General features: G+C 58.2%; 50 protein-coding genes (2 of these 50 running past the window's edge). 14 read left to right on the top strand and 36 right to left on the bottom strand.

Features of this window, described 5'->3' with window-relative positions; translation table 11 throughout:
* The 3 genes from FZF01_RS03995 to FZF01_RS03985 all read left to right on the top strand — a co-directional run.
* Positions 1 to 355: the end of a M14 family zinc carboxypeptidase gene (locus FZF01_RS03995; protein ID WP_150276856.1), read on the top strand. The gene continues 698 nt to the left of window position 1, outside the view; 355 of the gene's 1,053 nt are visible here — the last part of the coding sequence; the start codon falls outside the window, past its left edge; it ends in the stop codon at positions 353 to 355.
* Between the two features lie 93 nt (positions 356 to 448).
* The gene (locus tag FZF01_RS03990; RefSeq protein ID WP_223825378.1) at positions 449 to 2,194 is read left to right on the top strand and encodes an alkaline phosphatase D family protein; all 1,746 of its coding nucleotides are present in this window, start codon (positions 449 to 451) and stop codon (positions 2,192 to 2,194) included.
* 88 nt (positions 2,195 to 2,282) lie between these two features.
* Positions 2,283 to 3,140 (top strand): PA4780 family RIO1-like protein kinase, encoded by an 858-nt coding sequence (locus FZF01_RS03985; protein ID WP_150276853.1) that lies wholly within the window; start codon positions 2,283 to 2,285, stop codon positions 3,138 to 3,140.
* A 21-nt stretch (positions 3,141 to 3,161) separates the two neighbouring features.
* Here FZF01_RS03985 and arfB read toward each other — a convergent pair whose 3' ends face one another.
* From arfB to FZF01_RS03940, 9 genes are all read right to left on the bottom strand, one after another.
* Positions 3,162 to 3,575, bottom strand: coding sequence for an alternative ribosome rescue aminoacyl-tRNA hydrolase ArfB (gene arfB / locus FZF01_RS03980; protein WP_150276851.1), 414 nt, complete (start codon positions 3,573 to 3,575; stop codon positions 3,162 to 3,164).
* Between the two features lie 40 nt (positions 3,576 to 3,615).
* Positions 3,616 to 4,347 carry a glutamine amidotransferase-related protein gene (locus FZF01_RS03975; protein WP_150276849.1) on the bottom strand — a complete coding sequence of 244 codons (732 nt, stop codon included), beginning with the start codon at positions 4,345 to 4,347 and terminating at the stop codon, positions 3,616 to 3,618.
* Positions 4,348 to 4,351: 4 nt separating this feature from the next.
* Complete coding sequence (locus tag FZF01_RS03970; RefSeq protein ID WP_150276847.1) at positions 4,352 to 5,521, bottom strand: iron-containing alcohol dehydrogenase; 1,170 nt, start codon at positions 5,519 to 5,521, stop codon at positions 4,352 to 4,354.
* Between the two features lie 8 nt (positions 5,522 to 5,529).
* The gene (locus FZF01_RS03965; protein ID WP_150276845.1) at positions 5,530 to 6,921 is read right to left on the bottom strand and encodes an aldehyde dehydrogenase family protein; all 1,392 of its coding nucleotides are present in this window, start codon (positions 6,919 to 6,921) and stop codon (positions 5,530 to 5,532) included.
* Between the two features lie 9 nt (positions 6,922 to 6,930).
* Complete coding sequence (locus tag FZF01_RS03960) at positions 6,931 to 8,304, bottom strand: glutamine synthetase family protein (protein ID WP_150276843.1); 1,374 nt, start codon at positions 8,302 to 8,304, stop codon at positions 6,931 to 6,933.
* 107 nt (positions 8,305 to 8,411) lie between these two features.
* Positions 8,412 to 9,464 carry a TRAP transporter substrate-binding protein gene (locus tag FZF01_RS03955; protein ID WP_150276841.1) on the bottom strand — a complete coding sequence of 351 codons (1,053 nt, stop codon included), beginning with the start codon at positions 9,462 to 9,464 and terminating at the stop codon, positions 8,412 to 8,414.
* A gap of 167 nt (positions 9,465 to 9,631) precedes the next feature.
* Complete coding sequence (locus tag FZF01_RS03950; RefSeq protein ID WP_150276839.1) at positions 9,632 to 10,957, bottom strand: TRAP transporter large permease; 1,326 nt, start codon at positions 10,955 to 10,957, stop codon at positions 9,632 to 9,634.
* On the bottom strand, positions 10,954 to 11,394 hold the full coding sequence (locus FZF01_RS03945; protein WP_150277107.1) for a TRAP transporter small permease subunit: 441 nt from the start codon (positions 11,392 to 11,394) through the stop codon (positions 10,954 to 10,956). Before FZF01_RS03945 ends, FZF01_RS03950 begins: the two co-directional genes overlap by 4 nt.
* 141 nt (positions 11,395 to 11,535) lie before the next feature.
* Positions 11,536 to 11,982 (bottom strand): nucleoside deaminase, encoded by a 447-nt coding sequence (locus FZF01_RS03940; protein WP_150277106.1) that lies wholly within the window; start codon positions 11,980 to 11,982, stop codon positions 11,536 to 11,538.
* 132 nt (positions 11,983 to 12,114) lie between these two features.
* Between FZF01_RS03940 and FZF01_RS03935 the strand changes: the two genes are divergently transcribed.
* On the top strand, positions 12,115 to 13,176 hold the full coding sequence (locus FZF01_RS03935) for an AI-2E family transporter (protein ID WP_150276837.1): 1,062 nt from the start codon (positions 12,115 to 12,117) through the stop codon (positions 13,174 to 13,176).
* Positions 13,177 to 13,185: 9 nt separating this feature from the next.
* Here FZF01_RS03935 and FZF01_RS03930 read toward each other — a convergent pair whose 3' ends face one another.
* The gene (locus FZF01_RS03930) at positions 13,186 to 13,569 is read right to left on the bottom strand and encodes a hypothetical protein (RefSeq protein ID WP_150276835.1); all 384 of its coding nucleotides are present in this window, start codon (positions 13,567 to 13,569) and stop codon (positions 13,186 to 13,188) included.
* Between the two features lie 65 nt (positions 13,570 to 13,634).
* Positions 13,635 to 14,612 (bottom strand): Lnb N-terminal periplasmic domain-containing protein, encoded by a 978-nt coding sequence (locus tag FZF01_RS03925; protein ID WP_150276833.1) that lies wholly within the window; start codon positions 14,610 to 14,612, stop codon positions 13,635 to 13,637.
* Positions 14,613 to 14,808: 196 nt separating this feature from the next.
* On the opposite strand from FZF01_RS03925, the gene FZF01_RS03920 reads away from it, so the two are divergent.
* Together FZF01_RS03920 and FZF01_RS03915 are read left to right on the top strand one after the other, a co-directional pair.
* The gene (locus tag FZF01_RS03920; protein WP_308420821.1) at positions 14,809 to 16,470 is read left to right on the top strand and encodes a VRR-NUC domain-containing protein; all 1,662 of its coding nucleotides are present in this window, start codon (positions 14,809 to 14,811) and stop codon (positions 16,468 to 16,470) included.
* Positions 16,467 to 18,782: an ATP-dependent DNA helicase gene (locus FZF01_RS03915; protein ID WP_150276829.1), complete on the top strand. Its 2,316-nt coding sequence runs from the start codon at positions 16,467 to 16,469 to the stop codon at positions 18,780 to 18,782. The genes FZF01_RS03920 and FZF01_RS03915 overlap by 4 nt, the downstream gene beginning before the upstream one ends.
* A gap of 53 nt (positions 18,783 to 18,835) precedes the next feature.
* Here FZF01_RS03915 and nirK read toward each other — a convergent pair whose 3' ends face one another.
* The 3 genes from nirK to FZF01_RS19380 form a co-directional block, all read right to left on the bottom strand.
* A complete protein-coding gene (gene nirK / locus FZF01_RS03910) occupies positions 18,836 to 20,221 on the bottom strand; it encodes a copper-containing nitrite reductase (protein WP_223825377.1) in 1,386 nt (461 codons plus the stop codon).
* A 146-nt stretch (positions 20,222 to 20,367) separates the two neighbouring features.
* Complete coding sequence (locus FZF01_RS03905; protein ID WP_150276827.1) at positions 20,368 to 23,244, bottom strand: AsmA family protein; 2,877 nt, start codon at positions 23,242 to 23,244, stop codon at positions 20,368 to 20,370.
* 98 nt (positions 23,245 to 23,342) lie between these two features.
* On the bottom strand, positions 23,343 to 23,513 hold the full coding sequence (locus FZF01_RS19380; protein WP_188434445.1) for a hypothetical protein: 171 nt from the start codon (positions 23,511 to 23,513) through the stop codon (positions 23,343 to 23,345).
* Positions 23,514 to 23,677: 164 nt separating this feature from the next.
* Between FZF01_RS19380 and FZF01_RS03900 the strand changes: the two genes are divergently transcribed.
* From FZF01_RS03900 to FZF01_RS03885, 4 genes are all read left to right on the top strand, one after another.
* On the top strand, positions 23,678 to 24,046 hold the full coding sequence (locus FZF01_RS03900) for a hypothetical protein (RefSeq protein ID WP_150276826.1): 369 nt from the start codon (positions 23,678 to 23,680) through the stop codon (positions 24,044 to 24,046).
* 255 nt (positions 24,047 to 24,301) lie between these two features.
* Complete coding sequence (locus FZF01_RS03895; protein WP_150276824.1) at positions 24,302 to 24,505, top strand: DUF3185 family protein; 204 nt, start codon at positions 24,302 to 24,304, stop codon at positions 24,503 to 24,505.
* 11 nt (positions 24,506 to 24,516) lie between these two features.
* A complete protein-coding gene (locus FZF01_RS03890; protein ID WP_150276823.1) occupies positions 24,517 to 25,128 on the top strand; it encodes a DJ-1/PfpI family protein in 612 nt (203 codons plus the stop codon).
* 45 nt (positions 25,129 to 25,173) lie between these two features.
* Entirely contained in the window at positions 25,174 to 25,515 is a 342-nt protein-coding gene (locus FZF01_RS03885) for a zinc ribbon domain-containing protein YjdM (protein ID WP_150276821.1), read from the top strand.
* 8 nt (positions 25,516 to 25,523) lie between these two features.
* Here the strand turns inward: FZF01_RS03885 and FZF01_RS03880 are convergent, their stop codons facing one another.
* From FZF01_RS03880 to FZF01_RS03865, 4 genes are read right to left on the bottom strand one after another with little or no spacing between them, the layout of a single operon-like run.
* Complete coding sequence (locus FZF01_RS03880; RefSeq protein WP_150276820.1) at positions 25,524 to 25,988, bottom strand: DUF3429 domain-containing protein; 465 nt, start codon at positions 25,986 to 25,988, stop codon at positions 25,524 to 25,526.
* A 48-nt stretch (positions 25,989 to 26,036) separates the two neighbouring features.
* A complete protein-coding gene (locus tag FZF01_RS03875) occupies positions 26,037 to 28,106 on the bottom strand; it encodes a transglutaminase family protein (RefSeq protein ID WP_150276818.1) in 2,070 nt (689 codons plus the stop codon).
* The gene (locus FZF01_RS03870; protein WP_150277104.1) at positions 28,103 to 29,053 is read right to left on the bottom strand and encodes a DUF58 domain-containing protein; all 951 of its coding nucleotides are present in this window, start codon (positions 29,051 to 29,053) and stop codon (positions 28,103 to 28,105) included. The genes FZF01_RS03875 and FZF01_RS03870 overlap by 4 nt, the downstream gene beginning before the upstream one ends.
* A gap of 5 nt (positions 29,054 to 29,058) precedes the next feature.
* Positions 29,059 to 29,976 carry an AAA family ATPase gene (locus FZF01_RS03865; RefSeq protein WP_150276816.1) on the bottom strand — a complete coding sequence of 306 codons (918 nt, stop codon included), beginning with the start codon at positions 29,974 to 29,976 and terminating at the stop codon, positions 29,059 to 29,061.
* A gap of 203 nt (positions 29,977 to 30,179) precedes the next feature.
* Here FZF01_RS03865 and FZF01_RS03860 point away from each other — a divergent pair, with 203 nt between their 5' ends.
* Positions 30,180 to 31,061 (top strand): alpha/beta hydrolase, encoded by an 882-nt coding sequence (locus tag FZF01_RS03860; RefSeq protein WP_150276815.1) that lies wholly within the window; start codon positions 30,180 to 30,182, stop codon positions 31,059 to 31,061.
* On the opposite strand, the gene FZF01_RS03855 is transcribed toward FZF01_RS03860, so the two are convergent.
* Positions 31,028 to 32,383: a TAXI family TRAP transporter solute-binding subunit gene (locus FZF01_RS03855; protein ID WP_150276814.1), complete on the bottom strand. Its 1,356-nt coding sequence runs from the start codon at positions 32,381 to 32,383 to the stop codon at positions 31,028 to 31,030. The two genes, FZF01_RS03860 and FZF01_RS03855, sit on opposite strands and share 34 nt — an antisense overlap.
* A gap of 67 nt (positions 32,384 to 32,450) precedes the next feature.
* A complete protein-coding gene (gene rmuC, locus FZF01_RS03850) occupies positions 32,451 to 34,025 on the bottom strand; it encodes a DNA recombination protein RmuC (protein WP_150276813.1) in 1,575 nt (524 codons plus the stop codon).
* Positions 34,026 to 34,289: 264 nt separating this feature from the next.
* Between rmuC and FZF01_RS03845 the strand changes: the two genes are divergently transcribed.
* Positions 34,290 to 36,104, top strand: coding sequence for a DUF1302 domain-containing protein (locus FZF01_RS03845; protein WP_150276811.1), 1,815 nt, complete (start codon positions 34,290 to 34,292; stop codon positions 36,102 to 36,104).
* 17 nt (positions 36,105 to 36,121) lie between these two features.
* Positions 36,122 to 37,495, top strand: coding sequence for a DUF1329 domain-containing protein (locus FZF01_RS03840; protein ID WP_150276809.1), 1,374 nt, complete (start codon positions 36,122 to 36,124; stop codon positions 37,493 to 37,495).
* Between the two features lie 99 nt (positions 37,496 to 37,594).
* Here the strand turns inward: FZF01_RS03840 and FZF01_RS03835 are convergent, their stop codons facing one another.
* The 8 genes from FZF01_RS03835 to FZF01_RS03800 form a co-directional block, all read right to left on the bottom strand.
* A complete protein-coding gene (locus tag FZF01_RS03835; protein WP_188434446.1) occupies positions 37,595 to 40,324 on the bottom strand; it encodes a LuxR C-terminal-related transcriptional regulator in 2,730 nt (909 codons plus the stop codon).
* A gap of 173 nt (positions 40,325 to 40,497) precedes the next feature.
* Positions 40,498 to 42,624, bottom strand: coding sequence for a PQQ-dependent dehydrogenase, methanol/ethanol family (locus tag FZF01_RS03830; protein ID WP_150276807.1), 2,127 nt, complete (start codon positions 42,622 to 42,624; stop codon positions 40,498 to 40,500).
* Between the two features lie 30 nt (positions 42,625 to 42,654).
* Positions 42,655 to 43,443 carry an alpha/beta fold hydrolase gene (locus FZF01_RS03825; RefSeq protein ID WP_150276806.1) on the bottom strand — a complete coding sequence of 263 codons (789 nt, stop codon included), beginning with the start codon at positions 43,441 to 43,443 and terminating at the stop codon, positions 42,655 to 42,657.
* A 231-nt stretch (positions 43,444 to 43,674) separates the two neighbouring features.
* Positions 43,675 to 44,379: a TSCPD domain-containing protein gene (locus FZF01_RS03820; RefSeq protein WP_150276805.1), complete on the bottom strand. Its 705-nt coding sequence runs from the start codon at positions 44,377 to 44,379 to the stop codon at positions 43,675 to 43,677.
* Between the two features lie 76 nt (positions 44,380 to 44,455).
* Positions 44,456 to 46,609, bottom strand: a complete 2,154-nt coding sequence (locus FZF01_RS03815) for an adenosylcobalamin-dependent ribonucleoside-diphosphate reductase (RefSeq protein ID WP_150276804.1) — start codon at positions 46,607 to 46,609, stop codon at positions 44,456 to 44,458.
* Positions 46,610 to 46,857: 248 nt separating this feature from the next.
* Complete coding sequence (locus FZF01_RS03810) at positions 46,858 to 47,442, bottom strand: DUF1285 domain-containing protein (RefSeq protein ID WP_150276803.1); 585 nt, start codon at positions 47,440 to 47,442, stop codon at positions 46,858 to 46,860.
* Positions 47,443 to 47,456: 14 nt separating this feature from the next.
* Positions 47,457 to 48,062: a DUF4823 domain-containing protein gene (locus FZF01_RS03805; protein ID WP_150276802.1), complete on the bottom strand. Its 606-nt coding sequence runs from the start codon at positions 48,060 to 48,062 to the stop codon at positions 47,457 to 47,459.
* A gap of 43 nt (positions 48,063 to 48,105) precedes the next feature.
* Positions 48,106 to 49,002, bottom strand: a complete 897-nt coding sequence (locus FZF01_RS03800) for a radical SAM protein (protein ID WP_150276801.1) — start codon at positions 49,000 to 49,002, stop codon at positions 48,106 to 48,108.
* A 173-nt stretch (positions 49,003 to 49,175) separates the two neighbouring features.
* On the opposite strand from FZF01_RS03800, the gene FZF01_RS03795 reads away from it, so the two are divergent.
* Complete coding sequence (locus FZF01_RS03795) at positions 49,176 to 50,840, top strand: carboxylesterase/lipase family protein (protein WP_150276800.1); 1,665 nt, start codon at positions 49,176 to 49,178, stop codon at positions 50,838 to 50,840.
* A 46-nt stretch (positions 50,841 to 50,886) separates the two neighbouring features.
* Here the strand turns inward: FZF01_RS03795 and FZF01_RS03790 are convergent, their stop codons facing one another.
* The 8 genes from FZF01_RS03790 to FZF01_RS03755 all read right to left on the bottom strand — a co-directional run.
* Positions 50,887 to 51,531, bottom strand: coding sequence for a TetR/AcrR family transcriptional regulator (locus FZF01_RS03790; RefSeq protein ID WP_150276799.1), 645 nt, complete (start codon positions 51,529 to 51,531; stop codon positions 50,887 to 50,889).
* Between the two features lie 84 nt (positions 51,532 to 51,615).
* Complete coding sequence (locus FZF01_RS03785) at positions 51,616 to 52,467, bottom strand: ABC transporter permease (protein ID WP_150276798.1); 852 nt, start codon at positions 52,465 to 52,467, stop codon at positions 51,616 to 51,618.
* Entirely contained in the window at positions 52,464 to 53,339 is an 876-nt protein-coding gene (locus FZF01_RS03780; protein WP_150276797.1) for an ABC transporter permease, read from the bottom strand. Before FZF01_RS03780 ends, FZF01_RS03785 begins: the two co-directional genes overlap by 4 nt.
* The gene (locus FZF01_RS03775) at positions 53,336 to 54,439 is read right to left on the bottom strand and encodes an ABC transporter ATP-binding protein (protein ID WP_150276796.1); all 1,104 of its coding nucleotides are present in this window, start codon (positions 54,437 to 54,439) and stop codon (positions 53,336 to 53,338) included. Before FZF01_RS03775 ends, FZF01_RS03780 begins: the two co-directional genes overlap by 4 nt.
* A gap of 66 nt (positions 54,440 to 54,505) precedes the next feature.
* Positions 54,506 to 55,567, bottom strand: coding sequence for an extracellular solute-binding protein (locus tag FZF01_RS03770; protein WP_150276795.1), 1,062 nt, complete (start codon positions 55,565 to 55,567; stop codon positions 54,506 to 54,508).
* Between the two features lie 326 nt (positions 55,568 to 55,893).
* Entirely contained in the window at positions 55,894 to 56,670 is a 777-nt protein-coding gene (locus tag FZF01_RS03765) for a TatD family hydrolase (RefSeq protein WP_150276794.1), read from the bottom strand.
* 11 nt (positions 56,671 to 56,681) lie between these two features.
* A complete protein-coding gene (locus tag FZF01_RS03760) occupies positions 56,682 to 57,038 on the bottom strand; it encodes a PilZ domain-containing protein (RefSeq protein WP_150276793.1) in 357 nt (118 codons plus the stop codon).
* Positions 57,039 to 57,071: 33 nt separating this feature from the next.
* A protein-coding gene (locus FZF01_RS03755; protein WP_150276792.1) for a DNA polymerase III subunit delta' crosses the window boundary here: on the bottom strand, positions 57,072 to 57,671 show its 3' portion. The gene runs 387 nt beyond the window's last position; only the last 600 of its 987 coding nucleotides appear in the window; its start codon lies off the right edge, out of view; the stop codon is at positions 57,072 to 57,074.

The following is a 57,671-nucleotide window of genomic DNA, read 5'->3' as shown; positions in this document are numbered from 1 at the left end:
CCCCAATCATCACCCCTACATCATCGAACCCCAATCGGTGCAGTACACAACCCATGGCGATCTGTGGGACTACCTGTATGACGAGTCTGTAGAACAGCATCCCGGCAATATATTTCTGCCCTTCACTCTGGAAATGGGATCCTGGCTGTGGGTACGCAAGAACCCTCGGCAGATGCTGGATTACTTTGGCTACTTCAACCCGGTGATCACCCATCGCAAGCGCCGCGTTCTGCGTCAGCATCTGCCGCTGTTCGAATTTCTGCTCGGCGCCAGCCAGTCCTGGCGCAACTGGGTGCCACGACCCTCCCAGCGCGATGCCATAACCCAGGCAGCCATCGCAGAGTGGTTCCTGTAAACCTGCGTCAGGGGCAACACAGAACAATTGTCATATGTGCTCGGCAAACTGCGTGCTCTTTCCAACCGTATGCGGGGCAGGACGATGAAAGGCATGACAAGGCGTGATTTCTTGCGGATATCCGCACTGACAATGGGCACCGTGGCCATTTCTACCGGCCTGCAGGGTTGCCTGAGCAGCAGTGGTAGCAGTAGCAATGACCAGCCGGCAGCTCCCGGCGTTGCCTTTACCCATGGCGTAGCCAGCGGTGACCCCCTGCAAGACCGTATTCTGATCTGGACCCGGGTGAGCCCGGAAGAAGGCCAGCAAGGACCCGTGGAGGTAAGCTGGGAAGTCGCCGAGGATGCCGAGTTTACCCGATTGCTGCACAACGGCAGCACCCAGACCGAAGCCAGCCGCGACTACACCGTCAAGGTCGACGTGCTTAATCTGATGCCCGGACAGACCTACCACTACCGCTTCAGTGCAGCGGGGACGCGATCACCGGCCGGCCAGATGAAAACCCTGCCAGCGGGCAGTATCGGCCAGGTACGCTTTGCCGTGCTCTCATGCTCCAACTACCCGGCAGGCTACTTCCATGTGTACGCTGAAGCGGCCCGCCAGGCTGATCTGGACGCCGTCGTGCATCTGGGGGACTACATCTATGAATACGCTGCAGGGGGTTACGCCAGCGAAGATGCCGTAGCACTGGGGCGGACCCTGGGTGCGGACAATAACGGAGAGTTACTCACGCTAGCGGATTACCGCAAACGCTACGCCCTGTACCGCGGCGACACCGACCTGCAAGCCCTGCATGCTGCCGCCCCCTTTATCGCCGTGTGGGATGATCACGAAGTCGCCAACGATACCTGGACCGATGGCGCAGAGAATCACAACGACGGCGAAGGTGATTTCTCCCAGCGCAAGCTCGCAGCGCTGACGGCCTACTTCGAATGGATGCCCATTCGCCCAGCCAATTCGGACGACGTAGAAACCATCTACCGCAGCTTTGACTTTGGCGACCTGGTCAGCCTGCACATGCTTGATACGCGTATCATCGGTCGCAACGAGCAACTGTCCTATGGCAACTACATTGGCGCTGCAGGCTTTGACACCGCCGCTTTCACCGCGGACGTAACCAACCGCAATCGCACCCTGCTCGGTCAGGACCAGTTGAACTGGCTCGAAGCCCGTATGGCCAGCTCAAACGCCACCTGGCAGGTGCTCGGCCAGCAAGTGTTGATGGGGCGCATGCTACTCCCGGCCGAACTACTCGGCGGACTGCTTGACCCGGCCAACAGCAATCTGGTGGCCTCCTTCTCGGAGCTGGTCAACCTGAAGCTGCGCCTGCAGGCCAACGACCCGACGCTGACCGACGCAGAGCGGGCACGTATCACTACCGTAGTGCCCTACAATCTCGATGCCTGGGACGGTTATGCCTATGAGCGTGAGCTGGTATTGGAAATGGCCCGTTCCATGGACAAGAACCTGGTCGTGCTGGCCGGCGACACACACAACGCCTGGGCAAACAATCTGACTACGGCTGCCGGGCAATCAGTGGGTGTGGAGTTCGCCACCGCGTCGGTGTCATCTCCCGGGCTTGAAGAATACCTCGGGGTACCCGCTGCGCAGATTCCGCAGATTGAACAGGTCCTCACCATTCTGGTAGACCAGCTGGACTACCTGAATGCCGCACAGCGCGGCTACATGCTGGTGACCTTTACCCCCGAGCGAGCACATGCCCAATGGCAGTTTGTCGACACAATCAAGTCGACCAGCTACCAGATCGACAGCGCCCGCAGCCAGGAGCGAGTCTGCCTGCCCGGCGCTGCCAACCGGAACCTGCAGACACCGAGCTGAAAACTGTTACCGGGTCTGGGTGGTCGAGCACTGCCACAGACCCATTTCCCATTACCCATAACGCCCCATTTTGAGGTATAAGGGCGCTATGAAAATCCCAAAACGCTTAGAACCCCTGGTTGAAGATGGCCTGATCGACGAAGTGATCCGTCCGCTGATGAGTGGCAAGGAAGCGGCCGTCTTTCTGGTGCGTTGCGGTTCGGAGATCCGCTGCGCGAAAGTCTACAAGGAAGCTGCCAAACGCAGCTTCAAACAGGCCGTGCTTTATCAGGAAGGCCGCAAGGTCCGTAACTCACGACGCTCGCGGGCCATGGAAAAAGGCTCCCGGTTCGGTCGAGGCCAACAGGAAGAAGCCTGGCAGAACGCTGAGGTAGACGCCCTGTACAAGCTCGATGCAGCGGGGGTACGGGTACCCAAGCCATACGGCTGCTTTGAGGGCGTGCTGCTCATGGAGCTGGTGACCGATGATGAGGGCGGCGTGGCGCCGCGGCTGAATGATGTCTCCATGGACGCAGAGCAGGCGCGCGAGGACCATGCGGTGGTCATGGAGTACGTCAAGCTGATGCTCTGTGCCGGCCTGGTCCACGGCGACCTGTCCGAATTCAACGTACTGGTGGATGCCTACGGCCCGGTGATCATCGACTTGCCCCAGGCAGTAGATGCAGCGGCAAATAACAATGCCCAGTCGATGCTTGATCGCGATGTGAACAACATGACTCAGTACTACGGTCAGTACGCACCGGATCTGCTGGCAACCCGGTATGCGAAGGAGTTGTGGGCCCTGTACGAAGATGGCGAGCTGACGCCCGACACCGAGCTGACCGGCTATTTCAAGGAAGACGAGACCGCCGCAGACGTGGATTCCGTCGTTCAGGAAATCAAGGCAGTCATGGAAGAAGAACGCGAGCGCCGCGAGCGTATACGCGAGGCTGACGAGCAGGACTGAGACAAGGCTCGGTCCTGCGCGCTAGAGGTCCACTTTGCCGCGTAACGACTTGGCCTTGCCGCGGATCTTCTTACCCTCGATGCGTCGCTCCTGGGAGCCTCTGGTAGGCCGTGTGGGGCGGCGGCGCTTCTGCACCGCCACCGCCCCATTGATCAGCTCCTGAAGGCGCTTGATCGCATCATCACGGTTCATTTCCTGGGTCCGGTAGGATTGAGCCTTGATGATAATGACCCCGTCCTTGGTAATCCGCTGATCCGACAGCTTCAGGAGCCGCTCCTTGAAAAAGGGCGGCAGACTGGAGGTGTTGATATCGAATCGCAGGTGAATGGCGCTGGAGACCTTGTTCACGTTCTGGCCGCCCGCACCCTGGGAGCGGATTGCCGTTATATCCACTTCCCAGTCACCCAATTGAACATCGTGGCTTAAATTGATCATGCGCCAAGTTTACCGGCTGAGGGCTGCATGCCAAGGTTTTTCATGCCGCGGGTGATTGCTGCGCAGCCTGCGTCAGAAAGTTGAGCACCCAGCGCATCATCACGTCCGCGTCCACCTCGGCATCGAGTGACGCATGGCCCTGTCGCAACCGTTCATCAGGTATGGCGCCCCGACGCATATCCATCAGGTCCCGTGAATAGGTTTTGCAGAATTCCGGATGGCCCTGCACGCTCATGAAATGGTTATCGTACTGCACAACGTAATAGGGGCAGAAAATGCTGCTGACCAACACCTCGGCAGCGGCATCGGCGGGTAGGCGCATTACCTGATCCTGATGGCTGACGATCAAGTCCAGCTTTTCCTGCCAGGGGTCCATCCAGCTCTTGCGCGTGACCACCTGATTGAATGACACCCCTACACCCCAGCCCTTTTCAGACTTGCCGACTTCGCCGCCAAGCGCCTTGGCCATAAGCTGATGGCCGAAACAGACGCCAATGAGGGGAATGCGCTGGTGCCATAACTGACGCACGAACTCCTCAAGCACATCGATCCAGACCAAGCCATCATTCACACCGAACTTGCTGCCCGTAGTGAAATACGCATCGTGCTCATCCAGACGCTCGGGATACTCCCCGTCCATCACGCGGTAGGTCGTCAACTGCAGGCCCGGTATCTGACCCCGGAGCAAGTCCTCGAACATTTGCGGATAGTTACCATGGGCGGCCTGCAAATCTTCAGCCACATCATCACACTGTAAAAGACCTATTTTCATGTACTTACAACACACCTTTAACTGCGTTTATGAATATTTCTCGATACTTTTTTTCATCATGGGCGATGGGGTTGGTACCTGCAGCCCCATCGACAATCGCCATCTGCGCAATCAGATCTGCGCGGCTTTCGTCTATACCGAGATCGGCCAGAGTATGGACAATGCCCATATCGCTGCGCAGTTTGAGCACCCAATCGAGCACTCCGTCGAACCCGGGTTTCGGCAACTGCAGGTGGCGCGCCAACACCTCCATCTGATCTTCAATACTGCCGCGATTGGCTACCAGCACATAAGGCATCAGCACCGCATTGAGCGTACCGTGGTGCGCATCGTATAGGGCGCCGAGCGGATGCGCCAGCGCGTGCATTGCGCCTAGACCGCGCTGAAACGCCGTCGCGCCCATACTGGAGGCCACCAGCATCTTCAACCTGGCTTCCAGGTCATTGCCGTCAGCTACAGCCCGCGGCAGGTAGTCTCTGATCAAGCGCATGCCTTGCAGCGCAATGGCTTCAGCCATCGGATGAAACAGTGGCGAGCAGTAGGCTTCAAGGTTGTGCGACAGTGCGTCCATGCCAGTGGCGGCGGTGATACCCGGCGGTAAAGCCGTGGTCAATTCCGGGTCGAGAATAACCAGAGCCGGGAGCATTTTCGGATGGAAAATGATCCGCTTGAGCTGCGCGGCTTCATCAGTAATAACGGATGCTCTGCCAACCTCCGAGCCGGTGCCGGCGGTGGTCGGGATGGCAACCACAGGGGCCATACCAGCCTCGTTTACACGCAAAAAGTTATCGCCCACATCCTCGAAATCCCACAAGGGCCGATCCTGTCCGGCCATCAGCGCTATCGCCTTGGCCGCATCCAGAGCCGAGCCTCCACCAAAGGCAATAACGCCATCGTGATGCCCGAGACGGTAAACCACTACACCATCCATCACATTCTGGCCGGTCGGATTGCCCTTGATCGCCGAAAACACCTCCACTTGCAGCCCCTGCTCCCTGCACTGCTGCACTGTCCTGGCCACCATCGGCAAAGCCGCCAGTCCAGGGTCTGTCACCAGTAGAGGTGCACTCATGCCCAGGGCGCGACAGGCATCGGCGAGTTCAGCCACGCGCCCGGCCCCCACCCGCACCGCGGTCGGGTAATTCCAGTTCATCTTGTATTGCTGCATGTCCATCACAGGCCTCACGAAAGAATCTTGAAGTGAAAGGATTTCGGGCGGGTGAGATGCTCATAACCCACACTCGACAGCGTACAGCCCCGGCCCGAGTGCTTCACCCCGGTCCAGGCCAGCGCCGGATCCAGATAGTCGCAGCGGTTTAGAAACACCGTGCCGGTCTGGAGCTGATCAGCCAGCGCCAGCGCAACATCCACATCCTGGCTGAAAATCGCCGCGGTCAGGCCATACTCACTGTCGTTCATCAAGGCGATCGCCTCCTCGTCGCTGCTTACCCGCTGGATGCCCACCACGGGGCCGAAGGACTCCTCGGTCATGATGCGCATACCGTGATTGACGTCAGTCAGGATCTGCGGCGCCAGATAGGCACTGCCCGCCTCGTCCATCGGAAAATGCGCTTCATCAATCAATGCCTTTGCTCCCTGTGAGATGGCATCGGCAATCTGACTGCGAATAAAGGCGGCCGACTCAGGCTTTACCACCGGACCCAGAGTTGTATCCGGATCATCGGAACGCCCAAGCTTGTACCCGTTGACCAGCGCAACCGCCTGCTCGATAAAGGCGTCGTGCACCGAGTCGTGCACGTAGATTCGCTCGATACCGCAACAGGACTGGCCGGAATTGAAGAAGGCCCCGTCCATCGCGGTCTCGACTGCATGGGTTAGATCAGCATCGGCGCGCACGTAGGCCGGATCCTTGCCCCCAAGCTCCAAGCCACTGGATAGGAACCGGCCGGCCATGGCCTGCTCGACTTTTTCGCCACCGCCCACAGACCCGGTGAAAGCCACATGAGCCAGGCCCGGCGACTGAATCAGAGTCTCGGTATCGGCATGATCCATGTGCAAAAACTGAAAAACACCGCCCGGCAGACCGGCCTCGGTGAACGCAGCCACCATGCGTTCTGAGCACAGGGGCGTTTGCGCCGAGTGCTTGAGCAGCACCGCATTGCCCGCCAGCAAAGCTGGAACAACCGCATTGACCGCCGTCAGATAGGGAAAATTCCATGGTGCAATAACCAGCGATACCCCCAGGGGCTCGCGGCGGATAAAACGCTTGAAGCCCTCTTTTGCCGGCAGTTGCAGATCGGCCAGGCTGGCTTCGGCGATATCTGCCATATAGGTCGCACGCTCAACAAAGCCCTTGATCTCGCCAGCGGCAAAGCGGATCGGTCGTCCCATCATCCAGCTTAGTTCAATGGCCAGATCGCTTTCCCGGGAGCTGAATATAGCCACGGCCTTGCGGACAATAGCCACACGTTCAGCCACCGGAACCGTCCGCCAGCGGCGCTGGGCACCGACTGCCAATTCAAGTACCGCCTGGATTTCTTCAGCGGTTGCAAGGTCACGTTCAACGTAAACCGAGCCATCAATCGGCGACAGGGTTTGCAGACGTTTGGTCATCGTAGGCTCCTAGATAATTTCGAAATAACGGTCCAGCTCCCAATCGCTCACATGGCGACGGTATTCACGCTCTTCCCACTCCCGGCTGGCGGCAAAATGCTCGACAAAGGCATCACCAAACAGCTCACGGGCTGCCTCGGACTGTCGCAGGCGTTGCGCTGCGTCCCACAGAGTGCGTGGCAAAGCCAGCTCCGGAGCGTGAGTCATGGCGTAGGCATTGCCTTCCACCGGATCTGTCGGCTCCCATCCATGCATGATGCCGTAGAGCCCGGAAGCCAGCGCAACCGACAATGCCAGGTAGGGATTGCCATCGGCTGATCCCAGACGATATTCCTGCCGCTGAGACTTGTCGCTACCCGGAATCACGCGAAGTGCGGCCGTACGGTTCTCCACTCCCCATGTCGCATCGGTCGGCGCCCAGAAGCCCGGAATCATCCTGCGGTAACTGTTCAGTGTGGGAGCCACCATGCACAGCATTTCCGGCATCAGCCGCTGCTGACCAGCCAGAAAATGCCGCTGCAGCTTGCTCATGCAGTGCTTTTCATTTGCGTCGTAGAATGCTGATTTATATGTATTTTTATCTCGGAGCGAAACGTGTATATGGCCGCTTTGACCAGGGTATTTTCCCGACCATTTGGCCATGAATGTGGCCATCATGCCCCGGCGTTGGGCCAGTACCTTCATGAAAGTCTTGAACAGGGCTGCCTTGTCTGCCGCGGCTTCGGCACCGTCTACGCCAATCGCTGCTTCAAGCACTCCGGGGCCCGTTTCGGTATGCAGACCCTCGATGGGAAAATCCATTTTCTCGCCCATCGCGAGAATGTCGTGGTATAGCTCGGCATGCACCGAGTTGCGAATCATCGAGTAACCAAACCAGTCCGGGGTGAAAGGCGTCAGATCGCGGTAGCCTTTGGCGCGGGCCGACTCGGGCGTTTCATTGAACATGAAAAATTCGTATTCCAGGGCGGCAAAGGGTTCGTACCCCATGCCCTGGCAGCGTTCGATCACCCGCCGCAGGGTACCGCGGGGGCAAACCGCCTCTGCCTGCTTGTCGAACTCGGCAAGAAACAGCAGCATCCCCTCTTCGAAGGGAATATCGCGGCAGCTATGTGGCAAGATGCGCACCGGCGCATCCGGGTAACCGGTATGCCAGCCGGTGTACTGTGCGTTGTCATACAGCTGATCCTTCACATCCCAGCCCAACACCACATCGCAGAAAGCAAACCCATGGTCCAGCGAGGAGAAAAACTTCTCGCGGCTCATGTATTTGCCACGCATAACGCCATCGTTGTCGAACAGCCCGACTTTCACATGGCTGATGCCGCGTTCCTCGACGATACGCCGTGCATCGTCAGCGGTTTTTACTTCCCTGGGCTTGAGCATATTCGTCCCCTACCTGCACCGTCATTCCCGCGCATGCGGGAATCCATTTTCCCATGCCAGTGGCCACGCACGGCTTCAGCCGCCGCGCATGGCACTACTGCAAGCCCTCAACAACGATACGGCGTCCCCGCCTTGGCCATCAGCGCGTTATATTCCTTGAAGATATTCACCACCTTGGCGCAGCGCGGGCTGGTCTTGGCAATCTCATCCCAGAACTTCATCGCCTCTGCTTCCACTGTAGCCCACTCCGCATCCGGAATAGTGGTCAGCTCCAGCTTGCTGCGCCCGACCCGCAGTTGCGCCTCGCCGCCCCAATACCAGTGCTGCCGATAGTAATTGGAGCTGTCCATGCACAGCTTGAACAGGGTTTTGAGATGCTCGGGCACCTCGTTCCACTTCTCCTCGTTGGCGAAGTAGGAGCCGCACCATGCACCGGAAATATTGTTGGTCAGAAAGTAGTTGGTCACATCAGCCCAGCCGACCGTATAGGCCTCGGTGATACCGGACCAGGCAATGCCGTCCAGCTCGCCCGTTTGCAGGGCCACTTCCACGTCTTCCCAGGGCAACGTGACAGGCACCACGCCAAAACGGGTGAGGAATTTGCCCGCAGTGGGGAAGGTAAAGATGCGCTTGCCCTTGAGATCTTCAAGTGACCTGATCGGCTTGACCGTCGAGAAATTGCAGGGATCCCAGGCACCCGCCCCCAGCCAGGTCACGCCCTTTACCTCGCCATAGGCCTCTTCCCAGATCTCATTCAAGCCGTACCGCTCGAACAGGGTGGGCACATCCAGGCTATATCGCGAGGCAAAGGGGAAGTAACCACCGAAAACCGATACGTCTACCGGCGCCGCAATGGAGTCGTCGTCACTCTGCACCGCATCAATGGTGCCACGCTGCATCGCGCGAAACAGCTCACCCGTGGGCACCAACTGGTCGGCGAAATACAGCTCGATTTCCATCTCGCCATTGGCTGCCTTGTTGAAGGCGTCGATAGAAGGTTTGATGACGTGCTCGGCCAGCGCGGGGCCGGCGTAGGTCTGTAGGCGCCAGGTGATTTTCTTGCGCTCCTGGGCGTAGATATGGGCGCTGCCCAGGGTTGAAGCGCCGACGGCACCGGTGACAATTGCTGCGTTCTGTAGAAATTTCCGTCTCGAAGTCATGCTGGTCTCTCCATTGATGTCTTAGGGTTGTACAACCACTTCGTACCACCACATTGCGCTGCAACGGCCAGCATGGTCGGTGCAGTGTCCCTGTCGGGCAGCGGCGTGCGCTGCCGTCAATCTGTCCAGCCAAGACCCCGGCACTCACAAAGCCGGGCCGCATTAAATCAGTCGCCGTAGTGCCACTCGGGCAACCAGAGGGCTATCTGGGGGAAAACCATCACCAGAATCAGCGCCAGCATCATGATCAGCACGAAAGGCGTTACCGATACATAGATGTCGCGCAGGCTGACTTCCGGTGGCGCCATTGCGCGCATGAGAAACAGGTTGTAGCCGAACGGCGGCGTCATATAGGCAATCTGGCAGGTGATGGTATAGAGCACGCCGTACCAGATCAGGTCGAACCCCAGTGCGCCAACCAGGGGTATGTACAGCGGCGCGACAATCACCAGCATCGCCGTGTCGTCCAGAAACATACCCATGACGATGAACGACAGCTGCATCAGAATCAGCACCTGCCAAGGCCCAAGCCCGAGGTTTTCAAGGAAAAAGGTTTCAATAGCGCGGACCGCACCCAGGCCATCGAATACCGCGCCAAAGCACAATGCAGCAAGAATGATCCACATGAACATGCAGCTGATCGCCAGGGTACGGCGCAGAGTCTCTTCAAATACCTTGCGCGACAGGCGTCTTTTCACCAGCGCAGCGAGGGTTGCAGCGGCCGCACCCACTGCAGAGCTCTCTACCAGGCTGGTGTAACCCAGCAGAAACAGACCGGTCATGGCAAAAAAGATGAAAAGCGGCACGATACCCGCCTGCAACAGACGCAATTTTTCCGGCCAGGTAATCTGCTGACGCTCCTCTTCCGGCAGTGGGGGCCCGAGCTCCGGCTGCAGCCGGCAACGGATCGCGATATAGAGGATAAATAATCCGGCCATCAGCAGGCCCGGAAACACGCCTGCCAACCATAACTGACCCACCGGTTGACGGGCGATCATGCCGTAGAGCACCAGCACAACGCTGGGCGGAATCAGAATACCCAGCGAACTCCCCGCCTGTATAACGCCGGTCACCATGATCTTGTCGTAACCCCGGCGCAGCAGTTCCGGTAGCGCAATACTGGCGCCGATCGCCATGCCCGCCACACTCAGACCGTTCATAGCCGAGATGGCCACCATCAAGGCAATGGTTCCAATCGCCAGACCACCATGCACCGGGCCCATCCACACATGAAACATGCGATACAGGTCTTCCGCCAGCCCGGATTCGGAGAGCATGTAACCCATGTAGATGAACAGCGGCAGGGTGAGCAGCGGGTACCACTTCATCAGCTTCATCGCCGAGCTGAAGGCCATTTCCGAACCGCCATCACCCCAGAGCAGCAGTGCGGACGCCACCGCAACAAAGCCAATGGCACCGAATACCCGTTTACCCGTCAACAACAACACCATCATGCTGGAGAACATCAGCAGCGCAATGGCGTTGTGACTCATCGCAATGGCCTCCCCACTGCCTGGGCCACGTCGCGGCAGAGCGTCGCAACGGTTTGCAGCAGCATCAATCCGATACCGATGCACATCACGATCTTGATCGGGGCCATCGGCGGTGACCAGGCTGAATAACTGGTTTCATCGTATTCCAACGCATAACTGGTCGAGGAAATACCGCCGTAAAGCAGGAACACCAGAAAGAAAATCAATAGCAGTATGGTGACTGAGTCGATCATTGCGCGGGTGCGAGGTGCCCAGCGGCTGTACAGCAGATCCATGCGCACATGGGCATCCAGCTGCATGGAATAGGCGCCCCCCAGCAGGAAGTACGCCACCATCAGAAATTGCGCGGACTCAAGGGTCCAGACCGCAGGCTGCCAGAAGGATTTACTCAGGGAGGAATAGAGCAGAACGCCCATCATGACAAAAATCAGATACATCGAACACCGGCCCACGAACCGGGTAATGGCCTCCACTGCCAGAACAAATACCTGAATCGTCCGCATCCCTAGACCCGACAACTGATTTGTTACAGAAAAATATAGTCGAGCCTGACGATAGCGCCAGAAAAAAATCCCAGGTCAATGCTGCTCCTTACCGATATCCTCGTTCCATAGTTCGGGGTTGGCCGCAATAAACGACCGCATCAGCTCAATACATTCCGGGTCCTGCAATACCTCCACCTCCACTCCCCGCTCCCGGAGTAGCGCTTCTTCACCCATGAATGTCCGGTTCTCACCGATTACCACCCGCGGAATGCCATAGAGCAGAATCGCCCCGGTGCACATCGCGCATGGCGACAGCGTGGTATAGAGCGTGGAGGACGCATATACGGACGCGGGTTGGCGACCGGCGTTCTCCAGCGCATCCATCTCACCATGCAGGATCGCACTGCCCTGCTGGACTCGCCGATTGTGCCCACGGCCAATGATCCTGCCGTCGTGTACCAGAACCGAACCAATCGGGATTCCCCCCTCGGCCAGGCCGGCACGGGCTTCGTCTATGGTGGCGCGCATAAAAGTGTCTATGTTTGGCATGTTTCACCTCCTATCCTTAGAACAAATATAGATACAGAGTCGCATTTTCGATGCGTTCCACACTATAGGCTCGAGTGATTTCCCATTAAGATGGCGGCATTCTTTTCTCATCCAGGAACCCAGATGCAATCCTATCTGCCCCAAACCAACCGATCCTACTCCACAGCTGTGCAATGGCTGCTCGGCGCTGCGGCATTGGTCATTGTGCTGGGTGGCCTCAAGGCGATCAGCCATATTCTTACGCCTTTTCTGTTGGCGGCCTTTCTGGCGATTATCTGTGCGCCGCCGTTGAGCTGGATGCAGCGGCGTGGTGTGCCCGGGCCGTTGTCGGTATTGGTGTTGTTTTCGGTGGTGGGCTTGACCTTTTTCCTGCTATTTCTGGCCCTGAAGGGTGCGGCTGAGAGCATGGCAACCCAGGCGCCGTTTTATCAGGCGCGGTTTGTCGGCTGGACGGTTGAGCTACGGGAAATGATCGCCGCACGGGGTCTGCCTGCCGAGCTTTTGCCCGCTACCGTGCCGCTGCCGGCGACCGCGACCATTACCGGGGTTGCCCGGGATCTGGCCGGTGGGCTGGGGCAATTCACGGCCAGCACCCTGTTGGTGTTGCTGGCGTTCATGTTCCTTCTGCTGGAAGAACGCACCTTTGCCGGCAAGCTCAATGCTGCCTTTCCGGGGCGCAGGCGTGCACGTGTGCGCGGAAGACGCTTCCTGCGTTCGGTGTATCGCTATCTGGTGATCAAGACTGCGGCAAGTACTGCAACCGGGGTCATCGTGGGTATCGGACTGACCTTCATGGGCGTCGATTTTGCCGTGCTCTGGGCGATCGTAGCCGGCCTGCTCAATTTCATTCCTACGATCGGTTCGATTATTGCTGCGATACCCGCAGTTCTCATCGCCATGATGGGTATCGGCCCGGTAGAAGGGTTGCTGGTGCTGGCATTGTATGTGGCGGTCAATACGGCTATCGGCAGCGTCCTTGAGCCGCGCCTGATGGGTCGCAGCCTGGGGTTGTCACCACTGGTGGTGTTGATTTCGTTATTACTCTGGGGCTACGTATTCGGCCCCATAGGCATGCTGTTGGCGGTGCCGCTGACGATGATTGCCAAACTGGCCTTGGACTCCTCCCCCCAGACGCGCTGGGCGGGCATCATGATGAGCGATACTGCCAAACGGGTTCGCAATTGAATTCCCCGGTTAGTGCCCGGCGGTGCGTTCTGCGAGCATAGCCGCGCTCTCGGCCAGCACCATCGCCTCAGTAATTGCGCCACGCTCTACCGCTATGACCGCTTCGGCGGCCAATTGCGCCGTTTCTCCGGTCTGCGGTGCTTTGCGCAACAGGTCCGCTACCTGATGCAGCTGTTCCGCGGCACCGCGCATACCCCGGCTTCGCTCGATATTGGCACGTGACTCGACCAGGCTTATGGAACGTTCCATGCGTTCCTGGGCATGCATTTCCGGGTCGGCAACGATATGTTCTGCCTCAGCGGCAACGATCGGCGCCTGTTGCGCCTGGACGCCGAGGCTGATGCTGATTCCCAGTAATCCCGCGAGAAGCAGCGGGTGGCTGATGTGATTCATGGTGTGGTGCTCATTCAGAGATTATTATCTATTCGAGCACACACCCTTGCCGAAGGTTCCGCCACCTATCGCCAACCCGGCACGCCTTGTCGGATTACCCTGGAAAAGTTCTTGCTGTGCCCAGCCTCCCTGGCCCGAAGCGTAATGCGTCCAGCCTGGCGCAACTCGGCCATGGCCACATCCGGCTGCAAACCGCCCATCTTCTGGATATAGGACGGCAAATACCCAGAAAGCAGCAGCCGGTAGTCAAAGGGTAAGCCGTCGACAATCGACTGCATCATCTTGAACACCAGTGTGGTGCAGTTGGCGGTGACCGTTTGATAGAACCGCGGCTGTTCGGCCAGCCGGTTTGCCTGATTCACATAGGCAAGAAACAGCGAGCGCATGGCGGCATCGGACAATTCGACGCGGTACAGATAGGCATCCTCACCGCGCACATTGGTGCGTACGTGAATCACATCACGCTCGTCACTGGCGATGATGGCGAGCTCGAATTGCTTGAAGAAGCCGCCAAGCTCGGAGAACACCTCGGTCTGCTCACGCCGGACCTCCACGGTGAAGGTAATGAACCGGCCATCACTGAAACCGAACGACACCAGAATATGGGCAATGGCCGGGATACCCCAGTAGGACGTCACCACGTCCACCGACGCCAACTGGTTGAGATCGTACTGGCGCGTTTCCCAGACGGTGTCGTAATCCTGATCACTGCGCCAGCTGAAGTTACGGACATTGTGCAGAACAACAGTGCTGCCCTGCACCTCTCCCGTGGTGATATGCGCCAGATCGTCTGCCCAGTCGCGGTCGTGGCTAGGTTCGAGGCTATTCCACCAGAACAGCAGCCCTGCAAAGGCAATGACATAGATGCCAATGCCCAGCCACGCCGACCCTTTCCACGCCAGCCAGATGAGAAGAAGTGACCCGACAACCCACAGGCCAGAAAACAGGTAGCGCCCGGCGATGCCCCAGTGCGCCTGAAACCACAGGGCCAGAACGGCCCAGAGGCTGCTCAGAATGATAAGGAAAGTGAACACAGACAACATGATGCGCAAAGCAGACCTCTCGTTGGCGATTCTACGGGCGACATGGCGTATAGCCCGAATAGCAGCACTCTACTCCAATTGCGACGTACACATTCGGTTCCCCATCCCTTAGGGACTGCCTGCTCTTGCACCAGGCGCTTGAACAGACGCTGGCCAGAGAGCAGACTACTGGATAGATAACTAGTAGACTTTGATGATGTCGATTCCCACTCCCCCTGAACTCAGCCCCTTGTACTACCTGGACAACTTCCGTGTTGCCCTTGCCTGGGTGCGTGAGCGTTACAGCGATCTGCTGGAGGCGGATGAGCTGGCGTTCATCAGGCAATTTGACGGGCTGGACACTCCGGCCCAGGCATTGCTGGTGCGCCTGGTCATGCGCAAGGGTGTGCACTTTCGTGCAAGCAAACTGAATTACAGTGAAATTGGTCCCACAGCCCAGGCCGCTGCGCCGCTATGCGCGCTAGGTTGGCTACGTACCGATGGCGAAATCGATATGGGCGAGCTTTTCTCGCTGCTGCGCAAGGATGAGCTTGTGGCTCAGTTGCCCGCAGCCGCAACGCTGCGCACCAGCACCAAGGGCGCCATCTTCGAAGCCTTGAGCGGCTCCTGCACTGAAGGCTTCAATACCGAACCAAGGCCCTTTGCCCAGTGGTGCGCAGGCAGCGAAGAGACCATTTACAGCCTCACAATCAATGATCTGTGTGATCGTTTGCGGCTGATGTTCTTCGGCAATCTGAACCAGACCTGGGCCGAGTTTGTACTCGCCGATCTGGGGATCTTTCGCTATGAGGCGGTGGATATTCCACCCCAATCCCGCGGCTTTCGCTGCAGGAGGGATATTGACGATTTCCTGCATCTGCATGCCTGTCGTGAGGCATTCGAAGCCGGCAGGCCAGTTCAACAGGTTGAGCAGCAGGTCGGCGATTTCTCCAGCCCCAATCCCTATCTGCAGGAGCGTCACGGCAAGCTGCTTTACAGAATGGCGCGGCAACTGGAACGTGAGGGCGCGCTGGTATCCGCACTCGCACTATACAGCCGTTGCCATTACGCCGGAGCCAGGCAGCGACGCGTGCGCATTCTCGAAAAACTCGCCCATCACGAAGAAGCCCATGCCCTGGCAACGCTGGCCATGGCCAATCCGGAGAGTGAGAGCGAATTGCAACTGGTCGAGCGAGCCCTGGGCAGGCTGTCGCGCAAGCTGGGCCAACCACGTCAGCGCGCTGCGGCGGTCAAGGATCATAAGCGAATGGATCTGTTGCTCCTGCGCCCCGAACACGGCTCGGTTGAGCGCGCGGTCAGTGAGCAACTCGCCACGCCCCAGGCACCTGTGTATTACGTGGAAAACGCGCTGATCAGCAGCCTCTTTGGTCTGCTCTGCTGGGAGGCGATATTCGCACCCTTGCCAGGCGCATTCTTTCATCCCTTCCACAGCGCCCCTGTGGATCTGCATAGCACCGACTTCTACCGGCGCCGGGAAGATCTGTTTCGCGGTTGCCTGGCGCATCTGCAGGCAGGTACCTACCCGCAGGTGATTCGCAACAACTACATGGCAAAACAGGGTATTCAGTCGCCGTTTGTCTACTGGGGGCTGAGTCCGGAGGTATTGGACCAGGCCCTGCTGTGCCTGCCTCCCGCGCACCTGCAGCAGTGGTTCGAGCGCATGCTGCGCGACATACGCGCCAACCGCACAGGCATGCCGGATCTGATCCAGTTCTGGCCCCAGGAAAAACGCTATCGGATGATCGAAGTAAAGGGCCCCGGTGATCGGCTGCAGGACAATCAGCGCCGCTGGATCGCCTTTTGTGAGCAGCACGGTATGCCCGTGGATGTGTGCCATGTGCAATGGGCCGAGGCATGAGTTATCGCGTTGCCGTGCGCAGCCTTTGTGAATTCACCGCCAAGGAGGGTGATCTCGACCTGCGCTTCACGCCGGCGCCCACCGCCCAGGAGGGTATGGCCGGGCACCGGACTGTGGCATCCCGGCGAGGTGAGAATTACCTGTGTGAGGTGGTGCTGAGCGGTACCTATGAAAACCTGCATGTCGCCGGCCGCGCCGATGGTTACGACCCCGACCTGAATCTGCTCGAAGAGGTCAAGACGCACCGCGGTGATGTCAGCCGCATTCCGCACAATCACCGACTACTGCACTGGGCGCAGGTCAAGATCTACGGCTGGCTGCTATGTGCGGAGCTGGATCTGGAGGAGGTAGATCTCGCGGTGGTGTATTTCAACGTCATCAGCCAGAAGGAAACGGTGCTGCGCGAGCGTTTCGGGGCGCAGGCGCTACGCGAGTTCTTCGAGCTGCAATGCTCGCGCTTTCTGGCCTGGGCGGAGCAGGAATCAGCCCACCGGGTCGAACGCGACCAGAGCCTGCGGCAGCTGAGTTTTCCGCACCCAAGTTATCGCCGCGGCCAGCGGCAACTGGCCGAGGCGGTATACCGGGCAGCACGGGATGGTAAAACGCTGATGGCCCAGGCCACGACCGGTATCGGCAAGACACTGGCTACACTGTTCCCACAGTTGAAGGCCTTTCCCGACCAGCAACTGGACCGCTTGTTCTTCCTCACGGCCAAGACGCCTGGTCGCCGTCTGGGACTGGACGCACTGGCTACCCTGCGCAGCCAGGAAGCGGACATGCCCCTGCGCGTACTCGAACACGTCGCTCGCGACAAGGCCTGCGAGTACCCCGATCGCGCCTGCCATGGCGAATCCTGCCCGCTGGCCCAGGGGTTCTATGATCGTTTACCTGCCGCACGCAAGGCAGCCCTGGCGCTACGCTGGCTGGATCAGCAGGCGGTGCGCAAAGTCGCACTGGAGCACCAGGTCTGCCCCTATTATCTGAGCCAGGAGCTATGCCGCTGGTCGGATGTGGTGGTGTGCGACTACAACTACTATTTCGACATGACCGCCCTGCTCTACGGTCTGACGGTGATCAACGACTGGCGCGTCACCCTGTTGGTGGATGAGTCGCACAATCTAATCGAACGTGGCCGGAGCATGTATACCGCAGAGCTGGATCAGAACAGATTCAATGACTTGCGAAAGGTAGCTCCATCCGGACTGAAGAGCGCGCTGGACCGGGTTGGCCGGCATTGGAACCAGTTGCACCGGGATCAGGAAGCGCCCTATCAGGTATATCCTGCTATCGCCGACCTGTTCATCATCAGCCTGCAGAAGGCAGTTGGCGCCATAACCGATCATCTGACCGACCAGCCCAACGGCAACGACTCAGCCCTGCTGCGGTTCTATCTCGACGCCATGCTTTTCTGCCGTCTGGCCGAAGCCTACGGGCCGCATTCGCTGTTTGACATTTCCCGCCTGCCCTCAAGCGGCACCCGTACCCTGTCCACCCTGTGTCTGCGTAATGTGGTACCCGCGCCTTTTCTGGCACCGCGCTTCGCCGCGGCCCATTCAAGCACCCTGTTCTCAGCCACGTTGAGTCCGGCCGGTTACTATGCCGATCTGCTTGGCCTGTCCGAGGACTACCAGTGGCTTGATGTGGAATCGCCGTTTGAGGCTGCGCAGCTGGACGTGCGGATTACCGGCAATCTGTCTACCCGCTATCAACACCGCGCGACCAGTCTGCAGCCGATCACCCAGATCATGGCCGAGCAGTATGAACGACAACCCGGTAACTATCTGGCGTTTTTCAGCAGCTACGCGTATCTGCAACAGGTGTTCGAGACATTTTCCAGCGCCCATCCGGAAGTCCCGGTGTGGGTCCAGTCACGCAGCATGAGTGAAACCGAGCGCGAGGATTTTCTCAAACGCTTCACCCCGCATTCGCGCGGCATTGGCTTTGCCGTGCTCGGCGGTGCCTTCGGCGAAGGCATCGACCTGCCCGGCGATCGATTGATCGGGGCCTTTATCGCCACCCTCGGCCTGCCGCAGGTAAACCCGGTCAACGAGGAGATAAAAAGTCGCATGCAGAGCATGTTCGGTGCGGGGACCGGATATGACTACACCTATCTGTTTCCCGGCGTGCAAAAGGTTGTTCAGGCGGCCGGCCGGGTCATACGCACGCCGCAGGACAGCGGCGTGATATTTCTTCTGGATGATCGCTTTGGCCAGCGCGCAGTGCGCAGCTTGCTACCGCAGTGGTGGGCACCGGTCGGCCATCGTCTGACCAGCAACGACAGCCAGAGCCGGACCGTTCCAGAGCTGAAATGAAACCGGGCCTGTAAAGACAGGCCCGGTGCTTACCTACTACTGTGCAGAGTCCCTCAGTGACCAGCGTTCTCCGCTGCCTTCTCCTCGCTGTGGAAGATCTCGGAATCCGCATCACCCTTTACGGTGAGCAAACCGACCAGGCCCTTCTCTGCCCGTGCCAGGGCGTGGTCGACCAGGGTGTATTTGCCCGGGTACTCGGTCTTGAACTCCACCATGGTGGCGCCACCAGCGGGCACCAGGGTAGTTTGTACGTCGGTCAGCGGCGGGCTGGTCAGGGAGGCCTGATCATATACCCGGTCAAAGATTTCGCCGATCACATGGAAGCTCGATATCAGATTCGGGCCGCCGACGCCGAAAAAGATCCGTACGTCGTCGCCAACACTGGACTCCATCTTGTACGTCTTGGTCAGCGCGTCCATGGAGCCATTGAACATCATGTGCCCGGGATTCTCGTCCAGCATCTTTTCCAGCGAGAACTCCTGAAGACCTGCGGAACCATGGGCCTGAGCAGTGTAGAGCTCGCCCTGCATCACGTAGAACTCCTTGTCGACCGGCTTCAGACCACCCTCGGGCTCAACCAGAATCATGCCGTACATCCCGTTGGTGATGTGTTGGGCGACCATAGGCGTGGCGCAATGGTAGACATACAGGCCCGGCGCGAGTGCCTTGAACGAGAAGCTCTTGGATTGACCCGGAGCCGCCTGGGTTACTGCTGCGCCGCCGCCAGGGCCAGTCGCCGCATGGAAGTCCACTGAATGGATGTGGGCGCTGTCGATCGAGTTCTTCATGTTGACATTGACGGTATCGCCGACCCGCACGCGAATCATCGGGCCGGGGACGGTGTTGTTGAATGTCCAGAATTTATAGCTGCTGCCATCACTCAGGCGACCCTGTACCTCGGTGGTTTCCAGATCGATATTGACCTCCTTGGGTCCGCGCTTGCCAACCGGCTCGCCCACCTGGCTCGGATTCTTCGAAAGATCGGGGAATTCATTCTCCGGCTGCTCCTGTGGATCGCCCACAATCAGCTTGCCGAACATTCCGGCCGCCTTGTGCCCCGGCAAGGTACACAGGTATTCGAATACGCCACTCTTGTTGGCCCGGAACACAACTGCGGTAGCAGAGCCCTTGCCGCCAATCTGATCGGAGTTGACGTCGAACTCTGGAATGGCCAGGTCATGCAGCGCGCCATCGCCGTTGACCACGTTGATCTGTACAACTGCGCCTTCGGCGACCTTCAGATCGGGGTTGACCTGGCCCTTGGTGGGCCCTGCCTCGCTGACATAGACCAGCTTGCCATCTGCGATATCAGTGCGCAGGGTGAAGGTCACATCGGGAACATAGGCTACGTCTGCGCTGCCGCGCGGATGCTCGGCGAGAGCCGGCACTGCGAATGCTGCGACAAACCACAGCATGAGCAGGGAAAGGAAGGTTTTCATGATCAGAACTCCATTAACCCGGGGATGGGCAATCTGGTTGCCCGTGTCCCAAGGCTACGCGTGGGCTGATCGGGAAAAATTGATACTGGTCAATTGTGAAAAATTGTCTGCAATGAGCAGTCTGCTGCTACATTGAAATTCCGCTTTCACCGCGCTGACTCATATTCACTCAATACCTGGCGGCACCCCGGCCCGACGCCTTCGCCCATACCCGCGTCCACCCAGGGCAGAATTGCCAGTGGCGGAGCCACCGCCAGGCCGATAACACTGGCAACCCCCCTGGCGAACAGCTCGGTACTGGTGACCTCGACACTGGGAGAATCCAGCGTGCCTCGCAGCATTACCGGAGAGTTGGCGGTAAATACGCTGACATCCTTGGGGTGGCCCTCGAGCTCCATATCGATCTGCTCGGTGCTCAGGTCAATAGATCCTTTACCGGTAAAGTTGCTGTCGTCGGTATCCATGAACAACTGCGACAGGTCCACCATCCCTCCATCGGCCTGCAGCCGAACGTAGGCACAACGGATCGGCACCTGATCGGCCTCGGCCAGGGCGGCCACCAGGGCCTCCCCTGCGTCCAGGCCCAGCAGTTCCAGGGCCAGCATATCCAGATGCCCGCCTGACATTGCCAGTTCCAGCTGGCCATCCGCGCCAGCCATGAAATCAGCCATCGATAGCCCGGTGAAACTCATATCCGCCTTCCCGCCGATGATGCCAGCCGAATCCCGGGCAACGTCTGGAAAATCGTCGCGCAGCAGCGGCTTGAGGTTCACACCAGTGGCGGACGCATCAAGCTGGCCTGTCACCTCAGCTCCACCGGCGTCGATGCGGATATCAGTGTCCACGGTCCCGCCGCCCAGACCAAATCTGAGAGGCCGCAGATTGAGCTGCCCATCCTGCAGGTCCATTTCCATCTCGAGTTCCTGCAAAGGCAGCCCTTTGGCATACACGTGGGCAGCGGTCAGGTCGACCTCTGCGTCCATGCGGCGCAGCGCCTCCGGACTCCAGGGCTCATCGGAAAAGAAGCGACCGGACTCTTCCTGCCGCCGCGCCTCACGGCGCTGTTCTGCCGAGGCCACTTCTCCTTCGCCGGTACCGGGCGGGCTGCCCCATAGCGGACGCAGATCATCATAATCCAGGCTTTCCGAGTACAGTGTCGCCCAGATCTTGGGCGGTTCTCCGGTACGCAGCCGCAGGTCTCCCGAGAGCTGGCTTTCGCCAAAACCGCCACTGAAGTCGGTCAGACGCAGTATGGGGTCATCCCAGCGCAGCCGTCCCTCGATGTGATAAGGCGGCAATGATGGCAGGCTCAACTGGGTAATCTCGTTGATCCGGTCGGGATTGGGTCCTTCGAGCCGGAACTGCGTATCCACCGACGCCAGTTCCAGCGGCCTGACGAGGGTGCCGTCTACATAGAGCGTGGTATCCCGAGAGGCGAGCGTACCTTTCACCGGATAGGGTTTCTGGGCCTCGGTCAGATCAAGCAGCGGACCGAGCTCAAGATCGAATCGAAAGGGCTCGCCGTTGCGAAAGCCGGTGCCCTTTGCCTGCAGGCCCGGCACCGGGTCGTCGGGCAACTGCCTGGAGTCCGCCTGCAACTGGATACTGAATTGCTGGGCCGGAGCGTCATAGGCCACCTCGGTCTCGTGCAATGTCATCACGCCCTCGCGAAAGCGTATATGCAGGTCGCCATCCAGCGTACCGAGGTCGGTCGAGCGGATTGGCTCCAGCGCATCGCCCAGATGAAACTGCTCGACCTGGGCATTGATCTCTCCGGTCACATCATCCTTTTCCAGCAGCAGCGATCCACTGGCTTGAAATTGTCCGTCGCCCTGTTGCGCCTGCAGTTCAGAGACATTCAGTTCTCGCTCGTCGAGGCTGGCAGTGAGGGTCAGATTGCGCAGTGAATGGTTGCCGTAGAGCAGCTCGTCCACCTTCAACGCCAACTCGATTTCACGGCCTCGCAACATCTCGAATTGATCGGCGAGACGCTCGGCAAGTGGTTGTTTGTTCTCACTTTCAGGTTGTTGCTGCTCGGCGGTTAATCGTTCCAGGACGTTCCAGCGATTCAGGTCCAGACTGGTTGCGTGCAGCTGCGCATCCAGACGCAGCGGGTCTTCGAGGACCAGGGTCATCTCGCCGTCGATATCGGTTTCGGCAGATTCAAGCTGCAGCTCCTCGAGCATCCAGCGCGGTCCGTCACGCTCCAGCCGGCCCTGCAGCTGGAAGGACGGGAATGCCAGATCCGGATAGCCGAACATGGTTGCCAGCTCCGTTTCCTCGGGTGCTGACAATTCGAAACTGCCTTGCATGACCTGCGGCTGCAGCGGATCACGCGCCTGGCCATCGAAGCGCACCTGCAGCTCGCCCAGATTGCCCTCGAGCCTGAGTGGATAGGCGTCCTCTTCGTCAAGCGCCTCCAGCGGGGCCGCGCCCCAGGCATCGAAATGCAGCGGTTTGCCTTGCCACTGGCCCTCCCCGCTAACCATCAGACGCCGATCGCTGTCTGCCGCTGTTCGGGTCGCAACGCTGGCTTCGATTGACGCGTCCAACTGCGCATCCTGATAGGTCAGCCGCCCGTCCTCGATCGCCAGCGTATCGGGCACCATGGGTGGCTCGTTGTCATCTTCGCTGGTCAATTCACCCCAATTGGTCGTGCCGTCCGCACGCCGGGCCAGATGCACGCGGGGTTGCTCCAGAATCAGGCGCTGCATGCCAATTTTACCGCCCAGCAGATCTCCCATCGCCGGTGCAAACTCAAGCGTGTCAATGTTGACCATATACTCGTGTTCGGCCCATTCGGTATTGGCAATGCGAATGCCCTCGATCGTGAATACCGGCGGCCAGCCCCACTCGACCGAGATATCCGCTATGTTCACTTCGCGGCCTTCCAGTCGCTGGCTTGCCTGATCCTCGATCCAGTTGCGCGCCCATTGGGATTCGGGCACGAAATACACCAGGGTACCGGCAGCCAACAGCAGTAGCACCAGCACGATCAGCATGACTTTGGCTGTTTTACCCACCAGAACGCTCCATCCCGAGTAGTTTGCCGAGAGACGAGTCAGGCTCAACAGGTGCAAAAAGCCCGCTGAAAAGCGGGCTTCCTACCCACACACCTTCATCAATCGTCCTTGTCCTCTTCCTCCAGGTTCTCGCGTAGCTTGGCAGGGTCCACCTGGTTGAGATTCTCCCCGTCGACGGGCCCCTCCAGGTTCTCCAGCGGCTCCTCCTGGTCCGGGGTGGGTTTGTGCGGCAGGTTGTTCTCGCCAGGATGCTTGTGGTCTTCGCTCATGCTGTCCTCCTTGCCTCGGATGTCTTCTAGGTGTGACGTCGGAATAAGGTGAGGGTTCACCGCTTTCACTGTGAATGAAGATCAGCAACCGTACCGATAGCGGGTGAAACCCCCAGGCCGCCGGGCGGTCCAAACTCTCAGCGCTCAGAGCAAAGGAGTTGATAATGGACTTGGGAACGCTCTCCCTGTGGCAGAACATCGGGTTGTTTGCCCTCGCTGGCGTGGTGATCCTGTTCACCGGCACCTGGCTGGCAGGGCTCGCTGATCGCTTCGCCGACCGCACAGGTATTGGCGAGGCCATGGCAGGCAGCGTGTTCCTGGGCATGGTCACCTCGCTCCCGGGGCTCACCACGTCGATAACCGCTGCCCTCGATGGCAGGCCCTCCCTGGCCATCAGCAATGCCCTGGGCGGGATTGCAGTGCAAACAGCGTTTCTCGGATTGGCGGATATAAGCTACCCGCGGATCAATCTGGAACATGCAGTCGCGTCAGTGCAGAACATCATGCAGATCGTCCTGCTGGCAATTCTATAGGGATCGAGAGCGTGCTCATGCTCTCGCTTTATGTAGGCGGCGCCGGGGTATTAGCCTTCACCGACTTCGGTGGCTGACCAGGAGGGTAGCGCCAACGCAGCAGGACTTCGGCCACTACACATTCGCCTGTGCGAATGTCCACTCGAAGCTGGTAACCGCTGTATTGATGACGTAGCTTTTTGCAACTGGCTTCTTGCCACTCTCAGGTCGTGCAATACTGCCCGGGCACAATACACCAGGGATAAGGCTCCAATAATGAAAACACAGCAGATAATGGGTATCGCTCTACTGGTCGCAGGCTTGATCATGCTGTTCTTTGGCTGGCAATCATCACAATCGGTGGGGGAGCAATTGGTAGAGACAGTAACCGGCCGGTATACCGACAACACCATGTGGTATTTCATCGGTGGCGCCGTCGCCAGTGTAGTGGGGATTTGCCTGTTGGCCATCAGGAAATAGTGGAGACATTCATGGACGAAGTACGAACGGTGCAGGTGGGTATTTTCGTATTCGAGGACGTGGAAGTGCTCGATTTCGCCGGCCCCTTCGAAGTCCTTACCACTGCAGCACGAGTGTGGGCACGCTCCCATCCCCAGGACCCGCCGTTATTCAATGTAACCTTGCTTGCTGAAACCACATCGGTTCGGGCGCGGGCCGGATTACTGGTGCACACTGACCACTCCCTGGAGGATGCTCCCCATCTGGATCTGCTTGTTATTCCCGGCGGCGTGGTCACCGATGAACTGGAAAAGCCGCACGTCATCAGCTGGATCAGGGAAGCCGCTACGCAGTGTCTGGTAGCTTCGGTTTGCACTGGTGCCTTTCTGGTAGCCAAGGCGGGATTGCTCGACAACCGCCGCGCCACGACGCATTGGGAGGACATCGACGATCTGCGCGAGCAATTTCCGCAGGTGACGGTACTGTCAGACCAGCGATGGGTGGACGAGGGCAGAGTCGTCAGCTCCGCCGGCATTTCCGCCGGGATCGACATGAGCCTGCACCTAGTCGAGCGCCTGGCGGGCCGTGATCTGGCGATAGCCACTGCACGGCAAATGGAGTTCGATTGGACAGAGGCCGATTGACTGGTCATCATTCCGCCTCCCAACCAGTCAATAGCCAGGTACCCCATGAGTGATTTACCACCCTGCCCCCAGTGCCAGTCCGAGTATACCTACCAGGATGCAGCGATGCTGGTCTGCCCAGAATGCGGCAATGAATGGTCAGCCGAAGCCGAATCCGGATCAGTTGGCGGCGCGGCGGTCATCCGCGATGCCAATGGCAACCCGCTCGAGGATGGCGATGTGGTCACCGTGATCAAGGACCTCAAGGTCAAGGGTACTTCGCTGGTAGTCAAGGTCGGAACCAAGGTGAAGAACATCCGCCTGGTAGACGGCGATCACGATATTGATTGCAAGATTGACGGTATCGGACCGATGAAGCTCAAGTCCGAATTCGTCAAGAAATCCTGATCGACCGGCTATCTGTTCACCCAGGTTGCCAGCCAGGCAATCAGCAGTGAAGCGATTACCACGAAGCTCAGTGGCTTGCGTAATGCCGGGTACCAGACCGGCGCCAGACCGTGGTTGACCGCCCAGATGTCTGCAAAATACAGTCCGGCAAAGGCGACAAAAAACACGGGTAGAGCCAAATCGATGGGTAGGCTCAAGGCTACCCAACCCAGCAGTGGGGGTATGACCGACAGGCCCAGTTGCACTGGGGCCTGATCGCTGGCCTCGTCCGCGCGCATGGCCAGGCCCCAGTGAATCGCCCCCATGAAAGCGAGAATCACTGCAGCGTAATTGAGCAGTTCCTCCATCACCCGCTCCCGCCATGCCTCGGGGGTCACCCATAGTCCCAGGGCTGCGCTGACGAAGGGGATCAATCCGGCAAGCCCGAGTCCGACTGCAAGGGGGGGCGGTTTGATAGCGCTGAAAGGATGCATGGGTGCTCCGCTGCAAGATTGAAAACGCCAGGGTGGCGGCAAGCCTCATTATAGGCGGGTGGAACGTCCGGGCAAGTCGTCCGTATCAAGGGATGCGATGCGACCAGGTGGCAACCTGCGAGGCAAAGACCTGGTCAGCATGCGCTCGAGATTGTGCAGCTGCCCCTGCATGGTGCGATCAGCTCGGCTCTCGCTCGCATAGGTCTGACGCACATACTCATCGAAGTACGCCGCCAGTTCCGCTTTGCTGCCGGGCAATGCACTACTCAAGCGTGCTTGCCAGTCACGCGGTCCCTCGCCCCGTTTGGCCTGCAAATCCAGCCGCTGTAGCCGTCGATCCAGCCGTGCCCAGGATCGACGCCTTGGATCCTGCGGCATGCGCCCGGGGCGCAGCGTCCACAATGCCAGGGGGATCATGACCAAAGCGGCACAGGCCAACAGAATCACACCGATACGTTGCCAATCAGTGGTTCCCAGCCAGCGCTGAAAGAATCCCGCCTGGCTGTCGGATTGAAATCCCAGCACGCGCAACTGCCATTGAAAATTGATCTCGTCCCATTGCAACCGGATCCTGTTGACCCAGTTGATATCCCGGTAGCGGGCAGCTGAGAGTGGCGAGTCCTCGAGAAAGCTGCCCTCGCCCTGAAGTGCCTGCTGGATGCCGCGCTCGATGCGCTGCGGTGCCACCTGAAAGGTAGGGTCGACCGACGTCCAGCCTTGACCGGGCAGCCAAGCCTCAACCCAGGCATGGGCGTCAAACTGGTGCACCAATACATAGTTTCCCGCAGGGTTGATCTCGCCACCCTGATACCCAGCGACGATGCGCGCAGGAATTCCCGCAGCGCGCAGCACGAAAGCCATGGCACCAGCGAAATGGGCGCAGAAACCGCGCCTGGAATCAAAGAGAAACTCATCATTGGTATTCACTCCGAGCGTTTCGGGTCGCAGGGTGTAAAAAAACGGTTCCGAATTGAAATAGCGCAGGAGCGCCTGGACCAGCTCGGCGTCATCGGGGTATTGGTTGCGCAGTTCGGCTGCAAAGGCCCTGCTACGCGGGTCTACCTCCTCCGGGAGTATCGTGTACAGGCGCTGCTGCGTTTCGGTCAGCCCTTGTGGCTCAAGCAGGCTCTGTTGGTAGGAGGTGGCCCGATAGCTGGTGGTATCGCTGAGCGGCCGGCGGGAGCGAAGCATGAAGTCCCGGGTCAGTACCAGCCTTTTATCCTTGGTAGTGGCTCCGCGCAAGCTGAACACCCAGGGCTGCTGGGTAGCCCGCGTGGTTACCTGATAACCCATGGGCTCGCCAAGCGGCTCCCAGTTACCGGGCTCTGCACGTGAGGCAAAATCCAGATGACTCCACCTGCGGCCATCGAAGCTCGATAGCGTCAGTGCACGCCAGTAGAGCGTATCGTGGGCGGGAATCTCTTCATCGAACTGAACACGAAAAGCCAGCTCACTTGACCGGGCAAGATCGGCTATGTCTCCCGGCGCCATACTTTCTGCAAGCCCGGTAGTTGCACGGCCGCCGGGTGTATCCACAGACCAGAGCGGCCCGATACGCGGGAAGAGAAAGAACAGCACCAGCATCAGCGGCACCGCCTGCAATAACAGCACCGACCCGGTGCGCAGCGCACGGGATGGGTCGTTACGCCCCGCCGTCTGCTGCAGACCTACCAGCGCCGCAACGAGAACCAGCAGGGAGAACAACTGATACAGCGCCAGCAAGATCGACTGGTCGAACAGAAACGCGGTAGCGACAATAAAGAAACCCAGGTAGATCACCACGATCGCGTCACGGGGGTTGCGCATCTCCAGCAGTTTGAACATGAACAGCAGAAGCAGCAGCATTACCGCTGCATCCAGGCCGATTAGTGTTCGCTCGGTAAGCCAGACGCCGGCCCCAATAGCCACAATCCCCAGGGTCTTGAATATGATTCCGGGGTAAGCCCAGCGCATCCGCTGGATCTGCACGCGCCAGAGGGCGCACCCAACCCATATGACGGTAACCCACAACGGCAAACGCGGCAGATGCGGCAGCAGCACGACAATCTGCGCAGTGAGAAGCCAGGCAAGGCTGTTTCGCGGTATAAGGGTGTGGGTCTTGTGTGTTGTCGATTTCATTGCCCGCTCCCGAATAATGCCAGGGTGCGCAGGCAGCGATCGCGGTGTTGCACCCCTATACCAGGATCGATGCGCGTCTCACCCACTTGCAGACCATAAGGCTGGCCTGCCTGTTCCAACTGCATGACCCAACCAGCGAGGTGGCTCAAGCGCTGCTCCATATCGGCACCGGGCGTGTGGGCCAGATCAAGCCAGTGCGTTGTTCCCGCCGGTTCGGCAAAAACCTTGCTGTGCAGGCCCTGGCCGCGGGAATAAGCCCGCCAGTCCAGGCGCCGGCGCGAGTCGCCGGGCTGATAGTCGCGCAGCCCCTGAAAATCGTCCGTACCTTCGGCCAACAGCTGTTCGGTTTCCCCCTCCCCTCCAAGGGCCAGCGCCGGAAGTGGCAAACTGATAGCCCGTGGATAGACCAGCACCTGCCAGTCCAGGTCCACAAGGCTCCAGGCAACAAACCAGCCAAGCGGATAACGGGTCTCGATTCGCAATCGCCCGGGCTTCAACCACCCACGCTTGCTGCTAGGGTAGTACAGGGTGATGCGCGACTCGCCATTGCGCTCTATGTCGATCTGACGTGATTGAGCATCCGGCCAGGAAAACACCAGGGCCTGGTGCTCGTGCCGTGGTGCGAGCAGATTCAGATCAAGGGGCGCCATTTCTCCGGCAAACACCGGGCTGCTGCCTGCGGCATGTACTTCCAGACTTGCGAGGTTGCGGTACGTGTGGTGTAACGACACCCAGAAGAGACTGCCCAACAGAAAAGTCACCCCATACACCAGGCTGTTCTGATAGTTGATCGCGCCGATCAACATGATCAGCAGCAGTAGCAGCAGCGCCAGCCCGGCGCGCGTGGGCACAATGAAGATTTGCCGATGTGACAGGGTCATCCGCGCAGCGGCCGGAATGCGTCTTGTGAGCCATCTGTCGAACAGGCTCCTGGCGCGTTGCTGCACGGACTTCAAACCGCTTCCACCTCATTCAGCAGCCACTGGGCCAGACCGCCACCGCCGTGGCCTGCCGGATCTTCACTGGCGCGCAGGCGATGGCTGACTACCGACGGCAATACGGCCTGCACGTCCTCGGGGATCACGTAGCTGCGATGCTCGAGCATTGCCCAGGCGCGGGACGCGGCCAACAGACCGAGGCTGGCGCGCGGCGACAGGCCCCAGGCACATACCTGGCTTTCACGGGTGCGGTTAACCAGCCGGAGTATGTAATCAATGATTGCCGGGCTGGCGGTGATCTGCGGCACGCTCTCCTGCAGGCTCTTGAGAGTCGCGCGGTCCAGCACCGGCTCCACGCGACCCAGACGGGCATTGCGATCTTCACCCAGGAGCAGCGCTTTCTCGGCGGCTGGCCCCGGGTAGCCCAGGGACAGGCGCATCAGAAACCGGTCAAGCTGAGACTCGGGCAAGGCATAGGTACCAGCCTGGGACACCGGATTCTGGGTAGCTATAACAAAAAATGGATCCGGCAGTTTCCGTGTGGCCCCGTCAACCGTCACCTGATACTCCTCCATCGCCTCCAGCAATGCGCTCTGGCTTTTTGGAGTGGCACGGTTGATTTCATCGGCCAGCACCAACTCGGCAAAAATCGGCCCTGGATGAAAGACAAACTGGGCCGTATTGCGGTCGAAAACCGAGGTGCCGAGAATGTCGCCGGGCAGCAGATCGCTGGTGAACTGGATACGCTGATAGCTCATGCCCATGACCCGTGACAAAGCCTGGGAAAGCGTGGTCTTGCCCATACCAGGCAGGTCTTCGATCAGCAGGTGGCCACGAGCAAGGATGCAGGCTACGGCCAGTTTTACTGCATGCTCCTTCCCCATCACTACCTGATCTACAGCCGCCAGCGCACGATTCAACACATCCTTCATGTTCGATCCTTATTCAAAGCTTCTGGGTGCTCAAGGCTACATATAGTCAAGGCATGTTAGGTTTGCTGCCGGCCGGATAGAAGGCGCACGCAACGACTTGTAACAGCTTGTCGATTGAACTCACTGCGCCCTGATCCATTCTCAAGCCTTGCACCAGTGAAAGTTCACAGTCAAAACTACGTCAAGTTCAGGGATCGTGCACCATGTCCATTCGTTCGGCAAAAATTCTACTGGCTTTGCTGGCAGTTCTCAGCACCGCCTGTTCACCCCTTGCGCCGGTAAATCTTCTGGTGCCCGATGACACCTACATTTTGTTGCCAGACCAGGCCTACGGTGAGAATGATCGGCAAAAGCTCGATGTCTATATGCCACTGGAGGGCGTGGCCGAAGCGCCCGTAGTGGTTTTTTTCTATGGCGGCAGCTGGCGGAACGGTGATCGGGCAGATTACGCCTTTGTCGGCGAAGCCCTGGCGTCACGCGGCATCATCACCGTGGTAGCTGATTACCGGGTGTATCCGGAGGTCACCTACCCCGCCTTTGTCGAGGACAGCGCCGCAGCGACCGCCTGGGTGCGCAAACAACAGGATACCTGGCAAACCCGACGCCAACCCTTGTTCGTCATGGGGCACAGCGCAGGGGCCTATAACGCGGCCATGCTCGCCCTGGACGAACGCTGGCTCGGAGAACACGGCATGAGTCCGCAACATTTGGCTGGATGGATCGGCTTGTCCGGCCCCTATGAATTTCTGCCAATCATCAATCCGGACGTCAAGCCCATCTTCCATCATCCCGACACCCCAGAGACGTCCCAGCCCTATTACCATGCCAGGCCTCAGAGCCCACCGGCGCTGTTGATGGCGGCCACACCTGACAAGCTGGTCGATCCCCAGCGAAACACCGGCCAATTGACCGAAAAGCTGCGCAGCGCGGGGACTGCGGTTGAAACCCATTACTACGAATCACTGCACCATTTGACGATCATTGTGGTGATGGCAGACCCGCTGCAATGGTGGGAGCCGGTGGTTGATCAGGTGCAGGAGTTTGTCATGCGTCATTCCAGCTCGTCGTCCGCAGCGGATTCCTGAGAGCTGGCGCGCATGCTTTCCAAACGGTTAATCATGTAGCGCACGTGTAAATGCAGGCTGTATAGCTCATGGGCATAGGACAGGGGAACATCGACCTGGGTCAGCTCATCCTGCAGTCGATGCAAGCGTTCGACCTGCTCCTCAAGCACGCCCTGTATCCGGCCCTGGTGAATAAGCTTGTCGACCTCCCGCAGCTGGGCATACCAGCGAAATACGCGGGCACGCATACGCCAGCTGTAGATCGGTCCCATGCTGCGCAGCAAAGGCACCATGATGGCGATGAATGGAATCAGCAACACCACATAGCGATCAACGATTGACGCTATCCAGAACGGCAGATACCGCTGCAGAAAAGGCACGCCCTGGCGATGGTAATAGTCCGCTTCACCAGTCAGGGTCAGCTCTAGAGGTTTGGCGGCGGGAAAGGCGCCAGCAGGATCGAGCAGGTTGCCCTCACTGAGGACCTCGCGTGATGCTTCCAGCACCAGGGAAGTCAATGCCGGGTGAAAAGTCTCGTTGGCGATCAGGGTAGCCACGGGCGAAAGCAACTCAAGATCCTGGCGCGGCACGTTGCCAGCGATATCCAGCAATCCCTCGGTAACGGTCAGGTGGTCCAGAAAGGTCAACCTGGCCGCGTAGGCTCGCGCCCGTGTGAGGCTCACCAGCTCCAGACCGGGGTCGGATATCAAACTGGCTATGCGCTCATTGTCCGCCGGCAGAACAAAGAACGCCGCGTCAAGCTCGCCATTCTGCAGCGCCTCGGCGGCAGCCTTGCCAGGCAATTTCTGCCAATTCCCGCCGTCCAGATTCTGGAGCCTGCCCGCATCGCCATGGGCCTCGAACAGACTGCCCACCACGGCCCAGGTGCCGCTGCCTTCGCTGCCAACCGCCAAACGCTTGCCGTGCAGGTCAGACAGCCGTTCAACCTGCAGACCAGCACGTTGAAAAAGCCACAGGGGCTCATGATACAAGGCAGCCAGGCCTTCGAGCTTTTTCAACCTGGAGCGCTCTATCAAGCGGGTCGTCCCGCTTTGGATCAACCCCAGCTGCACGTCGGGAGAATCAGCGGTAAGCCGCTCCAGATTATCCATTGAGCCGCGGGTGCTGTGCAGCTCCAGCGTCACCCCATCCTCGGCCAGGCGCTCCTTGAGCGCCAGCCCGAACTGGTGATAACCGCCACCCTCACCACCTGTCACCATTGCGATGTGCCGTGGCGGTGCTGGATCGAGAAAGCGGAACAGCACCCAGATCAACATCGCTACCAGCGGCACAATCCACAGATTGGCGCGTACAAATAGCGCGCCCTGCTTCAGCACATTCATCCAATTCCCCTGCGCCTGTTTTTTTCAGTCTATACACTGGGTTTGGCCAGGGCGAATCGAGTTCTGATCAGTTGATGTCGCCCGGAACGTCATGACCCAGTTCAAGATCTGCCCGATCGCGCCAGGTTTCGCCCAGCTCCGCCTTGACCGATACACCCAGATCCTTGAAGTCATTGACCTGTTTCACAAGGTTGCCACGCCCACCAACCAACTGATCACAGGCCTTCTGATAGGCATCAGACGCCTTTTCCAGACTCTTGCCGATGCCATCCATGCTCCCCAGAAAGGTGCGCAGCTTGTCGTGCACCTTGGCAGCCCGCTCGGCGAGCTCTGCGGTGTGGCGATTCTGATCCTCGAAGCGCCACAACTGGCGAACGATATTGAGACTGGTCAGCAAGGTAGTGGGCGTGGCGACCAGCACGTTCTGCTCGATGGCTTTCTGAAACAGAGTCTCATCAGCCCTGAGCGCCTCGACAAAGGCAGATTCGATCGGAATGAACATGAAAACCATCTCCGGCGCGTTCAAGCCGGGCAAATCAAAGTAGTTGCGATCAGACAGCTCACGAATGCGCTGGCCGATGGCCTGCACGTGCTCGGCCAGGGCGATGCGGCGCTCGCTATCGTCCTCGCTGTTGATATATCGCGTGTAGGCGTTGAGTGACACCTTCGCGTCGATGATCAGATGCTTTTCCTGGGGCAGGTAGACCAGCACATCCGGACGCTGACGCTGGCCTTCGCTGTTGGTCATGCTCACTTCGCGCTTGAAATCCTTGCCTGCCACCAGCCCTGAACGTTCCAGCACGTTCTCCAGGATCAGCTCGCCCCAGTTGCCCTGGGTTTTCTTCTGTCCACGCAAAGCCGTGCTCAGATCATGGGCTTCCTGGGTAATCTGCCGGTTGAGCTCCTTGAGGTGGTTGAGCTCACTGGCCAGGGTCGCCTGTTGCTGCGTGTCCTTGTGGTGTATGTCCTCGACCTTGAGGCGAAATTGGTCGATCTGCTCACGGAAGGGTTTGAGCAGGTTATCCAGGGACTGCTGGCTCTGTTGCGAGAATGCCTGCCCCTTGGCTTCGAATATCCGGCTGGCGAGCTGTTCGAACTCCAGTTTGAGCTGGTCGCGACTGTCCTTGAGCAACTGCTGTTGCTCGGTAAAATGCTGCTGACGGTGTTCGAGGGTATTCTGCAAGGTGGAATGCTCAATCCCCAGAGCCTCATGGCTGGCCTGCAATTCCTGCAGTCGAGCGTTGAACGCATCACGCTCCTGTTTAACCGATTCCAACTGGCGGCTCTGCTCCTCGCCAAGCGTCTGGGCTTTTTCAGCCCGCACCTGCCAGTCATGGGCCTGCCGCTCCAGCTCACTTTGTCGCGTTTGGCCCTGCCGGTGTTGTTCGCGCAGGGATTCGACATTTTCGTGCAGATGTTCGAGACGTACCTGGAGTCCCGCGCGTTCACTGTGCTGTTGATGCGCTTCAAGCTGCAGTTGCTGGCAGAGCTCGCGCTGTTGCTCGGTTTGGCGCCGAGCCTCTTCGAGCTCGCGTTGCAGGCCTGCCTGGCGGCGCACCTGTAGCCATGCCGTCAACGCCCAGCCCAGCAACAGCACTGCACTGACAATAGCCAACTGAATCTGCGCGTCGGTTAGGGGCATTGATATTTCTCCTTGTCTGATGGCGCGCATTATCCCGGTTTACTCACTGCTTTGTAACCTTTGCACCAGAGCCCAACACGACTGTCGCTGAATCCGGGGGAGCCTTCCCCCCCATTAGGGGGGTACATCACGACCATACAGGCGACTAGTGTCGTAAGGAGTGCGGTGGCCTGCATGGCGGGCCATCAGGAAGGCTGAACATAAAGCCAGCATGCACTTGCCAAGGGTTCCCAATAACAACAAGCGCCCGGCGCGAGGAATACCATGACTAGAACAACAAAAACGCAAAGCTTCAATGTCTTGCTCAAGCCATTGACCGTGGCTGTAGCAATAGCCCTTTCCCTACCCGCCCATGCAGCCCGATTTGATCTCGGCGAAATACAGGGCCAGTTCGATTCACAGATGTCGGTAGGCACCAGCATTGGCACCAGCGACATCGACGACGATCTGATCTGGGTCAACAACGGAGGCAAAGCCAACGCCGCCAACTCCGATGATGGCCGCCTGAACTTCAAGAAAGGCGAACCCTTCTCGACCATTTTCAAAGCCACCCATGACCTCTCATTGCAATACGAGAATACCGGCGTGTTTGTGCGGGGCAAATACTGGTATGACTTCGAAACCAAGGACGGCAGTCGCGAACTCTATGATGTCAATGATAGCGGACGTCGCCAGGCAGCCAAGTCATCCGGCGGCCAGATTCTGGATGCTTTCATCTATCACAACTACAACATCGGTAACCTGCCAGGCTCCGTTCGCGTAGGCAAGCAGGTGGTCAGTTGGGGTGAAAGTACCTTCATTCAGAACAGCGTAAACAGTATCAACCCGATTGACGTAGCGGCATTCCGCCGCCCGGGCGCCGAGATCAAGGAAGGCCTGATTCCGGTCAACATGCTTTTTGTTTCCCAGAGTCTGACCGACAACCTGGGTATGGAAGCCTTCTACCAGCTCGAATGGGATCCCACCGTACTGGACAACTGTGGCACCTTCTTCTCGTTTACCGACTCGGTGGCCAAGGGTTGCGGTCAGGTAGGTATTGGCGGCTCTCAAGCAGCAGCAAACTCACCGCTGAACCCCTTCGCTTACGTACCGCGAACCAAAAATCGGGAAGCAAGTGATAGCGGTCAGTTTGGTGTTGCCTTCCGTTTGTACGTAGACAGTCTCAACCAGACCGAATTCGGCCTGTTCGCGATGAACTATCACAGCCGTAATCCGGTATTCAGTACTACCGCTGGCACGGGCGCTGCTAATCCGGGCGGCTTCGGTTTCAACAATGATACCAATGCTTGGGAGATCCCGGTCGACGCCGCTTATTACATCGAGTACCCAGAGGATATCCGGCTTTATGGGGTCAGCTTCCAGACTAACCTGGGCGGCATGTCAGTATCGGGTGAAGTCAGCTATCGCCCTAATCAGCCACTGCAGATCAGCACGAACGATCTGGTAGGTGCTGCACTTGGCGCGGCTGGCAATCCGGTTTCTCCAGTCAACTCCCAGGGTGTGGGCGGATCCGTATTCGGCGTACCGGCAGCCCCGGGCACTGACCTGCCGGGCTACAAGCGTATGCCCGTCACCCAGGCACAAGTCACCGTTATCAACTTCATTGACAACGTCTGGGGCGCTGACCGTCTGACCATGGTGGGTGAAGTGGGTTACAACCACATCGGGGGTATCAAGAGCAGCCCCACCGAGCTGCGTTTTGGCCGTGATTCGCTCTACGGCTCCGGCGAACTGCCGATACCCGGTCTGTGTGAAACAGCGCTCAACGCCTCCCAACCCAAATACTGCAACGACGAAGGTTTCTACACGCAGCATTCCTGGGGCCTGCGCACCGTGGCATCACTCGAGTACCGTGGCTTTGCAGGTGTTCAACTGACACCCAACGTCGCCTTTGCCTGGGACGTGGAGGGCTATGGCCCGAACTTCAACGAAGGATCAAAGGCCGCCAGCATCGGCCTGAATGCCCTGTATAACAACAAATACAACGCCAGCATCAATTACACGAACTTCTTCGATGGCGATTACAACGCCATGGTCGATCGTGACTTTATTGCGCTGAGCGTTGGTGCGAACTTCTGACCTGGATGGAGAACAATATGAAAGTAATCAAGAACCTGGGTCGCCAAACCTTTGCCGTGCTTGCTTTGAGCAGCCTGGCAATGGCGGTATCGGCGGCAGTATCGGTTGAAGAGGCAGCGACACTGCAAACAACGCTCACGCCCATGGGCGCCGAGCGCGCGGGTAACGCCGAGGGCACTATTCCAGAATGGACTGGCGGCCTGCCAACCGATGCAGCATCCGTAAGCGAGAACGGCTTTTTCTCGGACCCCTTTGCTGATGATCAGAAGCTGTTCACCGTCACGGCAGACAACGTAGAGCAATATGCTGACCAGATCAGCCCCGGCCAGTTGGCCATGTTTGCCCGCTATCCCGAGACCTATCGCATGCACGTTTATCCGTCGCGGCGCAGTAACACCGTGCCGGATGAAGTGTTCGCAGCAGTGGCGCGCAACGCAGTCAATACCGTGACAGTGGAAGGTGGCAACGGCCTGGAGAATTTTGACACCGCCTACCCTTTCCCGATCCCCAAAACGGGTGTCGAGGCGGTATGGAACCATATTACCCGCTACCGCGGTGGCAGCTTCAGCCGCACCATCGCACAGGCCACGCCGCAGGCGAACGGCTCCAATACCATGGTGGTATTCAAGGATGAATTTACCTTTGCAACGGCACTGACTGATTACAACGCACAAACCAACCCTAATCTGATGTTCTATTTTACCCAGCGCGTTCTCTCGCCTTCGCGTCTGGCCGGTGACGTATTACTGGTGCACGAGTTTATCAACCAGGTCAAGGAACCGCGTCTGGCATGGATCTATAACGCCGGCCAGCGTCGCGTGCGCCGGGCTCCCCAGGTGGCCTATGACGGTCCAGCCTTCGGCTCAGACGGCACCAGAACCTCCGACAATTACGACTTCTACAATGGCGCGCCAGATCGCTACAACTGGAAGCTCATTGGCAAGCGCGAGATGCTGATTCCGTACAACAACTACAAGATCGCTTCGCCGGATATCAAGTACGACCAGATTATCCAGGCCGGCCATATCAATCAGGACCTTGTGCGCTACGAAAAGCACCGCGTATGGGAGGTCGAGGCCACTCTGCGAGAAGGCCAGCGCCATGTTTACGCCAAACGTCACTTTTTCATCAACGAGGATAACTGGCAAGTGGCGGCTCTGGATCACTACGACGGTCGTGGCGGCCTCTGGCGTGTAGCAGAAGCTATCGCCTTGCAGCGTTACGACGAAAAGATCCCCAGCTATGCAGTCGAAACCCTGTATGACCTTCAGAACGGCCGCTATGTGGCACTGGGCATGACCAACGAAGAGCGTGAGAACTACGACACCAACTTCGAGGCATCGTCCGCCGATTACACCCCCAACGCCCTGCGCGCCTCGGGTATCCGCTAGAAAAAAACCGCCGCTCCGGTCATGCCGGGCGGCGGTTTATTTACCCGAAAAGTACAACGCCTCTTCTGCACAGGCTCCCTGCCCGTCCTGCAAATCCCCTCAACCAGTCTGCAGCATCACTGCTGCCTGAGCACGGTTATCTACCTTGAGTTTGGCAAAGATACTTTTCATATGGGATTTGATGGTTTCTGGTGTTACGTTCAGGTCACGTGCGATCTGTTTGTTCGATTTGCCCTCGGCCACCAAGTGCATTACCTGGCGCTCTTTCACAGTCAACTCAAGCAGAGCTGCATTGCACACGGTTACCGCTCCCTCATCGGGCAGATTCTCGCTGAACCACCCCTGAGCGCCGGTCCACCATTCATCCGACACCTTGCCCTCCAAAGCACCACATAGATCCGCTACGGGTAAATCCTGCAGCACACTGATAGCCCCGGTCTCACGCACGACGCCAAGTACTTTGCCAAGCAGATTTTCGCCGCGCTCTCTTTCACCCTGTATGCAACACAACACACCTGTCGCCAGGGCAACTTCTGCATACATAATCTGCAACTGCCTCTGTTCAAGCTCGGCAAGTAAAGCAGCGCTACTTGCCAAAAGGCCAGCTTTCGACTCCAGCCCATTGACGGCCAGCCAGAGCGCACCCAGATGTGCGTACACCTGGCGATCCAGACTCACGTCTTCGCCCTGTTCGGCAGCCAGTTCCACCAGATAGTGGCTGCACGCAATAGCCTCGCGGTGCTTGCCATCGCGCAGGTTCAACCAGGTCCGCTCCAGCAGTACCCTGGCGCGTAATCGCGTCCATTTGCGCTGTGTTGCCAATACATCGAGCTGCTCGAGGGTCCGCCGGGCACGGGTCGCGAATCCTCTCCGCCACTGCAGGCGCGCACTGGTGCAATAGGCCGCGGCCATGCAGTCGAGGAATCCACCCATGGCGATAAAATCCATGCACTGGGCCAGATAAGACTCGGCCAACTGGCTGTCCCCGCGCAGGTAGGCCAGTTGCGCCAACAAGGCCTGAGGTAACGCCACAAGAGCCGGATTGGGTCGATTGAGGCTGAGATCAAAGGTCTGGTCGATCCGCGCCAGCAGAATGTGAAGACATTCGGTTGCAGGACCTATACGGCCCTGGGCAGACTCCGCCAGGGCATGAATCGATTGCCGATAGCAATCATGGAACAGCAGGTTCGGTGTCGGACTGTTGTCCAGCAGACTTGGCGGTAGCGTGTAAAACGCATCCCAGCGGCTGGCGTGGTAATGGCTGCAACTCATCAGATTGAGCAGTACGTTCGTCACCCAGGGACGAAGCGGCACGGCTTCGAAACAGCTGACTGCAAGCGCTCCGGAGCGTTCATTGTGATCTGCCAGACCCAGCAACATGGCATTGAGGGCCTGCATTTCCCAATACAGAGGACGCTTCTCGAGCGTACTTTCAGGACCCGTCCGGCTTTGCACTTCCGCTAGCAATGTCTGCGCAGCATCCACTTCAAGGGCGAGCCCCATGGCCCATGCCCGCGCCATTTTCAGTTGGATTGGGGCGTCGAACTCCTGAAGCTTCCAGCGCTTCTCAAGCATGACCAGAGTGGTGAAATCTCCCTGTTCAAGCAATTCCATTGCGCACTGGTTTATCCACTCCCGCACCGCTTCTGTATGGCCACTTTCAAGCCCTAGACGAATCGCGTCCAGCCAATACTCGTGCAGTGCAAACCAGCTTGCCGCGCGCAGTAGCAGGTCACGGGCAGCCAACTCATCCTGCTCGATGCACTCTTTCTTCAGGTAGCTGCGAAACAACGGGTGCAGGCTGAACCAGTTTTCACTCTCGTCCAGAGCGCTGATAAACAGTTGGCGTTGTTGCAACAGGGTCAACATTTGGCGCGCCCGAGGCGCTCCGAACAACTCGGTAAGCAGACCAACACTGAACTTGTCGAGCAATCCCAGTTGATACAAATGCTCGCGACTGGAGGCTTCCAGAGACTGCATCAGCTCATCAAAGAGAATACAGATGCTGCGCGTGGCCAGTCGCGGCCGACCACCAGGATTGATCTGTGGCGTCAGCAGGAAAGCACGCAAGGAAGCAATCCAGCCATCCGAACCCTGCTGAATCGCGCTTAGTTCGCCAGCCTGTTCCAGCTCCACACCGGCCTTCTTCAGGAGGTCGCGGGTCTCATCCAGAATGAACCGCAGGTGATGGCCATCCACCTCGAGCAGGTCATCGGCATACAGGTGTTCCAACAAGGCGTTGGGCAGTTCGCGGCGCCCAATGAGCACTACGTGCAGCAGATCGGGAGCCCGCTGCAGAAAGAAACGCAATGCACCGACCAGAACGCTGTCGCTGATACGATGAAAATCGTCGATAAAAAGCACCACGGGCCGGCCGTAGCCTGTCAGCTCATTAATCAGCAGGCTGGCCAGGGTTTCCATGGTGAAAAAGGTCAGCTCGGCACGCAGGCTCAGACAGGCCCGCCCAACCTCAGGCGCAGCTTGATTCAGAGCCGCAGCCAGGTAGAAAAGCACACGCTGGACTGACTCATCCTCCTCGTCCAGTGACAACCAGGCAACAGTATGACCCTGGGAGCCAAGCCGATCTGCCCAGATAGTCGCCAGGGTTGTCTTGCCGAATCCGGGAGGCGCCTTGAGCAAGGAAAGACGTCTTTCGGCTACCTGAGCCGCCATATCCTCGAGACGCGACCGGGGCAGAATACCTCGCCCCAGGCGTGGCGGTATGAGCTTGGTGGAGAGCAGCAGGGGTACGTCGTTGCCTGGCTTTGTGGATTCATTCCCCACGTCGCCGGCGGCTATAGGAATTATGGCACCGCCTTTCATATTCATAAGGTCAGTCATCCTGGTTCACACGGGCCGGGTTTTACCGGCCTCTTGTTATTGGCTGAACTACAGCGCCTGGCATCGATACAGGCCTGTTTTCAGCATAACAGTGAACAGGCCCGAGAAAAGCGCAAGCGCTTTAAACGAGCCTATCATAAGGATTACTGATATTAGAGTAATTACTCGGCAGCAGTGGATCCCTCCCCAGTCGACTCGGCTGACACCTGCATCGCCTGCATGTAGGTCTCGTACTCCCGATGCAGGACATACAGCCGAATGTTATCCACCTGCTCAGGCGTCAGGCTGGTGGCGAAGCTGGGCATACCCTGGGACTGCAGCAGGCCTTCCAGAAGGATGGCCTGGTAGGCGGCGCGCACTGGCTCGGCCGAATGGCGCAGGTCCGGCAGCACGCCACCGCCAATTACACCCGCACCGTGACAGACCGCGCAATATTGCGCATACAACAGCTTGCCTGCCTCAACATCAGCCTTCGCTGCTATGACCGGTTCCGGCACACGCTCTGATGCTGGCGGTTCGGCCAACGCCGGCAATGTGGCCTGGCCCCCGACCTTGAATACCAGCATGCGACTGACATTACGTACGCCGGTGGCTACCGCCGCATCACCGCCAAACAAGGCAGCGGCCCCACCCCAACCGGCCATCAATGCAATATATTGATCATCGCCGTGCTTGAAGGTCATCGGTGCGGCGATGATGCCGGTCTGCGCGTCAAAGTCCCAGAGTTGCTCACCCTCGTCCGCGGTATAGGCAACCAGCTTGCCGGCCGCAGTGCCCTGAAACACCAGATTCCCCGCCGTGGTCAAGGTACCACCATTCCAGTGATTATCATGCTCTACGCGCCAGGCCGCCTCCTGCTTCACCGGGTCCCAGGCCACCAGTGCGCCGGAAGTATACTCTCGGGGCAGTTCAGTGATTTCCGAGGATCCCGCACCGGTATTGAATGCCTCACGCTTGACGAAACCCTTGCCCTCGTTACTGTAGGTGCCCGGTACTTCCTGGTAGGGAATGTAGACCAGACCGGTCTGGGGGTTGAAGGACATCGGATGCCAGTTATGCGCGCCGAAGGGGCTTGGCCACATGACTATCATTTCTTCCTCGTAGCGCGCACCGGGTGTTTCCACTGGACGTCCAGTGGCCATGTCGATGCGTTCGGCCCAGGTCACCTTGCCGAATTTTTCTGCCGACAGGAGTTCACCCGTAGCGCGATCAAGCACATAGAAAAAGCCATTCTTGGGCGCCTGCATCAATACCTGACGCTCCTTGCCGTCGATCTCCAGGTTGGCCAGGGTGATCTGCTGGGTCGCAGTAAAATCCCAGGTATCGCCGGGGTTGACCTGGTAGTGCCAGACCAGTTTTCCGGTATCCGGTCGTACAGCCAGAATGGATGATAGAAACAGGTTATCTCCACCGCCTGGGCTGCGAATTTCACGGTTCCAGGGCGAGCCATTGCCAGTGCCGACATACAGCAGGTCAAGCTCCGGATCGTAAGCCATACTGTCCCAGGCGGTACCGCCGCCGCCCAGTGACCAGTCGGTATCCTTGCTCCAGGTTTTGGCCGCTTCCAGCAACTCAGGGTGCTCTACCGGCTTGGAGGGATCAGCAGGCACAGTATAGAAGCGCCAGCGCATCTCGCCTGTCTGGGCGTCATAGGCAGAAAAATAGCCGCGCACGCCGAACTCGGCACCGCCATTGCCGATCATGATCATGCCCTTGACCACGCGGGGCGCAGCAGTGATGGTGTAGGGCTGGCTGTTATCGGTCGTTTGCTGGCTCCAGACCTCGTTACCGGTCTTGGCGTCCAGGGCGATCAACCGTCCATCCAGCGTACCCACGTAGACCTTGCCTTCATGCAGAGCCACTCCGCGGTTTACCGCATCACAGCATGCATGCCTGCCCTTGGCCTTGTTCACTTTTGGATCGAAACTCCAGAGAATCTCCCCGGATACGGCGTCAACCGCCATCACCCGGCTCCACGACAGTGAGGTGTAGAGCACGCCGTCGCTGTAAAGCGGTGTTGCTTCAAGCCCGCGGTTGTTATCCAGATCTATAGACCATGCCAGGCCCAGCTTGCCGACTGTCTGTTCATTCAGATCGGTCAAAGGACTGTGGCGCTGGCCGGCCAGCGTGCGGTCGTAGCTCAACCACTCTCCGCTTGCCATTGCGGGCATGTGGGCCACGGCGCCAGCGGGCTCATCCGCGTAACTGACGGACCAGCCAAGCATTCCGGCTGCAAGGGCTGTAGCAACGCCGACCAGGCACGTATTGCGCTTTATTATTCTTGTCATTGCATTCTCTCTCTAGGTGATTGGGTCTGTTCAGGCTTCGGCAAAGTCACCAATACGCTGAGCAACTGCCTCTGGCGCCTCAAGCGCTACCGAATGCCCGGCACCGGGAATCACGTACATGTCACCGTGTCCGCTGGTATCCACAATTTGCTGGGAAAGTTCTATTGAATAGGCGTGATCCTGCTCACCAGCCAGCACCAGCAGAGGCACCTCCAGCAAGGCAATCTCTGGCAGAACACTCTGGCGATGGATAACACCCCGGGCGGCTGCACCGATGCCAGTATCCAGATCAAGCATCTTGCTGCGCCAATGGGCTAACAGCGGCTCGCGGGCTGGGTCCGAAAAAATGTCGTCGCCAAACATGATATGCATCAGGGTATCGATATGGTCAGCTGGTCCATTACGCGCCAGATCCTCGACCAAGGGCTCGAAGGCAGCCAGCTTGTGCTCCAGATCCGCGCTGCTGCCCATCACGATGCACCCGGCCACCAGATGCGGATACCGCGCAGCCAGGCGCAAGGCGACAAAGCCGCCCATGGAGTTGCCTGCGACTTGGCACGGACCAAAATCCAGGGCCGCGATCAACGCAGCTGCATCGCGGGTCAGATTGTCCATGTCCAGCGCGCCCTTACGGCCACTGGCGCCCTGGCCCCGGTGGTCGTAGGCAACAATCTCAAAGCGATCCTTGAGCAGCTCGATCAGAGGCTCGAACATGCTCAGATCAAAGAACAGTGAATGGCTGAGAAGCAGTCGCGGACCGCCCGCAACGCCGGTTCGCAGATAGTGAATAGTCGTATCGTTGATCTGGATACTGGGCATGGATCGCCTCCTGCTGAAGCCACCGTCGGATCACGGGGCACTGTCGATCCTAGGCGCGCAGAAGGCGTAACTTCACCCCCCTGTTGGGGGAGAAGTTCGAATACCTGTAGCCGGCATGCATCTGAATATTTCTGAAAACAGCTGAATCAGATAGCAAAAAGCCCCTGGAAAGGGGCTTTAGACTAGTCTCGATCAGGTTATGCCAATGATCGGGTCAGGACACGAAAGGGCTCAACCGCACTTGCTATCACCACAATTGAGGCAGGTCAGACAGCCATCCATTTGCACTGCCGCCTGTGTGTGGCACTTGCCGCACATCTGTGCGCCAGGCGGGTAGGACTCGGTGCTGTCGTCACAATCGGAAGCAGCCTGGCCCTGGGGCTTGAGGCTGACAAACTCGGCCCGCTTCTGTTCGAGGTAAGCACGCTGATGCTCGTCCATCTCGTTGGTCATCATGCCGATGCGCGTCAGGTGCTGCTCGAGCACATCACCGATCTCGGCGACCAGCGAGGGCATCCAGCGACCCCCGCGCTTCATGTAACCACCCTTGGGGTCGAACACACTACGCAGCTCTTCCACCAGGAAGGTGCAATCACCACCCTTGCGAAAAACGGCAGAGATAATCAGCGTGAGGGCTGAAATCCACTGGTAGTGCTCCATGTTCTTGGAGTTGATGAAAATCTCGAAGGGTCGGCGAATTTCATGATCGCTGCCGTGGTTGAGAATAACATCATTAATGGTGACGTAGATCGCGTGCTCGGACGTCGGCGTCTTGATCTTATAGGTCGAGCCTTCCAGAAACTCGGGACGCTTGAGCTTCTCGTGCATCTCTTCCAGTTGCTCGTCAGGCGCCGCGATCACCTCCAGTGGGGCAACTGGCTCATCGGGTTTGACTACCGCGTAGTCGACAATCTTGCTGCTTATCTTCAATGCCATTTCCTGATCCTCACCCGGCTCTGGCCGGGCTCTTTACTGTTCGTTAGCGGGGAGCCGCGCACGGGGCTCCGATGTGTCAGAACTTACCGTAATAGCCTTCTTTCAAGGCGTCGTAGAGGTTCGCTGCGCTGTGCATCTCGCCGTCATACTCGATCTCGTCACCGCCCTTGGCCTCAACAAAACTGCCGTCTTCTAGCTTGAAGCGGTAAGTGGTGTTAGCCAGATCCTGCTCCTTGACCAGAACGCCCTGGAAGGCTTCGGGGTTGAAGCGGAAAGTGGTGCAGCCCTTGAGGCCCTTCTCGAACGCGTAGCGGTAGATATCCTTGAAATCTTCATAGGGATAATCGGTCGGTACGTTGGCCGTCTTGGAGATGGACGAGTCCACCCACTTCTGCGCTGCGGCCTGCACATCCACGTGCTCGGTCGGCTTGACGTCGTCAGCGGCGATAAAATAGTCGGGCAGGTTGCGGGTACCCGCCTCCATGCTCGGCAATGCATCGGCATTGACGAAGTGACGGTAAGCCAGCAACTCGAAGCTGAACACGTCGACCTTTTCCTTGGACTTCTTGTTTGCGCGAATCACGTTACGGAAGTAGTGGTGGGCGAAGCTTGGCTCGATTCCATTGGACGCGTTATTGGCCAGCGACAGGGAAATCGTGCCCGTGGGCGCAATCGAGCTGTGGTGGGTAAAACGTGCGCCCTTCTCGCTCAAGGCGGCAACCAGCTCCGCATCTTCACCGGCAATCTGCTGCATGTAACGGCTGTATTTCGCCCAAAGAATCTTGCCCTTGAGACTGTCACCGGCCTTGATGCCGTCGGCGCGCATTTCCGGACGCTTGACCAGCATGGCTTCAGTCACGGTGAACTCTTCATCCATGATCGGGGCTGCGCCCTTTTCTTCACTCAGCTGCAGCGCTGTGCGCCAGCCCTGCACCGCCATCTCCTTGGAGACCTGCTCGGTAAAGTCCAGCGACTTGGGCTCGCCATATTTCATGCACAACATGGTCATGGTTGAACCCAGGCCCAGAAAGCCCATGCCGTGACGGCGCTTGCGGAAAATCTCCGCACGTTGCTCTTCCAGAGGCAGGCCGTTGATCTCGACCACGTTGTCGAGCATGCGGGTAAAGACATCTACCACTTTGCGGTATTCATCCCAGTCAAAGCGGGCCTTCTCGGTGAAGGGATCGCGCACAAACAGGGTCAGGTTGATCGAACCCAGCAGGCAGGCGCCATGGGGCGGCAGAGGCTGCTCACCACAGGGGTTGGTAGCGCGGATCTCTTCACAGAACCAGTTGTTGTTCATCTGATTGACGCGGTCGATCAGGATGAAGCCGGGCTCGGCGAAGTCGTAGGTCGAGGTCATGATCATGTCCCAGATCCGACGCGCCTTCAGCACCTTGGACACCCGACAGGCCACACGACCATCTTCGCGGGTCAGGTAACGCTGGGTGGCGGGTAGCTCACGCCAGATCACCTGATCATCATTGGCCAGATCCAGACCATCCGCATCGACCTCAGACTGGGTCAGCGGAAAGGACAGTTTCCAATCGGCATCGTCGGCCACTGCCTGCATGAAATCTTCAGTAATCAACAGCGACAGATTGAACTGACGCAGCCGACCACCTTCACGCTTGGCGCGGATAAAGTCCATGACATCAGGATGGCCAACATCGAAGGTCGCCATCTGGGCACCGCGGCGGCCACCGGCGGAGGAAACGGTGAAGCACATCTTGTCGTAGATATCCATGAACGACAGAGGGCCGGAGGTGTACGCACCGGCGCCGGAGACGTATGCGCCCTTGGGCCGCAGTGTGGAAAACTCGTAACCGATACCGCAACCCGCCTTGAGCGTCAGGCCTGCCTCGTGCAGCTTGGACAGGATGTCGTCCATGGAGTCGCCGATAGTAGCCGATACCGTGCAGTTAATTGTCGAGGTAGCGGGCTTGTGCTCCAGAGCGCCAGCATTGGACGTGATACGGCCGGCGGGTATCGCGCCATGACGCAACGCCCAGAGGAACTGCTCGTACCAGTGCTCACGTACAGAGGGCTCTTCCACATCGGCAATAGCCCGGGCAACGCGCTGATAGGTCTCGTCGACGGTCGAATCGATCGCTACCCCATCCTTGGTTTTCAACCGGTACTTGGTATCCCAGATATCCTCGGAGGCTGGCTGCATCGGGATGTCGGTGACCGTGTTGTGCAGGCGCTGCACCTTGGCTGTCTGGTTCATTATTATCTCCTGAAATACTCGGCTACACCCCGTAAAACCACGTTGTCAACGCCCAATGGCGCCTGGGAGTTTACGGGGAAGAAACACTACTTGTTGTGCATAGCGAGCAATCCTAGACCCAGATATGGTAAATATCAATATCTGGCAGACCACAAAAAAGTACTTTTTCCGCTTGACTTGAAGAGAGCCAGAAAGGACGTGGCCGGGGAGCGCCGACCAGACCGGCCGGCGAGGATTTCGGGGAAATATCAGGCGCGGTTGCCGTCTATCGGAAAGAAGCATCCGTTGCTCCAGACGCCCAGACAAAGTGTGCCCTGGTGCTCGCGCTCAACGGCCAGCTCGACCAGTTGATAGAAAACATTGCGTCCGATCAGTGCCTCCAGATTGCGCCGCACCAGCACGTAGGGTGAGGGCTCCTGAGTGCCTGCATCGAGCTCGACGCGAATCGGATTGTCACTTCCTACTTCGACTGTATCTTCAAGGTTGGTAGTGAATGTCAGCTTCTGACTCTCGCCCTCACCTTCCACGTTGAGCAGGGTGGCCACAAATGGCGCGTCATCGACCTGAATAGCCCAGCGCTCGACGGGCGTCACCAGATAATAACGGCCATCGTCGTCAAGACGCAGAATGCTGGCAAATAACTGCACCAAAGCCTTGCGACTGATTGGATCACCCTCGTGGTACCAGGTGCCATCGCGGGTAATCTGCAGATCCATTTCGCCACTGACCGGCGGATCCCACTGATCAACCGGAGCCGGTTGCGGGCGACGGGTCGAATTGGCGCCGGGGATGCTGTCGAGCAGCGACTGGTGCGGTGGTGGTCGTCGGGTCATGGTGTTACCTCTATTCAACGGCCGAGCAATTGCCGGGTGTAGTCTTCCAGCGGCGGACGCAGCAGATCCGTTGGCTCGGACTGGTAAAATTGCAGGAAACCGCCGCGCGTAGCGACAACGGCATGATCGATCATCCGGCGCGTAGCCGTTTCCATCAGAATCAGATGCAGGGTGGCGCGATCAACACCAACATCACCCAGGCGACGGGAATCTTCCCAGTGTTCACGGTCTCCGACCTGATCTTCGGCACTGGCAAAGCGGGTGTACAGAAGATAGTCCATGCCATGGACGTATGCCTGATCCAGGGCCTCTTCCAATCCCAATGGTGTCTCCGCACGACGCATCAGGGGAAACACCTGTACTGCCGCGGCAAAGGTTTCCTCGGCGACAACATTCGGACGTGCATAGGGATGGCCCACCGGGACGAAATGCCCCTGGGCAATAAACAGACTGGAGTCGGATTGCAGGCTCCAGTTGGCCTGTCGGGTGATGGTGTAATTATCCATCAACCCTGCGTCACCCAAATGGTAACGCGCGGTTTTCTGCATGTCGGACGGCTTGACGCAGCCGGTCAGTGCCAACAGGGCGGTGAGTAAAATGGCTATTGCTGTCCAGCGCATCCTGATTTCCTCGGCATGTTACCTGGTGGCTCAATGGAGCCTATTACAGACCGCGCATCCACTCCGGTCGCAAACGCGCCCGCTCGGGCCGCTCGATGGCGTTCTTCACCTGCTCCAGTATTCGCTCCTTGTCCGCCCCCAGCGTGCCCTTGAGCACCAGAGCGTTGGAAGCATGGTCACTGCGAAAGACGCTGTCGCGCAAGTCGAGCTCCTGGATAAACTGTTGCAATTCAAGAAACAGACTCTGCTGGTCCAGGGGTTCGAAATCGGGAAAGCGATCACGATAGCGTTCCATCCCCTGAGGAAAACTGACCACTAGCGTCGAAACAAATTCAGGCTGAGTTGCATTCATCAGTCTGGCAGAGTTGCGCGCGTGCTGCTCGCTCAAGCTCTTTCCGCCCAGACCATTGAGAATCATCACCGAACGCAGGATGCCAGCCTCCCCAGCCTTGGTCAGTGCCTGCTCGGTGGACTCGTAGGTTTCCCCCTTGTTGACGCGCTCAAGCACCTGATCATCTCCTGATTCGGCGCCCACATAGAGCATGGCCAATCCGGCCTCACGCAGCTCTCTGAGTTCCTCGACCGATTTACGCTTGAGATTGCGCGGCAGGCAGTAGGAAGTCACACGCTCCACCGTCGGCATGTGCTCACGTATAGCTTCAAGAATGGTCAACAGCCGGCGCGTGGGAAGCACCATGGCATCCCCGTCTGCCAGGAAGACGCGCTGAACAATCAACTGTTCGCCGCTGCGCCGTATCTCTTCAAGCACCTGTTTCTCATCCCGCGCACGGAATTTCTTCTGCTCATCTGTGTACATTTCACAAAATGTGCACTGATTCCAGGAGCAGCCATTGGTAACCGGCAGGATCAGCGAATGGGCTTCACTGGGGGGACGGAAGACGGGTTCTATGTAACTGACGGGGAACGACTGGGCAGACATGACTTCTCCGTTGGAGGGGGGGGGTGACGAGTCGACCCTGCAGTCTACTACGAAAAACCTCAAGGTAGGATCACCCGTATACGTTTCGCGCCTGCGGTGTGATTGATTTATCGTTTTAACTCGACTCGAGCCATATTTCGAATTAGAACAAACCAATCTGAGTGGATAAAACAATGAATCGATCCAGCCTCCCTTTTGCCGGCTTTTGCCGGACAGGGCTCGCCGCCGCCGTTTTCGCCGTAACCCTTACCGGCTGCCTCTCTGGAGGTGGCGGTGGTAGTGAAGCAGTGGCTACCCCCGACCCCCTAACTGTCACTACTACCGAGGGGGCTATCAAGGGCGTCACACTCGAGGGTGTGGAAGGTATCCGCGTATTCCGCGGCATACCCTATGCTGAACCGCCGGTTGGTGAACTACGATTTGCGCCAACAGTGCCAGCGGAGGACCGGTCGGAAACACTGCAGTTGAGCGACGCCTTCGGTAGCAGCTGTGTTCAGATCGATCTCGCTGTCAGAGCGCCGGCCGGAAATGAAGATTGTCTCTATCTCAATGTGTATGCGCCCGAGTCCGGCGAGAATCTTCCTGTAATGGTATGGCTTCATGGCGGGGCTTTCGTATTCGGCAATGGCGGTGGTGAATATGATCCAACTCGACTGGTGAAAGAAGACGTTATCGTCGTTACCCTGAACTACCGTCTTGGTTTGCTGGGCTTTCTCGCTCACCCCAACCTGGAGTCAGACGGAGGCAACTTCGGCTTGATGGACCAGCAACAGGCGCTGCGCTGGGTGAAGGAAAACGCTGCTGCCTTTGGCGGCGATTCGAACAATGTCACTATCTTTGGTGAATCCGCTGGCGGTCATAGCGTGATGAGCCATATCGCTTCACCACGAGCCAAAGAGGAAAATCTGTTCCAGCGCGCAATAGTACAAAGCGGTTCCTACGCCGCCTTCCAACAAAGCAAGGTTGACGCGCAAGCGACTGGCGAAACCGCTGCCACCGCGCTGGGCTGTGCCGATGGGGCAACGGCTGCAACCTGTCTGCGCGCTCTGCCGGCAATGAGTTTCCTGGCTGTGCAGGGCTCCCAGGTCATTCCCAACTCCGATCCAACTACCGACCTGCTGCCTGTGAGCATACAAACTGCGCTGGCCACCGGTTCATTCAATCAGGATCTGGACATCATGATCGGCAGCAACCAGGATGAAGGCACCCTGTTCGTCGCTCTGGATGAACTCACAGGCGACCCGCTTGATGTCCTGGGCGAGGCCGAATACCGCACACGCGTCGCTGATCTTTTTGAAGATTCAGGCCTGGATGCCGATGCCATCGCCACCTACTATCTGAATGAGTACCCCACCGGGGCAAATCGACTATCGCTGGCACTGTCGGCGATCTGGACCGACTCCAACTTCGCCTGCAACAGCTATGCACAGGCCAGCACGTTCGCGAACAGCAACATGAATACCTACCAGTACTGGTTCCGCGACGAAAATGCGCCCTGGACTTTGGTACCTGCGGCGAGCTTCCCACTGGGGGCAACACACGCCGGCGAGATTCCCTATGTTCTATACCCGGAGCAGGTGATGCGCGATCGTTATACGGGCGATAAAGACGAACTGGATGCACTGGCCAGCGACATGGTGGGCTACTGGGCCCAATTCGCCAAGGATGGCAACCCCAACAGCACCGACGGTGTAGCCCCCAACTGGGCGCAAGTATCCGCCGGTCAAATCAATACCCTGGACGTGTCGAGCCCTGGCAGTGGTTCGAACCTCAACTTCCTCGGATATCATCGCTGCGGTTATTGGGCAACCCCACCCCTGGCGGCGGCACCTCGTTAACCTGACCTTTCAATCTCCCACAGCAGCCCGGCTATTCGCCGGGCTGCTATGTTTCGGCCGACTCCAGCTCCTTCTTGCGCTTGGACTTGTTGCCCATGCGCACGCCTATATCCATCAGAAACTGCATATATCCTTCCTTGTCCTCGATCACATCCTGCCAGAACGGTGAGTGATACATCGCCATGGCGCCGTGCACCAGAGCCCAGGCCGCGCAGTAATGGAAGTAGGCTGGCACATTCTCCAGTTTGCCATCATCAATACGTTCCTGAATAACCCCGGTCAGATGGTTGAAGTTGGAGGCGCGGATCTTGTGCAACTCTTCAACAAGTTCAGGTAACTGATTGGATTTGACCAGTTTTTCTTCCAGACGATCAAACAGACGATAGCGTTCCGGATCGCTCATGCGGAAGGCGAAATAGTCGCGAGAAAGGGCTTCGCGGTCTCGCTCGATGCTTTCGGAATGCAGGAGACTGGCAAGATCGCGTTCATAGTCGAGCATCAGACGCAGATAGATTTCAGCCTTGGATTTGAAGTGCTTGTAGATGGTGCCCTTTCCGATACCCACTTCGTCGGCGATCATTTCAACCGTCACACTGTCTTCACCCTGCTCAAGGAACAGGCGCAGGGAGGTATCGAGTATTTCCTGCTCGCGACGCCGAAACTCGCGGACCTTTCGTGATTCTTTCTGCATGACGATTATGCACTTCCCTACCGGCAAAATCGGCATTATGCCAACTTGATGACCAAATTCCCATGATTGCTTGAAAGCTGACTGTCAGGCCCTTTTTTGAACACGAACAGCCACCAGCGCAAGCACCATCGAGCCAAGCATCAGCAACAGAGAGACAGCATTGAGTACCGGCGTAGCGCCCTCGCGAAGGCGACTGAACAACGTGATGGTCAGCGGCGCATCGGAGCCAACCAGCATCAGCGTGGTATTGAAGTTCTCGAACGACATCAGAAAACAGATCAGCGCTGCGCCGATGATTGCCGGCGCCAGAAACGGCAAGGTGACGGTCAGAACGGCAGTCAGATGTGAAGCACCCAGATTACGGGCGGCCTCTTCAAGCTGTATGTCGAAGGTTCGCAACCGCGCTGATATGACCAGAGTGGCGATGGTGCTGAGGAAGGCAAATTGACCCAACACCACCAGCAGCAGCCCGGGCCTAAGCATATCCAGGAAAATATCGTGATTGAAGTCGAAATAGTTGGCGATACGACTGGCAAAAATCAGAATGGATATACCCAGAATCACACCCGGGATAACCAGGGGTAGCAGCATCAGAATGAACAGCAGATTCTTGCCGGGGAAACGGTGGCGCTCAAAAAGAAAGGCATTGAGTGTGGCCAGGCTGACAGCCAGCACCGTGACACAACTGGCGACCAGAGCGCTGGTACCAACACTGCGCAAAATGGCGCGATCATGGAACAACCCTGTGCGCTCAGGGGTATTGGCCACAAACCAATCGAGCGTAAAGCCTTTCCAGGGCAGAGCCGGAAAGCTGCTGTCATTGAAGGCAAACACGCCCACAACGATCAGCGGTGCCGCCAGGTAAATGAAGAACACCAGCACATAGGCCGCATAGATCCAGCGAAATCGTCGGGTTAGCGGTAACGAGGCGATCATCGCATGGTCTCCGCAAAGGATTGCCGGCTCAACCTCAGGCCCAGCCACACAATCAGCGATGACAGCACCAGCAGCAGCACACCGAATGCGGCGCCCTGCTCCCAATTGAATCGGGTAATAAACTGGGTAAAAATCTGCTCGGTGAACCACATACTGTCCTTGCCACCAAGCAGTACCGGCGTGAGATAGTTGCCTACCGAAAGCATGAACACCACGATCGAACCGGAAACAATACCCGGCATAGCGTGGGGGATGACGATGTTGCGCGCAACGCTCAGATGATTGCCGCCCAGATCGTAGGCCGCCTCCACAAGACTGTCATCCAGGCTGTCCAGCGTGGTCACCAGGGGAACCAGCATGAACAGAATCGAGGCGTAGACCAACCCGACCATGATCGCCACATCGTTATAGAGCATCTCCACCGGCCCGGCGGCCAGGCCGCTCCACTGCAGCAAGCCGCTGATCACGCCACTTTCACGCAGCAGGATCATCCATCCATAGGTACGCACCAGTTCGCTGACCCAGAAAGGCACCAGGCATGCCAGAAACAGCAGCGAGCGCCTGCGACCACGCACCAGCTTGGCAATGTACCAGGCCACCGGAAAGGCAATAACCAGCGTCAGGAACGTGGTAAAAATTGAAATAAACGCAGTACGCACGAAGGTACGCCAGTACAGCGACTCGGTGAAAAACAGCTCGTAATGCATCCAGCTGAAACGATGCTCGGCAAAACCGATACGTTCACGCAGGGACACCAGCACCATATCCACATGCGGCAACACAATCAGTAGCAACAGCCACAATAACAACGGCAACATGAGCAGGAATACACCAAGGCCCAATCCGCCATGTGATGCCTTGTTCCCTCTCATGGAGCATCTGCCGCAAAATACTGCGCCTGGCTACTCATCCAGCCCAACTGCAGACGATCGCCCGGTTTCAGCCTGGCAAACTCCGGGGTCTGGGGAAGCCGGACGGTCAGCCCGACGCCCTGCTCCACCGTCGCACTGATACGACTGTTGGCGCCATCGAATAACAGTGTATTGATCTGAGCATTCAGGCAGTTGTCCATCCGGCATGTCTCACCCGGTAAAAACGGGCTGATACCTTCAGGCCGCACAAACAGTGAAACGGCGTCGCCCACACTGATCGGCAGAGCTCCTGCAGCGGTGGCTTGAATAGCCTGACCACTGGCCAGGGTGACCCGACCCGGAGCCGCCACACGTGCCTGAAGCCGGTTTGAGTCGCCAACAAATCCCGCCACAAAAGGGGTGGCCGGCTCGTAATACAAGGTTTGCGGGCTTGCTACCTGCTCGAAGCGGCCCTTATTCATCACGGCCACCTGATCAGACATGACCAGGGCTTCGGACTGGTCGTGGGTGATATAGACAAAGGTGGTGCCAAAGGTCTGCTGCAGCTGCTTGAGCTCCAGTTTCATCTGCTCGCGCAGCTTCAGATCCAGGGCGCCCAGGGGTTCATCCAGCAATAACACCGCCGGCTCCAGCACCAGACAGCGGGCGATGGCAATGCGCTGCTTTTGCCCACCGGAGAGTTGGTCCGGCTTGCGCTGCCCCACGTCGGGCAGCCCGACCCTTTCGAGTACGTCATTCACCCGCCGGGCAATATCTTTCCTGGCAACACCGCGACGTTTCAGCCCGTAGGCTATGTTGTCCGCGACGCTCATCATCGGAAACAGAGCCAGATGCTGGAACACCATATTCAGAGATCGCTTGTTGGGCGGTACTCCCCGCATGGACTGGCCCTTGATGCGGATGTCCCCGTGATCGGGTTCGACAAAGCCTGCAAGCATGCGCAGCAGCGTTGTTTTACCGCAGCCCGAGGGTCCCAGAATGGAGAAAAAGGAACCGGCCGGAATACTCAGGGAGATATTATCTACCGCCGCCTGGCCGGCAAACGCCTTGTACAGCTGGTGGCACTCAAGGTCCAGGGGGGTATCGGGTGTGAAAGGCATGGCATTTCCGTTGCAAAGGATCCTGATCGCCCGGCATTGCGCCGGACGAAAAGACCGGAATCAATGTCAGTTCGCGGCGCTAACGCGATCGAGAATACGCCCTTCAATGGTTTCCAGGCCCGGCGGAACCGGTGGATACCACTTGATATTCTCCAGTGCCGCTTCGTCGAAGCTGCTCTCGAAACTGTTTTTCAGCTTTGCATCGACAAAGGCTTCAGCGCCCCGGGATGCGGTGAAATTACCCGCCGACTGGGTAATCATTGCCGCAATTTCGGGCTGCATAACAAAGTTGATCCACTTGTAGGCCGCTTCATCATTGGCCCCACGACGCGGCAATGCAAAGGTATCGATCCAACCCAGCGCACCGCTGGCAGGCGCCACAAAGCTGATTTCCGGATTCTCGGCCTGGAGCTTCCAGCCGCCTGCATCCCAGCCCTTGGCCGCAACCACTTCGCCTGATGCAACCAGGTTGATCAGTTCGTCACCCCCGGTCCAGTAGGTTTTCACGTTGGGTTTGCAGGCAATCAGCTTTTCCTGCACACGCGTCATCATTGCCTCATAGGCTACGGGATCGTCGTAGGCCGCGAAGGGGTCCTCGCCCATGGAGAACGCCATACCGATCAGCATTGGCCGACGCAAGCGGTAGGAGACCCGGCCTGCCAATTCCGGCTTGCACAGGTCTGCGAAGCTGTTCACCTGACCCCGTACACTGTCGTGCACAATCAGGCCCGTTGTGCCCCACACATGGGGGACCGCATAGATGTCACCATCCAGTTCGGTGTTGGCCTTGGTGGCTGCCAGCATGGAGGGGATAAATAGGGAGGAGTCTATTTTGCTGGTGTCCATCGGCTTGTAGATCCGATATTCCTGCTGGGCACTGGTGATCCGATCCTGACTGGGCTGCGCCAGATCAAAACCCGAGCCGCCGGTGGCACGCAGTTTGGAAATCATGTCCTCGTTGTTGGACAGGGTTACCTGCACATCAATGCCGGTTTGCTCTTCGAATTGGCTGATCACTTCCTCGGGGGCATAACCGCCCCAGGTGAGCAAACGCAGCTCTTCAGCAATGGCGGAAAACGGCATGGCAAGGGTGATTACGGCAGGTACGAGCATCTGTTTCAAACGCATGATGTACTTCCTTTTATCGTCGTTGGTTCCCGGAAACTAAGTCATGACCGTGACAGTATAGTTACAGCAAAAAAAACTGCCCGACCGCGAGCTAACAACAGTTGACGATAAAATGCCGTGCGCGTATTCCAAATCGGTTTATGAAAGGGGAACAAAGGGCTGGCGGACTGCGGAATCTGGGCAATACTGAAGACATCAGGTTGACGCGCTCCCCCAGGCGCAAGGCCTGAAATGGTTGGGCCACGCCCGACCTCGCAACACTCCTAATGGTCTTGACCCGGATACTTCCCCCAGTATTCGGGTTTTTTTTGCGTCTGACCGCCAGATCACCTGGCCAGAGGAAACAGCCGATGAAAGTTATCCGTGGTGTTCTGCCATAGTGTGTCGAGGGGCTCACCGCGGATATCCGCCACGAATGCGGCTACCTCACAGACAAACTGGGGCTCGTTGGGTTTGCCCCGATGGGGGACCGGAGCCAGATAGGGAGAGTCGGTTTCAACCAGCAGCCGATCATTGGGTACACGGCGCGCTACATCTCTAAGTGCGTCGGCATTGCGAAAGGTGACAATACCCGACAAGGAAATGTAATAACCGAGGTCCAGCGCTTGGCGCGCCATATCCCAGTCCTCGGTAAAGCAGTGCAACACGCCGGTTTCAGCCAGATCGGCCTCGCGTAGCAGATCCAGAGTGTCCTGCCGCGCTGCCCGAGTGTGAATGATCACCGGCTTGCCGGTCTGCCTGGCAGCTGTCAGATGGCACTGAAAAGAGCGTTTCTGCTGTTCCGCCATATCAGGCTGGTAATGATAATCCAGGCCGGTTTCGCCAATGGCAACAACCCGCGGGTGATCAAGCTCCCCGATCAGCCAGTCGAGCTCGGTGAGTTGTGCATCGGCCAGATCCAGAGGATGCACACCCACACTGCAGTACACATCGGAATAACGCTCCGCCAGCCCCTTTACCACCGAGGCATTGGCAGCATCCACGCCGATACAGAGAAACTTGCCCACGCCTTTGGCCCGCGCCGCATCCAGCGCGGCATCAAGTGAACCTGCATGGGAGGTGAGATCCAAACGGTCGAGATGGCAGTGAGAGTCAATCAGCATGGAAACCCAGATTACATCGTATGGGTGGGCCGGTCGGACTTGAGTGCGCCAGCGAGGTAGGTTTCGATCTTGCTGCGCGCGGTGTTGTCCTGATCACTGAACTGCACGCCGATTCCCGCTGCCCGGTTACCCTGGGCGCCCTTTGGTGTGATCCAGATAACCTTTCCAGCCACCGGGATCTTCTCGGGCTCATCCATCAGGTTGAGCAACATGAAGACCTCATCGCTGAGCCGATAGCTCTTGTTGGTCGGAATGAAAAGCCCACCGTGCTTCACGAAAGGCATATAGGCCGCGTACAGAACCGACTTGTCCTTGATGGTCAGGGACAGGATTCCGTTGCGCGGACCGGGGGCGGTCGGATTACTCATGTTAGATTCATCCTGATCAATAATGTCTGCAGGTTAACGCTTTTTCAGCAACTGTTTCCACTCTAGCAACAAGGTCTCGAGAAACAGCCCCCGGTTGAGGTTCGCCTTGCCCAGGGTCATCGACCGATGGGCGAGCAACCAGTCCTGCCACTGCATCAACTCTTGCGCTTGAACATGTTTGGCCATGTAACCAAGCACCACATCCATGTCGCCGTTCTCCGCGTGCGTAATGGCACCCGTATGCAGTTTGAGCAAATCCAGCGTCCAGCTGCAAAACCAGTCGATCAGCAGTTCAAGGGGAATTTTTGCCCAGCTTTCGGCTACCTGGCTGGGAGACTGTTTGTCCTTGAGTAATGCCTTAATGTTGTCAACCACGCCCATGCGCAACTGCACCGCATCCATTTCATGCAACGCGGCTGCGCGCAGGGGGGCACCTGCTGCCATCTGCAAGAGTACCAGTCGCTGTTCGGCACCTAACTCAGGCACGCTTTCTGCCAGCCAGGCGAGTGCTGATTCCCGCGCGGGAGTCGGCAGCCGCTGAGCGCGGCAGCGACTGCGCACTGTTGGCAGCAGCCGCCCCGGCTGATCGGTGACCAACAGCAGATAGGTCGCGGCAGTCGGTTCTTCGAGTGA

The sequence above is a fragment of the Halopseudomonas salina genome, assembly GCF_008641105.1.
Note: the sequence above shows the minus strand (reverse complement) of the source record. Positions and strands in the feature narration are given on the sequence as shown.

Bases quoted from the DNA above. Each gene is read 5' to 3' on its own strand.
- FZF01_RS03990 (WP_223825378.1), top strand. From the start codon at position 449: ATGACAAGGCGTGATTTCTTGCGGATATCCGCACTGACAATGGGCACC.
- FZF01_RS03985 (WP_150276853.1), top strand. From the start codon at position 2,283: ATGAAAATCCCAAAACGCTTAGAACCCCTGGTTGAAGATGGCCTGATC.
- arfB (WP_150276851.1), bottom strand. From the start codon at position 3,575: ATGATCAATTTAAGCCACGATGTTCAATTGGGTGACTGGGAAGTGGAT.
- FZF01_RS03975 (WP_150276849.1), bottom strand. From the start codon at position 4,347: ATGAAAATAGGTCTTTTACAGTGTGATGATGTGGCTGAAGATTTGCAG.
- FZF01_RS03970 (WP_150276847.1), bottom strand. From the start codon at position 5,521: ATGGACATGCAGCAATACAAGATGAACTGGAATTACCCGACCGCGGTG.
- FZF01_RS03965 (WP_150276845.1), bottom strand. From the start codon at position 6,921: ATGACCAAACGTCTGCAAACCCTGTCGCCGATTGATGGCTCGGTTTAC.
- FZF01_RS03960 (WP_150276843.1), bottom strand. From the start codon at position 8,304: ATGCTCAAGCCCAGGGAAGTAAAAACCGCTGACGATGCACGGCGTATC.
- FZF01_RS03955 (WP_150276841.1), bottom strand. From the start codon at position 9,464: ATGACTTCGAGACGGAAATTTCTACAGAACGCAGCAATTGTCACCGGT.
- FZF01_RS03950 (WP_150276839.1), bottom strand. From the start codon at position 10,957: ATGAGTCACAACGCCATTGCGCTGCTGATGTTCTCCAGCATGATGGTG.
- FZF01_RS03945 (WP_150277107.1), bottom strand. From the start codon at position 11,394: ATGTATCTGATTTTTGTCATGATGGGCGTTCTGCTCTATTCCTCCCTG.
- FZF01_RS03935 (WP_150276837.1), top strand. From the start codon at position 12,115: ATGCAATCCTATCTGCCCCAAACCAACCGATCCTACTCCACAGCTGTG.
- FZF01_RS03930 (WP_150276835.1), bottom strand. From the start codon at position 13,569: ATGAATCACATCAGCCACCCGCTGCTTCTCGCGGGATTACTGGGAATC.
- FZF01_RS03925 (WP_150276833.1), bottom strand. From the start codon at position 14,612: ATGTTGTCTGTGTTCACTTTCCTTATCATTCTGAGCAGCCTCTGGGCC.
- FZF01_RS03920 (WP_308420821.1), top strand. From the start codon at position 14,809: ATGTCGATTCCCACTCCCCCTGAACTCAGCCCCTTGTACTACCTGGAC.
- FZF01_RS03915 (WP_150276829.1), top strand. From the start codon at position 16,467: ATGAGTTATCGCGTTGCCGTGCGCAGCCTTTGTGAATTCACCGCCAAG.
- nirK (WP_223825377.1), bottom strand. From the start codon at position 20,221: ATGAAAACCTTCCTTTCCCTGCTCATGCTGTGGTTTGTCGCAGCATTC.
- FZF01_RS19380 (WP_188434445.1), bottom strand. From the start codon at position 23,513: ATGAGCGAAGACCACAAGCATCCTGGCGAGAACAACCTGCCGCACAAA.
- FZF01_RS03900 (WP_150276826.1), top strand. From the start codon at position 23,678: ATGGACTTGGGAACGCTCTCCCTGTGGCAGAACATCGGGTTGTTTGCC.
- FZF01_RS03895 (WP_150276824.1), top strand. From the start codon at position 24,302: ATGAAAACACAGCAGATAATGGGTATCGCTCTACTGGTCGCAGGCTTG.
- FZF01_RS03890 (WP_150276823.1), top strand. From the start codon at position 24,517: ATGGACGAAGTACGAACGGTGCAGGTGGGTATTTTCGTATTCGAGGAC.
- FZF01_RS03885 (WP_150276821.1), top strand. From the start codon at position 25,174: ATGAGTGATTTACCACCCTGCCCCCAGTGCCAGTCCGAGTATACCTAC.
- FZF01_RS03880 (WP_150276820.1), bottom strand. From the start codon at position 25,988: ATGCATCCTTTCAGCGCTATCAAACCGCCCCCCCTTGCAGTCGGACTC.
- FZF01_RS03875 (WP_150276818.1), bottom strand. From the start codon at position 28,106: ATGAAATCGACAACACACAAGACCCACACCCTTATACCGCGAAACAGC.
- FZF01_RS03865 (WP_150276816.1), bottom strand. From the start codon at position 29,976: ATGAAGGATGTGTTGAATCGTGCGCTGGCGGCTGTAGATCAGGTAGTG.
- FZF01_RS03860 (WP_150276815.1), top strand. From the start codon at position 30,180: ATGTCCATTCGTTCGGCAAAAATTCTACTGGCTTTGCTGGCAGTTCTC.
- FZF01_RS03855 (WP_150276814.1), bottom strand. From the start codon at position 32,383: ATGAATGTGCTGAAGCAGGGCGCGCTATTTGTACGCGCCAATCTGTGG.
- rmuC (WP_150276813.1), bottom strand. From the start codon at position 34,025: ATGCCCCTAACCGACGCGCAGATTCAGTTGGCTATTGTCAGTGCAGTG.
- FZF01_RS03845 (WP_150276811.1), top strand. From the start codon at position 34,290: ATGACTAGAACAACAAAAACGCAAAGCTTCAATGTCTTGCTCAAGCCA.
- FZF01_RS03840 (WP_150276809.1), top strand. From the start codon at position 36,122: ATGAAAGTAATCAAGAACCTGGGTCGCCAAACCTTTGCCGTGCTTGCT.
- FZF01_RS03835 (WP_188434446.1), bottom strand. From the start codon at position 40,324: ATGAATATGAAAGGCGGTGCCATAATTCCTATAGCCGCCGGCGACGTG.
- FZF01_RS03830 (WP_150276807.1), bottom strand. From the start codon at position 42,624: ATGACAAGAATAATAAAGCGCAATACGTGCCTGGTCGGCGTTGCTACA.
- FZF01_RS03825 (WP_150276806.1), bottom strand. From the start codon at position 43,443: ATGCCCAGTATCCAGATCAACGATACGACTATTCACTATCTGCGAACC.
- FZF01_RS03820 (WP_150276805.1), bottom strand. From the start codon at position 44,379: ATGGCATTGAAGATAAGCAGCAAGATTGTCGACTACGCGGTAGTCAAA.
- FZF01_RS03815 (WP_150276804.1), bottom strand. From the start codon at position 46,609: ATGAACCAGACAGCCAAGGTGCAGCGCCTGCACAACACGGTCACCGAC.
- FZF01_RS03810 (WP_150276803.1), bottom strand. From the start codon at position 47,442: ATGACCCGACGACCACCACCGCACCAGTCGCTGCTCGACAGCATCCCC.
- FZF01_RS03805 (WP_150276802.1), bottom strand. From the start codon at position 48,062: ATGCGCTGGACAGCAATAGCCATTTTACTCACCGCCCTGTTGGCACTG.
- FZF01_RS03800 (WP_150276801.1), bottom strand. From the start codon at position 49,002: ATGTCTGCCCAGTCGTTCCCCGTCAGTTACATAGAACCCGTCTTCCGT.
- FZF01_RS03795 (WP_150276800.1), top strand. From the start codon at position 49,176: ATGAATCGATCCAGCCTCCCTTTTGCCGGCTTTTGCCGGACAGGGCTC.
- FZF01_RS03790 (WP_150276799.1), bottom strand. From the start codon at position 51,531: ATGCAGAAAGAATCACGAAAGGTCCGCGAGTTTCGGCGTCGCGAGCAG.
- FZF01_RS03785 (WP_150276798.1), bottom strand. From the start codon at position 52,467: ATGATCGCCTCGTTACCGCTAACCCGACGATTTCGCTGGATCTATGCG.
- FZF01_RS03780 (WP_150276797.1), bottom strand. From the start codon at position 53,339: ATGAGAGGGAACAAGGCATCACATGGCGGATTGGGCCTTGGTGTATTC.
- FZF01_RS03775 (WP_150276796.1), bottom strand. From the start codon at position 54,439: ATGCCTTTCACACCCGATACCCCCCTGGACCTTGAGTGCCACCAGCTG.
- FZF01_RS03770 (WP_150276795.1), bottom strand. From the start codon at position 55,567: ATGCGTTTGAAACAGATGCTCGTACCTGCCGTAATCACCCTTGCCATG.
- FZF01_RS03765 (WP_150276794.1), bottom strand. From the start codon at position 56,670: ATGCTGATTGACTCTCACTGCCATCTCGACCGTTTGGATCTCACCTCC.
- FZF01_RS03760 (WP_150276793.1), bottom strand. From the start codon at position 57,038: ATGAGTAATCCGACCGCCCCCGGTCCGCGCAACGGAATCCTGTCCCTG.